General features: G+C 58.1%; 41 protein-coding genes, 1 tRNA gene and 15 pseudogenes (2 of these 57 running past the window's edge). 28 read left to right on the forward strand and 29 right to left on the reverse strand.

The genetic code is table 11. The features are described 5' to 3' along the window. The 3 genes from AU14_RS04155 to AU14_RS04165 all read right to left on the reverse strand — a co-directional run. A protein-coding gene (locus tag AU14_RS04155) for a hypothetical protein (protein ID WP_041339166.1) crosses the window boundary here: on the reverse strand, positions 1–1,410 show its 5' portion. It extends 111 nt beyond the left edge of the window; 1,410 of the gene's 1,521 nt are visible here — the first part of the coding sequence; its start codon is at positions 1,408–1,410; the stop codon falls past the left edge of the window. A gap of 130 nt (positions 1,411–1,540) precedes the next feature. Further along, the gene (locus AU14_RS04160; RefSeq protein WP_041339169.1) at positions 1,541–2,959 is read right to left on the reverse strand and encodes a hypothetical protein; all 1,419 of its coding nucleotides are present in this window, start codon (positions 2,957–2,959) and stop codon (positions 1,541–1,543) included. Between the two features lie 230 nt (positions 2,960–3,189). Then, positions 3,190–4,374, reverse strand: a complete 1,185-nt coding sequence (locus tag AU14_RS04165; protein WP_041339172.1) for a DcaP family trimeric outer membrane transporter — start codon at positions 4,372–4,374, stop codon at positions 3,190–3,192. Between the two features lie 162 nt (positions 4,375–4,536). On the opposite strand from AU14_RS04165, the gene AU14_RS04170 reads away from it, so the two are divergent. From AU14_RS04170 to astB, 6 genes and pseudogenes are all read left to right on the forward strand, one after another. Further along, on the forward strand, positions 4,537–5,988 hold the full coding sequence (locus AU14_RS04170; RefSeq protein ID WP_052471957.1) for an exonuclease domain-containing protein: 1,452 nt from the start codon (positions 4,537–4,539) through the stop codon (positions 5,986–5,988). Positions 5,989–6,087: 99 nt separating this feature from the next. After that, on the forward strand, positions 6,088–7,302 hold the full coding sequence (locus tag AU14_RS04175; RefSeq protein WP_041339178.1) for an aspartate aminotransferase family protein: 1,215 nt from the start codon (positions 6,088–6,090) through the stop codon (positions 7,300–7,302). A gap of 9 nt (positions 7,303–7,311) precedes the next feature. Continuing rightward, on the forward strand, positions 7,312–8,328 hold the full coding sequence (locus tag AU14_RS04180) for an arginine N-succinyltransferase (RefSeq protein ID WP_041339180.1): 1,017 nt from the start codon (positions 7,312–7,314) through the stop codon (positions 8,326–8,328). A 43-nt stretch (positions 8,329–8,371) separates the two neighbouring features. Beyond that, positions 8,372–9,484, forward strand: a complete 1,113-nt coding sequence (gene astA, locus AU14_RS04185) for an arginine N-succinyltransferase (RefSeq protein WP_052471958.1) — start codon at positions 8,372–8,374, stop codon at positions 9,482–9,484. 84 nt (positions 9,485–9,568) lie between these two features. Beyond that, positions 9,569–11,047, forward strand: a complete 1,479-nt coding sequence (gene astD, locus AU14_RS04190; protein ID WP_041339183.1) for a succinylglutamate-semialdehyde dehydrogenase — start codon at positions 9,569–9,571, stop codon at positions 11,045–11,047. A 36-nt stretch (positions 11,048–11,083) separates the two neighbouring features. Then, positions 11,084–12,423 (forward strand): annotated as a pseudogene (astB, locus tag AU14_RS04195) (N-succinylarginine dihydrolase). Here astB and AU14_RS20530 read toward each other — a convergent pair. Then, positions 12,420–12,785 (reverse strand): WHG domain-containing protein, encoded by a 366-nt coding sequence (locus AU14_RS20530; RefSeq protein WP_236744367.1) that lies wholly within the window; start codon positions 12,783–12,785, stop codon positions 12,420–12,422. The pseudogene astB and the gene AU14_RS20530 overlap by 4 nt on opposite strands. Then, positions 12,728–13,066: a TetR/AcrR family transcriptional regulator gene (locus tag AU14_RS20535; protein ID WP_236744368.1), complete on the reverse strand. Its 339-nt coding sequence runs from the start codon at positions 13,064–13,066 to the stop codon at positions 12,728–12,730. Before AU14_RS20535 ends, AU14_RS20530 begins: the two co-directional genes overlap by 58 nt. A gap of 196 nt (positions 13,067–13,262) precedes the next feature. Between AU14_RS20535 and AU14_RS04205 the strand changes: the two genes are divergently transcribed. Both AU14_RS04205 and AU14_RS23180 read left to right on the forward strand, forming a co-directional pair. Beyond that, entirely contained in the window at positions 13,263–14,342 is a 1,080-nt protein-coding gene (locus AU14_RS04205) for an efflux RND transporter periplasmic adaptor subunit (RefSeq protein WP_041339186.1), read from the forward strand. Then, positions 14,342–17,364, forward strand: a pseudogene (locus AU14_RS23180) (efflux RND transporter permease subunit). Before AU14_RS04205 ends, AU14_RS23180 begins: the two are co-directional and overlap by 1 nt. A gap of 23 nt (positions 17,365–17,387) precedes the next feature. Here the strand turns inward: AU14_RS23180 and astE are convergent. The 6 genes and pseudogenes from astE to AU14_RS04240 all read right to left on the reverse strand — a co-directional run bounded on the left by astE (position 17,388) and on the right by AU14_RS04240 (position 22,601). Next, positions 17,388–18,437 (reverse strand): succinylglutamate desuccinylase, encoded by a 1,050-nt coding sequence (gene astE / locus AU14_RS04215; RefSeq protein ID WP_041339189.1) that lies wholly within the window; start codon positions 18,435–18,437, stop codon positions 17,388–17,390. 159 nt (positions 18,438–18,596) lie between these two features. Then, the gene (locus AU14_RS04220) at positions 18,597–19,319 is read right to left on the reverse strand and encodes an ABC transporter permease (RefSeq protein ID WP_041339193.1); all 723 of its coding nucleotides are present in this window, start codon (positions 19,317–19,319) and stop codon (positions 18,597–18,599) included. Between the two features lie 3 nt (positions 19,320–19,322). Further along, positions 19,323–20,025: pseudogene (locus AU14_RS04225) on the reverse strand (ABC transporter permease). Positions 20,026–20,072: 47 nt separating this feature from the next. After that, on the reverse strand, positions 20,073–20,828 hold the full coding sequence (locus tag AU14_RS04230) for a transporter substrate-binding domain-containing protein (RefSeq protein ID WP_041339194.1): 756 nt from the start codon (positions 20,826–20,828) through the stop codon (positions 20,073–20,075). 85 nt (positions 20,829–20,913) lie between these two features. Next, the gene (locus tag AU14_RS04235; protein ID WP_041339196.1) at positions 20,914–21,684 is read right to left on the reverse strand and encodes an ABC transporter ATP-binding protein; all 771 of its coding nucleotides are present in this window, start codon (positions 21,682–21,684) and stop codon (positions 20,914–20,916) included. Positions 21,685–21,843: 159 nt separating this feature from the next. Further along, a pseudogene (locus AU14_RS04240) lies at positions 21,844–22,601 on the reverse strand (FCD domain-containing protein). Positions 22,602–22,875: 274 nt separating this feature from the next. Here AU14_RS04240 and dctP point away from each other — a divergent pair. The 9 genes and pseudogenes from dctP (at position 22,876) to AU14_RS04285 (ending at position 32,029) form a co-directional block, all read left to right on the forward strand. Next, positions 22,876–24,003 carry a TRAP transporter substrate-binding protein DctP gene (gene dctP, locus AU14_RS04245; protein ID WP_052471959.1) on the forward strand — a complete coding sequence of 376 codons (1,128 nt, stop codon included), beginning with the start codon at positions 22,876–22,878 and terminating at the stop codon, positions 24,001–24,003. 99 nt (positions 24,004–24,102) lie between these two features. After that, a complete protein-coding gene (locus tag AU14_RS04250; protein ID WP_041339198.1) occupies positions 24,103–24,807 on the forward strand; it encodes a TRAP transporter small permease subunit in 705 nt (234 codons plus the stop codon). Continuing rightward, a pseudogene (locus AU14_RS04255) lies at positions 24,804–26,335 on the forward strand (TRAP transporter large permease). The gene AU14_RS04250 and the pseudogene AU14_RS04255 overlap by 4 nt, the downstream one beginning before the upstream one ends. A gap of 22 nt (positions 26,336–26,357) precedes the next feature. Next, positions 26,358–26,783 carry a GlcG/HbpS family heme-binding protein gene (locus tag AU14_RS04260; protein WP_041339201.1) on the forward strand — a complete coding sequence of 142 codons (426 nt, stop codon included), beginning with the start codon at positions 26,358–26,360 and terminating at the stop codon, positions 26,781–26,783. A gap of 92 nt (positions 26,784–26,875) precedes the next feature. Next, entirely contained in the window at positions 26,876–28,348 is a 1,473-nt protein-coding gene (locus AU14_RS04265; protein ID WP_041339205.1) for an FAD-linked oxidase C-terminal domain-containing protein, read from the forward strand. Further along, positions 28,341–29,407: pseudogene (gene glcE, locus AU14_RS04270) on the forward strand (glycolate oxidase subunit GlcE). The gene AU14_RS04265 and the pseudogene glcE overlap by 8 nt, the downstream one beginning before the upstream one ends. Before the next feature lie 13 nt (positions 29,408–29,420). Then, positions 29,421–30,629: a glycolate oxidase subunit GlcF gene (gene glcF / locus AU14_RS04275; protein ID WP_041339208.1), complete on the forward strand. Its 1,209-nt coding sequence runs from the start codon at positions 29,421–29,423 to the stop codon at positions 30,627–30,629. 107 nt (positions 30,630–30,736) lie between these two features. Then, a complete protein-coding gene (locus AU14_RS04280) occupies positions 30,737–31,177 on the forward strand; it encodes a DUF4124 domain-containing protein (RefSeq protein WP_041339210.1) in 441 nt (146 codons plus the stop codon). A gap of 48 nt (positions 31,178–31,225) precedes the next feature. Then, on the forward strand, positions 31,226–32,029 hold the full coding sequence (locus tag AU14_RS04285; RefSeq protein ID WP_041339213.1) for an enoyl-CoA hydratase-related protein: 804 nt from the start codon (positions 31,226–31,228) through the stop codon (positions 32,027–32,029). A gap of 37 nt (positions 32,030–32,066) precedes the next feature. On the opposite strand, the gene AU14_RS04290 is transcribed toward AU14_RS04285, so the two are convergent. After that, positions 32,067–33,650, reverse strand: a complete 1,584-nt coding sequence (locus tag AU14_RS04290; protein ID WP_041339215.1) for a hypothetical protein — start codon at positions 33,648–33,650, stop codon at positions 32,067–32,069. A 495-nt stretch (positions 33,651–34,145) separates the two neighbouring features. Between AU14_RS04290 and AU14_RS04295 the strand changes: the two genes are divergently transcribed. Both AU14_RS04295 and AU14_RS04300 read left to right on the forward strand, forming a co-directional pair. After that, entirely contained in the window at positions 34,146–34,895 is a 750-nt protein-coding gene (locus tag AU14_RS04295) for a ParA family protein (RefSeq protein WP_041339218.1), read from the forward strand. A 203-nt stretch (positions 34,896–35,098) separates the two neighbouring features. Next, on the forward strand, positions 35,099–35,347 hold the full coding sequence (locus AU14_RS04300) for a hypothetical protein (protein ID WP_041339220.1): 249 nt from the start codon (positions 35,099–35,101) through the stop codon (positions 35,345–35,347). Between the two features lie 59 nt (positions 35,348–35,406). On the opposite strand, the gene AU14_RS04305 is transcribed toward AU14_RS04300, so the two are convergent. The 4 genes and pseudogenes from AU14_RS04305 to AU14_RS04320 form a co-directional block, all read right to left on the reverse strand. Further along, positions 35,407–35,482, reverse strand: a tRNA-Phe gene (locus tag AU14_RS04305). 120 nt (positions 35,483–35,602) lie between these two features. Further along, a complete protein-coding gene (locus tag AU14_RS04310; RefSeq protein ID WP_041339222.1) occupies positions 35,603–35,875 on the reverse strand; it encodes an oxidative damage protection protein in 273 nt (90 codons plus the stop codon). An 82-nt stretch (positions 35,876–35,957) separates the two neighbouring features. Continuing rightward, positions 35,958–37,055, reverse strand: a pseudogene (mutY, locus tag AU14_RS04315) (A/G-specific adenine glycosylase). Further along, a complete protein-coding gene (locus tag AU14_RS04320; RefSeq protein ID WP_041339224.1) occupies positions 37,055–39,247 on the reverse strand; it encodes an AsmA family protein in 2,193 nt (730 codons plus the stop codon). The pseudogene mutY and the gene AU14_RS04320 overlap by 1 nt, the downstream one beginning before the upstream one ends. 189 nt (positions 39,248–39,436) lie before the next feature. On the opposite strand from AU14_RS04320, the gene AU14_RS04325 reads away from it, so the two are divergent. The 5 genes and pseudogenes from AU14_RS04325 to hisF all read left to right on the forward strand — a co-directional run bounded on the left by AU14_RS04325 (position 39,437) and on the right by hisF (position 42,849). Continuing rightward, positions 39,437–39,898 (forward strand): SRPBCC family protein, encoded by a 462-nt coding sequence (locus AU14_RS04325; protein ID WP_041339226.1) that lies wholly within the window; start codon positions 39,437–39,439, stop codon positions 39,896–39,898. Positions 39,899–40,015: 117 nt separating this feature from the next. Next, positions 40,016–40,608, forward strand: a pseudogene (hisB, locus tag AU14_RS04330) (imidazoleglycerol-phosphate dehydratase HisB). Positions 40,609–40,639: 31 nt separating this feature from the next. After that, positions 40,640–41,290 (forward strand): imidazole glycerol phosphate synthase subunit HisH, encoded by a 651-nt coding sequence (hisH, locus tag AU14_RS04335; protein WP_041339228.1) that lies wholly within the window; start codon positions 40,640–40,642, stop codon positions 41,288–41,290. A 38-nt stretch (positions 41,291–41,328) separates the two neighbouring features. Then, positions 41,329–42,065, forward strand: a pseudogene (hisA, locus tag AU14_RS04340) (1-(5-phosphoribosyl)-5-[(5-phosphoribosylamino)methylideneamino]imidazole-4-carboxamide isomerase). A gap of 10 nt (positions 42,066–42,075) precedes the next feature. Next, complete coding sequence (gene hisF, locus AU14_RS04345) at positions 42,076–42,849, forward strand: imidazole glycerol phosphate synthase subunit HisF (RefSeq protein WP_041339230.1); 774 nt, start codon at positions 42,076–42,078, stop codon at positions 42,847–42,849. Positions 42,850–42,880: 31 nt separating this feature from the next. Here hisF and AU14_RS04350 read toward each other — a convergent pair whose 3' ends face one another. The 4 genes and pseudogenes from AU14_RS04350 to gpmM all read right to left on the reverse strand — a co-directional run bounded on the left by AU14_RS04350 (position 42,881) and on the right by gpmM (position 47,913). Continuing rightward, positions 42,881–43,705 (reverse strand): divergent polysaccharide deacetylase family protein, encoded by an 825-nt coding sequence (locus AU14_RS04350; RefSeq protein ID WP_041339233.1) that lies wholly within the window; start codon positions 43,703–43,705, stop codon positions 42,881–42,883. Further along, positions 43,705–45,119: pseudogene (locus tag AU14_RS23670) on the reverse strand (S41 family peptidase). The gene AU14_RS04350 and the pseudogene AU14_RS23670 overlap by 1 nt, the downstream one beginning before the upstream one ends. A gap of 97 nt (positions 45,120–45,216) precedes the next feature. Next, a pseudogene (locus tag AU14_RS04360) lies at positions 45,217–46,313 on the reverse strand (murein hydrolase activator EnvC family protein). A 56-nt stretch (positions 46,314–46,369) separates the two neighbouring features. Then, a pseudogene (gene gpmM / locus AU14_RS20565) lies at positions 46,370–47,913 on the reverse strand (2,3-bisphosphoglycerate-independent phosphoglycerate mutase). 141 nt (positions 47,914–48,054) lie between these two features. On the opposite strand from gpmM, the gene AU14_RS04370 reads away from it, so the two are divergent. Beyond that, positions 48,055–48,471, forward strand: coding sequence for a rhodanese-like domain-containing protein (locus tag AU14_RS04370; protein WP_041339235.1), 417 nt, complete (start codon positions 48,055–48,057; stop codon positions 48,469–48,471). Positions 48,472–48,623: 152 nt separating this feature from the next. Then, positions 48,624–49,127, forward strand: coding sequence for a protein-export chaperone SecB (gene secB, locus AU14_RS04375; RefSeq protein ID WP_041339239.1), 504 nt, complete (start codon positions 48,624–48,626; stop codon positions 49,125–49,127). A 63-nt stretch (positions 49,128–49,190) separates the two neighbouring features. Here the strand turns inward: secB and trmL are convergent, their stop codons facing one another. The 6 genes and pseudogenes from trmL to traF (AU14_RS23685) form a co-directional block, all read right to left on the reverse strand. Beyond that, positions 49,191–49,655: a tRNA (uridine(34)/cytosine(34)/5-carboxymethylaminomethyluridine(34)-2'-O)-methyltransferase TrmL gene (gene trmL, locus AU14_RS04380; protein ID WP_041339242.1), complete on the reverse strand. Its 465-nt coding sequence runs from the start codon at positions 49,653–49,655 to the stop codon at positions 49,191–49,193. Positions 49,656–49,660: 5 nt separating this feature from the next. After that, positions 49,661–50,839: an acetyl-CoA C-acetyltransferase gene (locus AU14_RS04385; RefSeq protein ID WP_041339245.1), complete on the reverse strand. Its 1,179-nt coding sequence runs from the start codon at positions 50,837–50,839 to the stop codon at positions 49,661–49,663. Between the two features lie 123 nt (positions 50,840–50,962). Continuing rightward, positions 50,963–51,708: pseudogene (locus AU14_RS23675) on the reverse strand (pteridine reductase). Positions 51,709–51,726: 18 nt separating this feature from the next. Further along, positions 51,727–52,847, reverse strand: a pseudogene (locus AU14_RS04395) (multifunctional CCA tRNA nucleotidyl transferase/2'3'-cyclic phosphodiesterase/2'nucleotidase/phosphatase). 117 nt (positions 52,848–52,964) lie between these two features. Further along, entirely contained in the window at positions 52,965–53,576 is a 612-nt protein-coding gene (gene traF, locus AU14_RS23680) for a conjugal transfer protein TraF (RefSeq protein WP_269079099.1), read from the reverse strand. Positions 53,577–53,611: 35 nt separating this feature from the next. Next, on the reverse strand, positions 53,612–54,214 hold the full coding sequence (gene traF / locus AU14_RS23685) for a conjugal transfer protein TraF (RefSeq protein ID WP_269079100.1): 603 nt from the start codon (positions 54,212–54,214) through the stop codon (positions 53,612–53,614). 251 nt (positions 54,215–54,465) lie between these two features. Between traF (AU14_RS23685) and AU14_RS04405 the strand changes: the two genes are divergently transcribed. Next, positions 54,466–55,002: an LPP20 family lipoprotein gene (locus tag AU14_RS04405; protein WP_041339248.1), complete on the forward strand. Its 537-nt coding sequence runs from the start codon at positions 54,466–54,468 to the stop codon at positions 55,000–55,002. Positions 55,003–55,090: 88 nt separating this feature from the next. Next, positions 55,091–56,287 carry a flagellar assembly protein T N-terminal domain-containing protein gene (locus AU14_RS04410; protein WP_041339250.1) on the forward strand — a complete coding sequence of 399 codons (1,197 nt, stop codon included), beginning with the start codon at positions 55,091–55,093 and terminating at the stop codon, positions 56,285–56,287. 72 nt (positions 56,288–56,359) lie between these two features. On the opposite strand, the pseudogene AU14_RS04415 reads toward AU14_RS04410, so the two are convergent. The 3 genes and pseudogenes from AU14_RS04415 to AU14_RS04425 form a co-directional block, all read right to left on the reverse strand. Further along, positions 56,360–56,820, reverse strand: a pseudogene (locus AU14_RS04415) (SufE family protein). Further along, positions 56,820–57,362: a putative Fe-S cluster assembly protein SufT gene (sufT, locus tag AU14_RS04420; RefSeq protein WP_041339252.1), complete on the reverse strand. Its 543-nt coding sequence runs from the start codon at positions 57,360–57,362 to the stop codon at positions 56,820–56,822. The pseudogene AU14_RS04415 and the gene sufT overlap by 1 nt, the downstream one beginning before the upstream one ends. 48 nt (positions 57,363–57,410) lie before the next feature. Next, positions 57,411–57,671 carry the 3' portion of a HesB/IscA family protein gene (locus tag AU14_RS04425; protein WP_041339254.1) on the reverse strand. The gene runs 102 nt beyond the window's last position, so 261 of the gene's 363 nt are visible here — the last part of the coding sequence; the start codon falls outside the window, past its right edge — the gene reads right to left on this strand; it ends in the stop codon at positions 57,411–57,413.

Raw genomic sequence — 57,671 nt, forward strand, 5'->3', positions numbered from 1 at the left:
CTGCGATCTGGGGAAAAGGATTGCTGGGTGTTGCGCTTCGATTTGTGTTGCCAATATCGGTGAGGGGTTAAGGTAGACATGGATCACGGGGCTAAACTCTCGCTCTGGGTCGAGTTCGTATATTAGGGAGGAGGTACGCGTACCGACATTTCTGGCGGTACGGTGAAGAATATTTCCATCGTTGTCTTTAACGATGAGTTCTTGATTACGGATAGATACGAATTCCATTTGTTCGTCACCCGTTAAATCCGCAATTAGGGCTCCGATAACGTTAAACGTATCTGGTAAATGCAGGGCGGGCTTTTGCAGTCGGAGACTGAGGTTGCTGTTGAGTGTCAGTTCTTGCACAGATCGACCGAAAAAACGTTCTCTCTCAAACGCCTGTCCGATCAGTGTTTCTGGAGTCTTGTCGGCATTCAAATCGAATGCTCCGAGGATGAAAGGAAGGTCAGTGCGAAGGACAGTGACTTGGTCTGTATCCAGCATTAGAAGCATGCCCTCAACGTCTTTCCCATCCCAGGTAGTTAGCGCCAAGAACGTTTGAGGGAGGTTTTGGGGTTTCCACCACCTTACTGCCAGAAGTTGGTTTTTATTCGGAACCGTGAAGCGGGTCAATTCCCGGGCTTGGTCGTCCGCGATGGAGGTGATGGTAACTTGGTCCGCAGTACCCGCAGCAATCAGAATTCGGCTCTCCTGAACAAGGATATCGCTCGATATTGGTCGAGGCTCAAGCGAAAGCACGTAGTTGGGATCTATCTGATGACCTCGTTCGTTTTGAGGTCTGGCTGTGAGGTCTTGGGCTTGGGGCGCAAAATGGTGCTTGCCCAAGGAATGGCTCCCGACCGGCCAGCCTGGCACGTAATCGACTTGCAAAGTAGGCTCTGAGTACCTAAATATCAATCCATTGAAGCCCGTTCGCGCTTCATCGAGGGGGGCGTTTAGATACCCAAGCCACTTTATTTGGGGGATCTGGCGCCTAAGTTTAGCGTAAAGGTCTCGGCCTTTAGTTTCTGTATCGATGAAATAGGCCGGAAGCCCGCCAAAGCGTTTAATTCTCGAGCCGGGGGCCGGCGGCTTTCCTTTGAGTATCTGGGCATCCGAGTAACTCTGGTTCGAGCGGGTAATACCCAGTACTGTCTCTACGCTGGGCTCAATGGCAATTTTCTCGTTCGTAATCGGATGCTCTACACTTTCCTTGCGGCTGAACACAGTAAACACGTCGCCGGCCCTGACACCATCCTCCGTTCCAAGGTCGATATAGGTACGTTTTGCCTCAGAATTGGGAGCAGGAATGACAGTGCCGCTGAGCCCACTATACTCCTCGGCGATGCGAGAAATTTCGCTTGTCTCAGCGAGAACCGGCTGAGCGAAGCAAAGAGCAAACGTAACTGAAAAAAACTTTTTGAGCATTGTCGCGTTTTTACCTGGGTATAAGACACTGAAAAGATACAGTGAATCGAATATGGGTATAAAAAAGGGAACGGCTTTAAATAAAAGCGCGTTCCCTGTTGATTAGCTTGCAAGGCGGCGTTGACGCTACTTAAAACTTGTAGCGGACCCGGCCTGCAATGTGCGTAATGTTTTCGTCCGCATCGCCATCTTGAAGGGCTGGTTCCTCAAAAGCATCCATAGCGTCGTCTGCTACAAGGTAGGCCGCTTCGGCCGCAAGTTCCAGGTTTTGATTTGGCTTATAGGTTAGGCGACCTCCAAATTCAAAGCCAAGCGAATTATCTTCACTTCCGTCACCGAGCGTAACGTCTTCTGCCAAGGCGTTATAAATAGCGATACCGCTGATCGTAACTTGGTGAGAGAGCTTGTGGTCTACCTGGAATTTGTTCATCAGGTAGCCTTTGTCGAGCAAGTATGCGGTCTCGGCAAAGTAGTCATCGTCAGTAAAGTTTTCCTGGAAAATCATGCTCTCGTTGATGTCGACATCGGTGGCAATGAATGCATCAAAGTTGTCGTCGTTGGCGTCGTCATCGCCGGACGAATACCAGAGGGTGTACGTAAACGTGGTTGCGCCAATATCTATGCCTACATCACCGCGCAAAAAATAGGCTCCCAAATCATAGCTGTCGTTGGGGTTCGTTGCGCCAGACAAAGGTGTAAAGTTAACGCCCTTTATCGTTCCGGTTTGATAAATTGCGGTCCCCTTCAGAAAGAGCTCGCTGTTACTCAGGGGGCTTCTGAAGTCAAAGGTTCCGCCAACATTCGTGACATCGTATTCGGAATTATCGGCTATAGCTTTTAGTTCGTAGCCAGTGCTGTCAATGCTGCCCACGCCCTCAGAGACTTGGTCGTTGATCTGGTACAGCACAAATCCGCCGATGTGCAAGTCCGGGGACACCTGGCCATCAAGGTTCACTGCGAAATTGTCGGCACCATCGAAGCCGTCATCATCGGACTCGGCAGCATTTTCGTTGGAGGAGTCGCCACGTCCCCATAAAAGTTGGTAATCCCAGGCTGTTGTCAAAGGCCCTTTGGCCATAACGCTGGTCGCAGTTTCGTGCCAAAGATGCTTATCGACGGTAACCGGCTGTAATCCCATCTTAATGCGATGAGCCAGGTTGGAAGGTACGCCGAAATCAACGTATGCCCAACGGGTTTCTACGTTTGTGCCATCCCCGGAATAGTCGCCACCCGACCCCTCACCATAACGGATACCCCCAATTTCGGTTGCGTACACACCTCGGACTTCGTCGTTGTCGGTCGCTGCTTCAAACCAAAAGCGATACTTGAGCTCTCCGAAATTTTCGGATTTGCCGTCGTCCTTTAGAGTGCCCTCTTTGCCCGTAAGTCCGGAGCCGTTAAACCAGTCTCGTTGATTGCTGTAGGCTTGGAACCGATTGTTCATGTCACCGTGGAACTCATACTTTGCCGCGTGAACCGCAGTGCTGGCGAGAGTGATATGAGCGAGAACGATTGCGGGGTAAAGGCCTGTCTGCTTGAGAGCTTTCACCTTGGTTATCCTCCTGAGGCTAAAGCATGGCCACTAAGTGTGCCGGAAACGCTCCGCACATGGCTTTCGGGCAATTTGACCAGAACAACAAATAGTCTAAAAGGCCCGTGGGTCTAGTGCTGGGCGATTATTGGTAGGTTAAAGGCGTCCCTGCCTATTCTGATTTGGCATCTTTTCGGTCTTGTCAGACCCTTGATGCCAAATCATCAGTCCCTAGCGTTCAAACTATGTTAGAAGTTGTATTGTGCTGCAAACAGAAGACGGCTGGCGTCACCGTCGTCACCGTCGACTTCATCCACCATGTAGTACCCGTACTCAATGCCCATAGTGGCATGCTTAACAGGTGACCACTGGTAGTTGATGAGTGCACTGGTGTTCTTCTCGTGCTTATCGTTGATCGTGCCTGCGCCCAGATCCCGAAGAGCATCATCCCAATCAACGTTGGTCATGCCAACGCCCAAGTTGACCGAGCGACCGCCACCAATCTTGTAGGTCATGCCCACGGTTCCGCCATACCCGCTGATCAACTCAAGATCACCCGTGGCAGGATCAACGTAGCCGTCTTCGGCAGCGAAGTTTTCGCCAGAGCGATACAGGTAGGTGTTCGAACCGTTGGTATAGTTAATAACACCGTTGAAGTTAATGTCATCAGTTACGGACAGGGTTACGGCACCAAATGCACCGTATGCAACTGCGCTGTCATCCTCGGTTCCAGTGTCATATCCAAGATTGCGGACAAAACCTGCAACAGAATATGAAACGGCACCGGCGGAGTCTTCAAGCCGCGCGGTCAGAACTGGCAGGCCTTCTTTCTCATCGCCGCCACCTGCAGTGTCAATCAACCCGTTGTAGCTAAGCGGCTCTTCCAGTGATACTGAGAGAGGTCCAGTGGTGTAGCGCAGCTGAGCAGACCGGAATTGAACGCCGGCATTACCGGGCAGGCCGTCGAAATCCAGAGTTGGTGTGTACCCAACGAAACTAGTATAGTTCGACCAGTTTTGACCGGCCAGAACGCCCATGTACTCGCCATACGCATGGCGCAATCTCAGCCCGTTACCGTTGGTTTCGAAGTCGCTTTCGACTCTTACTTTCAAGCCCGACGAATGTGTGGTGAGCACACCAATACGGCTCTGGAAGGCATCCGCACCAAAGTGGCCGCTGATCTCGTTATTTTCATCAGCGCCGGTGTTAACTTTACTAAAGTTACCAGTTCTCGCCCCTGCGCTGATGTCCTCGTCAATGTCATAGCTTGCGTTCAGTCGAGCGTAGCCATAAATCTCGACGGAAACACCATTTAATGCGTGCATGTCGTCGGCATCACCGACGATCTTCATTGCGCTTGCCGATCCAGCTGAGCCGATCGCCAAAAGTGCGGTAGCCACTCGAATGGATACGTTTAACTTATTGTTTCGCATTATTTTCTCCAAACACGATGTTGTTGTTGTCGGACCCAACTCGACTGTAGTTACAATTTTGTGATAATTCAAATGAATTTGAGCATGATTTAGACAAAAGTCTATTACCCTTTGTTGTGCGGATTTATAGGCCTACTGACCAAATGAACGGAGTACGACGTCATTACGACCCACCGTTGTTTTATTCATACGGCCACGTTTGCCTTCGTTGATCTCGAAACGACTGGGGGGAATTCTGCTCGGGACCGGATCACCGAGATCGGTATTCGGTTCTGGCGCGCTGGTGAGGTAGTGGGTGAATGGCAGACCCTGCTGAACCCGGAAACCCGAATTTCCGGGTTTATTGAAAGTCTTACCGGCATCACGTGCGCCATGGTCGCCGATGCGCCGCTGTTCGCAGACATCGCGGACGAGCTGGAAGAGCAGCTCAAGGGCACTGTATTTGTGGCTCACAATGCCCGCTTTGACTATGGCTTTATCAAATCAGAATTCCGCCGGCTCGGGCGTCTGTTCTCTGCCAAAGTGTTGTGCACGGTGAAGTTGTCCCGCCGACTGTATCCGGAGTTCCGGCGCCACAATATGGACTCCCTGATTGAGCGTCACGGTTTGGCCCGGGTTCAGCGTCACCGGGCCATGGGTGATGTCGAGGCAATGCTGTCGTTTTTCCTGCATGCCCGTGCCGATCAAGGCGATGAAATGCTGGAAGAGGCCATCGCCACCTTGCTGCAGCGCCCAAGTATTCCCTCCCATTTGCCGCCGGATACGCTTCAGGACTTGCCGGCCAGCCCAGGTGTTTACCGATTTTACGGCGAGAACGACGCGCTCCTGTATGTTGGCAAGAGTACCAATATCGCCCAGCGGGTCGCTTCGCATTTCTCGGGTGACCACAACTCCAGCCGCGGTGTGCGGATGTCGGAAAGCCTGCGCCGGGTGGACTGGACTGAGACCGCAGGCGAGCTTGGGGCGCTGTTACTGGAACTGAAACAGATCAAAAGCTTGAAGCCACTCTTCAACCGCCGCTCCCGGGCCGCCAAGAATCTGGTGAGCATCGAACTGAGCGAGACGGATGCCGGGTATCTGCAGGCCCGCCAGGTGAGAGAGATTGCGCCACATCGGCTGGGCAACTACTTCGGTCTGTTTCGGAGCAAGCGTGATGCCGAGCGCGCCCTGAGTGGGATCGCCGCAAAAAATGAGCTTTGCAACCGGTTGCTGGGCCTGGAGCCGGAACACGAAGGCGCCTGCTTTCAGCGCACCCTTGGGCGTTGCAAGGGCGCGTGCGAGGGCTTGGAGGATGCCACCCGCTATAACCTACGCACCCAGATCGCGTTCCACGCCTTGCGTCTGCAAACCTGGCCCTGGAAAGGTCCGGTGGGGGTAGTGGAGCATGACCGATTCACCGGGAGGACTGACATCCTGGTGGTGTACAACTGGATGCACGTAACCACCGTGCATGACGAAGCCGATCTGCACGAGCTGTCCCTGTGCGGCCAGGTGGTCACTTTCGATCTGGATTCCTACAAGCTGTTGATCAAGGCGCTGCTGGGTAGGAATGGGCAAAACCGCAAAATCCTCGAGCTTCCTGCGGTTGGTGCGCCGGATGTGCTTATGCCCTGAGTGGCGTATCATGGGGTTAGGTCCGCACACGTACTTACTTGCCTGGTGCGGTGACTTTACTATTGTTATGCGTTCATCCGCGTTTCCCGAGAGAGATTTATGCACAAAGAACCCGTCACTCGCGAACTTTTTGATCAAGTCATGGTACCCAACTACGCACCCGGTTCGATCATCCCGGTCCGAGGTGAAGGTTCCCGAATCTGGGATCAGGAGGGGCGGGAGTTTGTTGATCTACAGGGCGGCATCGCAGTGAGTTGCCTCGGGCATTCTCACCCTGGCCTTTTGAGCGCGCTGCATGACCAGGCGGAAAAAATCTGGCACCTGTCCAACGTGATGACCAACGAGCCGGCACTTCGGTTGGCCAAGAGCCTGTGCGATCTGACCTTCGCGGAGCGGGTGTTCTTCGCCAACTCAGGCGGCGAGGCCAATGAGGCCGCGTTCAAACTGGTGCGTCGTTATGCCTGGGAACACCATGGCCCAGAGAAGAACGAGATCATTTCCTTTAAGGGTGCCTTCCACGGCCGCACCCTGTTCACCGTTAGCGTGGGCGGTCAGCCCAAGTACCTGGAAGGCTTCGAGCCCGCGCCGGGTGGTATCCACCACGCTGAGTTCAACGATCTGGAATCGGTGAAGAAGCTGATTTCGAAAGAAAAGACCTGCGCCATCGTGGTCGAGCCGATTCAGGGCGAGGGCGGCGTAATGCCGGGTGATCCTGAGTTCCTGAAAGGACTGCGCGAGCTGTGCGACGAGCACGATGCCCTGCTGGTATTTGATGAAGTTCAGTCCGGCGCTGGCCGAACCGGTCATATGTACGCCTACCAGATGTACAACGTTACCCCGGATATCCTGACCAGTGCCAAAGGCCTGGGCGGCGGTTTCCCGGTTGCCGCCATGTTGACCACGGCTCATGTGGCCAAGAGTCTGGGTGTGGGCACTCACGGTAGCACTTATGGCGGAAACGCGCTGGCCTGTGCGGTGGCACAAAAGGTTGTCGATACGATCAGTCAGCCGGATATTCTGAAGGGCGTGAAGGCGCGCTCCGACCGGTTGTGCAAGGGCATGATGGACATCGGCGAACGTTACGGTGTGTTCAGCGAAGTGCGCGGCGCCGGGCTGCTGCTCGGCTGCGTCCTGACCGAGAAGTGGCAGGGCAAGGCCAAGGACTTCCTGAACGCCGGTCTGGATGAAGGCGTGATGGTGCTGGTTGCCGGCGCCAACGTCGTGCGCCTTGCACCGTCGCTGATTATTCCGGAATCCGACATCGATGATGCGCTCGAGCGGTTTGAAAAAGCGGTGAAGAAGCTGACGGCGTAAGGAGTCGATATGTGGCTTGTACGTCCGGCCCAACCGGATGATTTGGAACAGATCCTTGAGATAGCGGGCACCCAGAGTGCCCGTCTTTCCTCAACCCTGCCCAAACAGTCCGAAGCTCTTGCGAGCAAGATTGAACATTCCCTGGCATCTTTCGCCGGCAACGTGCCGGAGAAGGATGCGCCACGGTTTCTGTTTGTTCTGGAAGATACCAACACCGGCCAGGTGGCCGGAACAGCCGGCATTGATGCCCGTGCCGGTAACGGTCAGCCGTTCTATAACTATCGCCGCGATGCGCTGGTTCATGCCTCCCATGAGCTGGGTGTGTCGCGCCGGGTAGAGGTGCTGTACCCGTCCCATTCCCTGACTGACCAGACCCTGCTGTGCTCGTTTTCCATTCGCCCTGAACTGCGCCACACCGAGGCGTTTGAGCTGCTATCCCGGGCCAGGATGCTGTTCATTGCCGAACACCGGGAGTGGTTCTCGTCGCGGCTGGTGGTTGAGATTCAGGGTGTGCAGGACGAAAACGGCAACGTGCCGTTTTGGGACAGCCTGGCCCGGCACTTCTTCAACATGGATTTTGAAACCGCCGACCAGTATTCCTCCCTGCTCAGCAAAACCTTCATTGCCGAGCTGATGCCGCCAAACCCGGTTTACGTCACTCTGCTGACTGAACAGGCCCAGGCAGCATTGGGGCAGTGCCACCCAATGACCAAACTAAATCTGGAGTTGTTGCTGCGCGAGGGTTTCCACGCCGGCTGCTACCTGGATATTTTCGATGCCGGCCCGGTACTGGAAGCGCGCACCGATGCGGTCCACACCCTGGTGACCAGCCATCGCAAGAGTCTCCATGGAAGTCAGGATGACGCTGGTGACCAGTGCCTGATCGCTGCCGGGGAAGGCCTGGCGTTCCGATGCACGATGGCTCGGGCGGAAGAGACGCTGGATGATGAGCTCAAGGTGTCGGTTAAGGCCTGGAAAGTGCTGGAAAAAAGCGCTGGCGACGCGGTAAGGATGGCACCGTTATGAGCACAATGATGCCTGTTGTATTAACCCCGAGGGAGGGCGTGACATGCTGGTGATTCGCCCGCTTCGGGAAAACGATCTTGACGATCTCTATGCCATGGCGCAAAACGCCGGCAAGGGACTGACCACCCTGCCAGCAGACCGCAAACTGTTGCAGAAGAAAATTGCTCATACCGTTGAGACCTTCAACCAGCGCTGCGCCCCGGAAGCCGGGCTATACCTGTTTGCGCTGGAAGACACCGAGCTGAAGAAAACCGTGGGTATCAGTGGTATTCAGGCCCGGGTCGGGCTGGACGAGGTGTTTTATAACTATCGCCTGAGCATCACCGTGAATGCCTCCAAGGAACTGGGCGTGCACGTGCGTACGCCCACGCTCCACCTGTCCAACGACATGACCGACACCAGCGAGATCTGCTCGCTGCTGTTGTCCGATGACTACAAGGGCGGTGGCAGTGGCTTGCTGCTGTCACGTTGCCGGTTCATGTACCTGGACGAGTTCCGCAAGCATTTCTCGGAGAAAGTCTTTGCCGAGATGCGGGGCGTGTCAGACCGTGAGGGCCGCAGCCCACTCTGGGATGCCCTGGGCAGCAAGTTTTTCGACATGGAGTTCACCGAGGCGGACATGCTGTCCGGGCTCGGTAACAAGGCCTTCATTGCCGAGCTGATGCCCAAGTACCCCATCTACCTGCCGATGCTGCCGGATCCTGCCCGTGCCGTCATCAGCCGGGTGCACGAAAACACCGCACCAGCGCTCAAGATGCTTCAGGCTGAGGGTTTCAACTTCAACGGTCTGGTGGATATTTTTGACGGTGGCCCGGTAGTGGAAGCCTTCGTGCACAACATCCGAACGGTCCGGGAATCGATCAATCGCTATGCGATGGTCACGCAAACCCCGGTCGATCTGGATGTTCCAGCCGGCGAGCGGGTCATGATTTCCAATCGGTCGTTCCGGGATTTCCGGGTGACCACCATTCCGGCCAGTTGCATCGGGCCGGATACGGTCAAGATGCCGCCTGAGGTAGCCAAGGCTCTGAACCTGGAGTCCGGTGATCCGGTTCGTCTGGCCCCGTTAAAGGATAACGGTCCCCAGTTCCTGCATATGCACCGGAGTCATGACAAGGCGGACGAGCGCGTTCGCGAGTCGCGAAGCCGTTTCTGAAAAATTGAGATTCCGAACCCATTGAACAGTGGCGCTTTGCCGCCATCAAACCTATATAAGTCCAGTACCGGGAGGTGCTCTGATATGGCAAACCTGACAGGCGAACTATTCATTGATGGCCTGTGGCTTCAGGGTCACGGCGAATACTTTGAGTCAACACAGCCGGTTACCGGAGACACCGTCTGGGACGGCAATGCCGCCAACCTGGAAGACGTCGATGCCGCAGTTCGTGAGGCCCGTAACGCGTTTGTGAAATGGCGTCGCAAGAGCTTCGCGGAACGTCTGGCCGTGGTTGAAGCCTTCCGCGATCAGCTTGAGGAACACAAGGAAGCGCTGGCGCACCAGATCGGTCTGGAAACCGGTAAGCCGCTGTGGGAATCCCGCACTGAAGTTGCCGCCATGATCGGCAAAGTCGCTATTTCCGTGCAGGCCTATAACGATCGCACCGGGCATTCCGAGTCCGAAGTGGCGGGTGGCCATGCCGTGCTTCGGCATCGCCCCCATGGCGTTGTCGCGGTGTTTGGCCCCTACAACTTCCCGGGTCACCTGCCTAACGGCCACATTGTTCCAGCGCTGCTGGCGGGCAACACCGTGGTGTTCAAGCCCAGCGAACTGACGCCGGGTGTGGCCGAGATGACCGTCAAGTTCTGGGAGAAGGCGGGCATTCCCGAAGGCGTTATCAACCTGGTTCAGGGCGCGTCGGCGACCGGCAAATCCCTGGCCGGACATCCGATGATCGACGGCCTGTTCTTTACCGGCAGCTCCACCGTGGGCCATCTGCTGCACGAGCAATTTGGTGGCCAGCCGGAAAAAATCCTGGCGCTGGAAATGGGCGGGAACAACCCGCTCATTGTGCAGGACGTAGCCGATGTCGACGGTGCCGTGCACCACGCCCTGCAATCGGCATTTCTGTCTGCGGGGCAGCGTTGCACCTGCGCCCGTCGCCTGCTGGTTCCAAAGGGTAAGAAAGGCGATGAGTTCCTGGATCGCCTGGAGGAGTTGTCGGGCCGTATTCAGGTCGGCGAATTCGATGCCGATCCACAGCCGTTCATGGGCTCGGTGATTTCGGCCGAAGCCGCAGAAAAACTGCTGGATGTCCAGGCCAGCATGCTGGAAAAAGGCGCTACATCCCTGCTGGAAATGAAGCAGGTCAAACCGGATACCGGTCTGTTGTCGCCGGGCATCGTTGATGTCACCGGGCTGGATGTCAGCGACGAGGAGTTCTTCGGGCCACTGTTGACCGTGTACCGGTACAAGAGCTTTGACGACGCTCTGGAGCTGGCCAACGATACCCGCTACGGCTTGTCTGCCGGTATCCTGACCGACGATCGCAAACTCTATGACCGGTTGGTTGAAGAAGTGCGCGCCGGCATCGTGAACTGGAACCGTCCGTTGACCGGTGCCAGCAGTGCCGCGCCGTTCGGTGGTGTGGGCGCCAGTGGGAACCACCGCGCCAGTGCCTATTACGCAGCGGATTACTGCGCCTGGCCGATGGCCTCGTTGGAGTCGCGCCACAGTGAGGTGCCGGCAACTTTGGCTCCTGGCCTGAATTTCGACAAGTAACCCTTAATTGCGACCAACGAAAACGGAACAACAGCGATGGTGAAGCACGCGGTAGAAGCGAATTTCGACGGTCTGGTTGGGCCTACTCACAACTACGCCGGGCTGTCCTGGGGGAATGTGGCCTCGAAGTCGAATGTGCGGGCGGAATCCAATCCCCAGGAAGCGGCGCTGCAGGGGCTGGCGAAGATGAAGCGGCTGGCGGACCGTGGCTATGTTCAGGGTATCCTGCCGCCCCATGAACGGCCCCATATCCCAACGCTGCGAGCGCTGGGCTTTGAGGGCTCGGACAGCCAGATTCTGGAGCACGCTGCGAAAACCAGTCCGTCGATTCTGGCGGCGGTGTCGTCTGCGTCCACCATGTGGACCGCCAATGCCGCGACGGTCTCGCCCAGTTCCGATACCGCTGATCACCGGGTGCATTTCACCCCGGCCAATCTGAGTGCCAAGTTCCATCGCTCCATTGAGCATCGGGTGACCGGACGGGCGCTGAAGGCGATCTTCGCCGATGAAGCTATTTCGCCCATCATCCGGCGCTTCCGTCGGTGGGCCAGTTCGGTGACGAAGGCGCTGCCAACCATACTCGCCTGTGTGGCGGTTACGGCGAAGCGGGGGTCGAGCTGTTCGTGTACGGGCAGGTGGCGTTCAATGATCAGGCCCCGGCTCCGAAAAAATACCCGGCCCGACAAACCCTGGAGGCGTCCCAGGCCATTGCCAGGCTGCACGGGCTTGATGACCAGCACACTGTGTTTGCCCAGCAAAATCCGAATGCCATCGATGCGGGCGTGTTCCATAACGATGTGATTGCGGTCGGCAATGGCAACACCCTGTTTTATCACGACATGGCGTTTCTGGAAGAGGGCCGGGTGCTGGCGGATATCCGGTCGCGCCTTACCGGCGCGGAACTTGAAGCAGTGCGGGTCAGCAGTGAAGAAGTGCCGATTGAGGATGCGGTGGCTTCCTACCTGTTCAACAGTCAGCTGCTGAATACCCCGGATGGCATGATGCTGGCGGTGCCCGGCGAGTGTCGGGAAGTGGCTTCGGTCAGTCGCTACCTGGATGCCCTGGTGCAGTCCGGCGGACCCATCACCTCGGTCGAGGTGTTTGACGTCAAACAGTCGATGCGCAACGGCGGCGGCCCCGCCTGTTTGCGCTTGCGGGTCGTGCTGAGCGATGAGGAGCTCAAGGCGATGCACCGGGGGGTGTTGCTGACTGACGATCTGTATGAGCGCCTGACCGCCTGGGTCAAGGCACATTACCGGGATCGGCTGTCACAAGCGGACCTGGCCGATCCGATGCTGCTGCAGGAAGTGCGCAAGGCCCTGGACGAGCTGACGGGTATTTTGGGGCTCGGGTCGATTTACGACTTCCAGCTCTAGGACGCGATCGACGACGTCAGCATTTCCATGGTGTGCCGGATCAGCGCATCGGCGGAAACGTTCTGGTCCGGTTTGCCGGAACCGGTGCTGAGTTCTGACTGACACAGCAGCAGGACGCCATGGAGGGCGCCACGAAGATAAAGTGCGGTCTGGACCGGGTCTGCAATCCGGTCTCGGCTCATGGTGCCGTCCTCCAGCCCCAGGCGGATGGCGCCAATCATCAGCTCCATCAGATCGGACTTCGAACACAGCATCTCTTCTGTCTGACTCTCATCGGCCTCGGCCATCGCAGTAGACGCCGTGGTTAGTGCCGAGAAGTAATCCGGCTCATCCAGGTAAAAACGATAGTACGCCTCACCCATGGCCGCGATCTGCGCCAGCCCGGTGTCGGCCCGATCACGGGCTCCTGGAAACGGTTTGCCAGGCTTTGTCCGGCCCGCAGCATGATGCCCCGCTGAATGGCCGCCTTATCTTTGAAATAGACGTACAGCAGCGCCCGACTCAGGCTGGCTGTGCGCGCTATGTCATCCATAGACGTGCGCTCATAGCCTTTCTCCGAAAAAACCAGTTCAGCTGCATCCAGGATCGCATCGTAGCGAGCCTGGCGCTCTCGTTCTCGGCGTGTTTTTAGCGGTTCACTCATCTGACGTTCCATATAGCTACAACTTGCTACTACTTGCCACTACTTACCACTGCGGCGTCGGCATCATACCTTAAAGTGAATAAGGCCTGATTATTGACAAAATGTCAAAGAGTGACATTATGTCGTAATTATAGTCTCGGGATTCCGATGGAGCGGACGCCCGTCACCGACCAGAGCATGGATGAAAGGACAAATCATGAAGCCACTTCTCTCATCATTCGCCGCTGTTATTGCTATCGCCGCCGCGCTGTCCCTGTCCGGCTGTAAAGCCGGTGATGTCTCGGCCGAAACTTCAGAGCCCACCGTATCGGTACGGGTTGCCGACGTGACCGGTGGTCAGACCGAGGGTCTGGCGTTGCGTTTTTCCGGCATCGTGCGAGCGACCCAACGGGCAACATTGACGTTTCAGGTCAGCGGTACCCTGAAAGAACGTGCCGTGGAGCTGGGCCAAACAGTCAGCGCCGGTGACGTGCTGGCACGGGTCTATAACCCGGCCTTGGCGCCGGCGCGGGATTCGGCTCGGGCCAAGCTGGATGAGTTGAAAACCCAGTTCGAGCAGGCCAAGCGGGAATGGGATCGGTCCAGCCGTTTGCACGAGCGGGGTGTGGTGTCGGAGCAAAGCCTGGAACAGCTTGCCGCTCGCCGGGATTCGCTCCGGGCCAGCGTGGCCACGGCTCAGGCGGCTTTGGCCGAGGCCACCCAGCTATTGGATGAAAGCGCTCTAAGAGCGCCGTTCTCAGGCCGGGTTGAAGCTCTACTAGTGGAGCAGGACGAGTTTGTCGCCGCCGGCCAACCGGTGATGCGAATGTCGTCGCCCCGGGGCCGGGAAGTTGAAGTCCGGGTACCGGCTTACTTGCTGGAGCATGTGACACTGCAACAGGAACTGCCGATCTGGTCAGTACAGGACCGTACCCGTCCGCCCCAGACTGGCTCGGTGGTGGAGATTGCCCAGGCCGGAGCGGTCCGTGGTGAGCTGCATCCGATTCTGGTGAGCCTGCCGGTGGATTCGCTGGAGCCCGGTGCGCCGGTGGAAGTAGGCATCACGCCCGTACGGATGTCAGCGACCACCGTGCCCCTGCTGTCGGTGGTGCGCACAGGTGAGGGCACGGGCGTGTTTCGGGTTCGGGATGGCCAGGCCAGGCGCGTTCCGGTTACCGTCGAGCGCATCGTGGGTGAGCGTGTGGTGGTTCGCGCCGAGGAGCTTTCCCCCGGTGACCAGGTGGTCTACGCGGGCATGACCCGGCTCACCGATGGTGACGCCGTGGAGGTGCGGTAATGACTCGCCGACTGCTGAATTGCCGCCGGCTGCTCGGCATGGTGGTGACCATGCTGTGTTTGCTGGGGATCGCGGCCTACAGCACCATGCCGCGTCAGGAAGATCCGTCGTTTCCCTATCGGGCCGGCATGGTTTCGGTGAACTATCCCGGCGCCAGTGCTGATGCGGTGGAGCGGCTGGTGCTGCAGCCCCTGGTTGATGAGTTGCGCCAGGTGGAAGAGGTGGACTTCAGCGAAGGCACGGCCCGCACTGGTGTGGCCCTGGCCAGGCTGAAGTTGAACGACACCATCTACGACACCGACTCCGCCTGGGACCGGGTGCGCCTGGCCATGGATCGGGCTCGTCAGGACTTTCCTGAGACGTGGGCCAGATGTCGTTGGATGACCGGCTGATCGATATACCGGCGGTAGTGCTGGCGGTGTCGGGTGCCGCCTCGGTGACCGAACTGAGCGCGGTGGCTGAGCGCCTGAAAAAGAATTTGTCCGACATCTCCGGGGTCTCGCGCATCGAGCTTGAAGGCGATGCCGACGAGCAAATCACCTTGGCACTGGACGATGCCGCGCTGCACCGTTTGGGCATCTCCCCGGCCCGGGTATTGGATACCTTGGCACGAAGAAATCAGACTATCCCCGGTGGATTTGTTGTGGTGGACGGCCGACGCCTGTCGGTGCTGCCGAACAGTGAATTTGCCGACATCGAGGCCATTCGTGCCACGCCGATCGAATTGCCTGACGGCTCCCAGGTGCCCCTGGCGGCAGCGGCCGATGTCTGGCGTGGGCCGGTCGAGCCGCGCCAACCGGAAACATGGTTTGACGGCGAGCGGGTGGTGCTGCTCTCCATTATCATCGAGGAAGGCTCCACCGATGCCATTCGCTTTGGTCAGCGGATCCGGGAGAGAGTCGCCAGCATTCGCAAGGAGTTCCAGCCTTACGACATCCAGGAAATGTTCTTTCAGCCCGACAAAGTGGAAGAGCGTCTGAATAACCTGGCCTGGAGCCTGGTGCTCTCGGTACTGATCATTGTTGCGGTGGTATTTACCGGCATGGGCATTCGCATGGGCTTACTGGTGGCGTCGATCCTGCCCATGGTGGCATTGATCAGCATTGGCCTGTACGACCTGGGCGGAGGGGTACTGCATCAGATAGCTGTGATCGGCATGGTGATTTCCCTGGGGATACTGATCGACAACGCCATCGTGATCGTGGAGAACATCCAGCATCACCTGGATCAGGGCAGTCGCCGGCTTGATGCCCTGCGCACTGCGGTGGGCGAACTCGCCGGGCCATTGGGCGCGTCCACCGGTACCACTTTGGCCGCGTTTGCGCCCCTGCTGCTGTCTAAGGGCGGCACGGCGGATTTCACCCGCGGTGTTCCGGTGATGATCATGCTGACCCTGTCGGTTAGTTACCTTCTGGCGATCTCGGCGGTCCCTCTGTTGGCCGCCCGCTTCCTGAAGCCTCGCCGACACGCCGGTAAAGACCGCCTGATCGGATTGGCGCGGGCTCTCGGTGGGCTGGTTTCCCGTTATCCGGCACGCCTGATTACCGCCGGTGTTCTGCTGGTGGCCATCAGCGTCGGCATGACGCCGTTCATGGCCAAACAGTTCTTCCCCAATGCCGATCGGCCACGGGTTATCGTTGAACTTTACATGCCCGAGGCACCGATCAGGTTCGTACGGCCGAAGCTGCCGAGGCCCTGGAGCGGATGATCCGCACCCAACCCGACGCCCTGGAAGTGCACCGATTTGTGGGGTTCACGGGGCCGAGTTTTTATTACAACCTGAAGCGGGCACCGCAGGCACCCAATCGCGCTCGTCTGGTGATTCGCACCCCAACCCTCGCCGACACCACCGAGATGATCCGCTGGGTTCGCGCCCATGTGAACGATGAAATGCCGGAACTGGACGTGACCGTTGGCATACTCGGCCAAGGTCCGCCGCGGGCCGCGCCGGTCGCGGTCCGGGTCTACCATGCCAATGATGAAACCCGTGCTGAGGCGGTGGAGCAGATCTTTGGGATCCTGCGTGCAACTGAAGGTACGGTGGATGTCCGCCACGATCTGGATATTGGCGTACCGAGCATCGCCATCAACGTCGACGATGCCACTGCGGCCCGTTACGGCCTGACCCGTGCCGATGTCGCCCAGAGTCTCTATGGCCAGAGTTTTGGTGTGGTTGCCGAGCGCTACCGGCAGGAAGAGGACCCAATCCCGTTGGTTCTGAGATCGAGAGGGTACGGCGTTGTCGCTGTCACGATTGTTGTCGGTGAACATCTACAACGATCGTGGTGATGCGATACCTCTGTCCGCGGTGGCCAGCGTTGAAACCACCTGGGAACCGGCGGTGCGTTATCTGCGAGACGGCGTCCGGATGAACACGGCCACTGCCAACCTGCAGGCTGGTTACGGCTTCAATTCCGCCCTGGAAAGTATGTACGCGGCGTTGGAAGAAAACCCGCTGCCGGAGGGCACCCGCATTGCGCTGGGTGGCGATGCCGAAGGCTCCGGCGACGCCAACAGCGCGTTGCTCACGGCCGCACCTATCGGCGTGTTGTTGCTGCTGTTCTTCCTGCTGTTGCAGTTCAATTCATTCCGCCGGGTCGGCATCATCCTGTTGACGGTGCCGCTGGCAACGGTGGGTATCTTCCCGGGACTGGTGTTATCGAGTTCGCCGTTCGGCTTCCAGTCGCTACTGGGTGTAATCGCACTGGTGGGGATAGTGGTGAACAACGCCATCGTGCTGCTGGATGTCATGGACCGCCAACTGGCGGCCGGTGAGGGCATCCGGGATGCGGTGCGCAAAGCGGTTGAACAGCGTACCCGGCCAATCCTGTTGACCACGGCCACCACCGTGGCCGGGTTGCTGCCGCTGGCGTTCTCCAGCTCAACCCTGTGGCCACCCATGGCCTGGGCCATTATCTCGGGGCTGCTGGCCTCCACGGTATTGACCCTGCTGGTAATTCCGGCGGTGTGCACGCAACTGATCAAGGCCCCGGTGCCTGAGCCCGAGAACGCGCCGGCCTGAGCCTGCGCTGAATTAGACTTTGATCAGGCCCCAGGAGTGTGACGGGGCCTGATCAACAACCCCGCTCGCTGGCCCACAGGCACGTCCCTGTTGGGAAATACAATCGACTCGGCCTCATCGCCAACCCGGTAGGTGGTGGACTCGTCCTCCCAGAGCACAGTGCCTGGCGCGTACTCGGTAAAATTCGCCACGTCGTCCGGCACGTGAAACACGAAACTCGGGCCGGAATTCAGAATCTCCTGCACCACCTCAAACACCGTTAGTCGTTCAAACGTCGCCTTCGCGGGCTGCGGCGCTGGCTGGCCCCGGAACCGACGTCGCAGTGCGTCACGAATGCCGGTAAACCGGCTCAGATCGTTCTGCCCGAACGGACGCACCTTGCCCAGCTCCACGGTGAAGCTCTCGGCACCCAGCTGTGACGACGAAAACGACGAGAACGTGGTGCCCGATTTGTGCTGCAGCAACAGCGTTTCAACTTCGGCCTCCAGCAGGAACTCACACTGCTGCGCCGGCACCTCGCGACCTTCCACGAACGGGTACAGGGCGAACTTTTCGCGCTGGGACGGCCGGATCGCCGTGTGCAGATCGTAGTGTGAGAGCTGGCCGGAATGGCTGGCCTGAAAGTCTCGACACAAGGTCTCAATCTGTCTTGCTCTCGCCGCTTCCGGCAGGCCCTGATACTCGGGCTTTTGGTGGGCGCCGTGGAACAGTCGGTTCATGTTGGCGTCCAGAAACCGGTCACCCTTAACCATGGCAGGCGGATTGCCCAGGATCAGCAACAACGGGCAGGCCAGCTGCCAGTCACCGTTCAGCAGCTCGCTGACCAGACCATTCAAAACCTCAATAGGCGCAGTTTCGTTGCCGTGCACGCCAGCGGAGACAATTAGAGCTTCGTTGTTGGGATTTGATCGGCCGGGGGCAGGTGTCAGCTCCAGGATGCCCAGAGCCTTACGCACAATGACCGTGCCATCTGGCAATTCGGTGCGAACTTCGGCCACATCGGCCGCGGCGTTGTTGAGGGTGTGACTGAGCCAATCAGCTGAATCAGAAAAAAGATCCGAATACACAGTCATTAGAATCCCCGAAACAGATCTGGGGGCGGGCAGGGTGTTGCCTCCCGGGAGTGTGTGAAGCCATGGACGGCTTCACTCAAGCGTCCCATGGATGGGCTCGAGCGGCTCCCGGGAGGCAACACCCTGCCTGCCCGGGCACCAAAGCCAAAGGAAAAAACGTCAGTTGCTAATCGGACGCTGATGTCGCAACAGATGGTTCTCAAGTTTGCGGAAAGCGAACACCAGAATAAAGGTCAGCACCATGTAGATCAGCGCCACAAAGATGAACGCATCGAACGGCGCGTAGAACCGGGAGTAGATGTTCCGGGCTGCACCAGTCAGATCGACAATGGTCACCACACTGGCAATCGCGCTCGAGTGCAGCATGAAGATGACCTCGTTGGAGTAGGCCTGAACCGCACGCCGGGCAGCACTCGGCAGGATAATCCGACGCATGCGCATGAACCAGTTCATGCCATAGGCCTTGGCCGCCTCAATCTCGCCATGGGGTGTGGACATAATCGCACCGCGGATGATTTCCGTGGTGTAGGCCGCGGTGTTCAGAGTGAACGCCAGCAGTGCGGGGTAGAACGGCTCCCGGAAAATCCCCCACCAGAAGGTTTCCTGAATACCCGGAATCTGCGCGATGCCGTAATAGATGATGTACAGCTGGATCAGCAGCGGCGTGCCACGGAACAGATAGGTGTACAGCCACACCGGCATGGAAACCAATGGGTTCCGGCTGGTGCGCATTATCGCCAGCGGCACGGCGCAAACCAGGCCGATAACCAGCGACAGGAACACCAGCTGAACCGTGCTGACCAGACCATTCCAGTATTCCAGAATAGTCATGGCGGTAAAGATTTCGTTCTGGTTCAGCCATTGGGCGATAAAGTCAGGCATGTCTTATCCCCCCTGAACCACGCCAACATTGGCGCGCTTGTTGAGCCATTTGATGAACAGCTCGGAACCGGCTGTCAGCGCCAGATACACGAACGCCACCGGAATGAAAAAGTGGAACGGCATGCGTTCGGCCTTGGCCGCTTCCTCGGCTACCCGAACCATATCGGTCAGGCCGATGATGGACACCAGCGCCGTGGTTTTCAGCAGCACCTGCCAGTTATTACCGAGGCCGGGCAGGGCATGGCGAAGCATCTGCGGAAAGATGATGCGCCGGAAGGTGTGCCAGCGGGTGAACCCGTAGGCGCGCGCTGCTTCAATCTGCCCGGTTTCAACCGCCAGAAAGGCACCGCGAAAGGTTTCGGTCATGTAGGCACCGAAAATCAGCCCGATGGTGACAACACCAGAAATAAACGGATCGAACTGAAAGAAAAAGTCGATTTCGTAGGCTTCCCAGAGCAGGTCTGAGATATTGTTCACGGCCACCTGTCCGCCGTAGTAAAACAGCAGCATCATGACCAGATCCGGCACACCGCGAATCAGCGTGGTGTAGGCCGTAGCTGCACCTTTGGCGACACGGTTGCTGGACAGCTTGGAGGAGGCACCAATCAGCCGAGTGTGACTGCCAGGCCAGAGAGAGGAAGGCCAATTCAATGGTAATGATCGCCCCGTCCAGTAGTGCCGGGCCATAGCCTTTCAGATCGAGCATGGAAACGTCCGGTAGTCAGGGGTGGCCGGTGAGGCCACCCCTGCGGTTTACATCTTGATGTCGTAGTTGAAGTACTTCTGCATGATGGTGTCGTAGGTACCATCTTTCTTCAGTTTCTTCAGGGTAGCGTTTACCTTTGCGGCCAGATCCTTGTCACGCTGACGCATGGCAACACCTACGCCTTCACCCAGCTTGACCGGCTCGCCGACTTCCTTGAAGCCGTCTTTGCTCAGTACGGTCTGCTCGCCTACCGGGTAATCAACAAAAACCACGTCCAGGCGCTGGCCTTCGAGGTCCAGAACCATGTCGTCGGCCGTGGTGTAACGCTTGATGGTTACGATGCCGCCCATGTTCTCGGTAACGAAGGTGTCCATGGTGGTGCCACGCTGAACGCCAACTACCTTGTCCTTCATGGCGTCCATGTCGGTGACGTCGGTGTTGAAAGCTTCAGGCGCGAACCAGCCACCCGGGGTGTTGTAGTACGGCTCGGAGAACAGTACCCGCTCGGCGCGCTCCGGGGTGATCGACATGGAAGACATAATGGCGTCGAATTTACGCGCCAGCAGGCCAGGAATCATGCCGTCCCAGGATTGAATAACGAACTCGCAGTCCGCTTTCATCTCGGCACACATGGCTTCGGCCAACTCAACTTCGAAGCCGGTCAGCTCGCCATTCTCATCTTTATACTCGAACGGCTCGTAAGGCACGTCGAAGGCGATGCGGATTTCTCTCCAGTCTTTGGCCTGGACCGTTCCGGCCGCCAGGGCCAGGGCGCAACTCGCTGCAACAATCAGTTTTTTCATGTGTTACTTCTCCAGTGATTTGCCTTTTCGGCTTATTTTTCATGGAAGCACTGCATCCAGTACGAACCCAAGATAGCACCCAGTGTCAGAAGTTGGGAGCAAGGAACTGCTTCATGCGTTCCGAGTCCGGGTTATCAAACACTTTTTCGGGCGTACCCTGTTCTTCAATCACGCCCTGATGCAAGAACAGGACCTGACTGGAAACATCCCTTGCGAACGCCATTTCGTGGGTGACCACGATCATGGTCCTGCCTTCCTCGGCCAGACTCTGCATAACTTTCAGAACTTCACCTACCAGTTCCGGATCCAGGGCTGAGGTGGGCTCATCGAACAGCATAACCTCAGGTTCCATGGCCAGGGCGCGGGCAATGGCAGCGCGCTGCTGCTGACCACCAGACATCTGGGCCGGATAGTAATCCTTGCGCTCGTAGATGCCGACTTTCTGGAGGTAGGACTCGGCACGTTCGATGGCCTCTTTCTTTGGCACCTTCAACACGTTTACCGGGGCTTCGATGATGTTTTCCAGCACGGTCATGTGAGACCACAGATTGAAGCCCTGGAACACCATGGAAAGTTTCGAGCGGATCTGTTCAACCTGCTTGTTATCAGCCGGAATACGCTCGCCCTTGCGGTTATTGGTGAACCGGATTGGGTCGCCGTGCACGATAATGTCGCCGGAGGTAGGCGTTTCCAGCAGGTTGATACAACGTAGAAAGGTGCTCTTGCCGGAGCCGGAACTGCCGATCAGGGAAACCACATCGCCTTTGCGGGTTTCCAGTGAAATACCCTTGAGCACTTCATGCTTGTCGAAAGTCTTGTGAATATCCCTGCAGATCAAAGGCGATTTGTCCGCCATTGGAAGCTCCCGAGGCTGTCAGTCAAAGGCGCATGTTTTACGGACTGTGGCGGCGGAAATCAATACCTCTTAAAGAGGCTTTTCCGCTTTGTTAGCCGAAATCCAACACGCTGCTTTGTATGATGAATGTGTTTGCTGTACCGACACGGTGTGCCTGCATTATAGGTTCTGCTGTGAGCGTTGTGCAGCGCTCTCCGGGGGAACCGGCATCCGGATGACCTGGCTGCCATCCTTTTCCAATTCACGCAGCGAGTCGCTGACAAATCGAACGTGAGCCATGGCAGCCTTCTGGGCCACCCCGGGCTTGCTAGAGATTATGGCTTCATAGAGTTGTCGATGCTGGCGCACGATCTTTTTCCGCATTTCCTGTCTTGGATTCAGGTTCGCCACCGAGGCCTGGACCGTCATCAGCATCATATTTTTGAGGCTGCTGAGCACATGGACCAGTATCGGATTGTGGGATGCCTCTACGATTGCCAGATGAAAACTATGGTCTGACCGCGCGTTACTGAGCGGGTCAGTCTCTTCCAGGGCTCTGAATGCCTTGGTGATCCGATGCCGGTCTGCGCCATTAGCGCGCTGGGCCGCCAGGAATGCCGCCTGGCCCTCGAGCTGCTCGCGAACTTCTAACAAATCGTAAAGCGTGCGGGGGTGGCCTTCGAACAGGTGCATGAGCGGGCTGTGGTCGTCCACGGATTCTGATTGCGGAACCATGCTGGCAACGAACGAACCCTTGCCGTGTCGTGTCTCAATAACCCCACGGCCTTGCAGTTCATGCAGTGCCTCCCGAATGACAGCCCGGGACACGCCCAGTCGAGCAGCCAGCTGGCGTTCCGAAGGAATTTTCTGCTCCGGCGCCAGCCACCATCAAGAATGAGCCGCTCGAGTCGGTACGAAATTTCCTGGGAGATTGCCATTCAGGTGCCTGTTTTGCTCGCTGGTCTGACCAGTGACTGTTGTCATAGTGGGTGATTCGGATCTTGGTAGATACGCCGCCAAGCCCTGTAAATATGGATGATTACAGCCAATTCGTCCATTTATGGCGCGGGAAAAACTGGTCCGACCAGTGGGTTAACCGCTGGACTAAACCCGCATTGGCTACGAATATCTGTCTAATGTCGGTCGGTTAAATTTCGTCCAGCCGGCGTTGAGTCAGACGCTGATAACAACAAAACCAACGGAGACGTTTCGATGATTTCGAAGAATAACATCCGAAATAGCTGTGACACTGGCGAGACCCCACCTCGCAGAAGTTTCCTTAAAACTGCCGCCATGGGCGTCGCTCTTGCTGGTACGATGCTGATGGGGGCTGGGCAGGCTCAGGCCGCAACCACGTGGAAGATTCAGTCCGTTTGGGACGCAGGCACCGTGGGTTACTCGTTGTTCGACGAGTGGTGCAAGAGTATTGAGGCGAAGTCAGGCGGAGAGCTGAAGTTCCAATGCTTCCCGGCCAAGGCTGTCGCTGCCGACAATAACTCACTGTTCGACTCTGTTCGTAACGGTGTTCTACAGGGTATGAATCCGTTCACCCTGTACTGGTCAGGGAAGATTCCTGCCTCTGTCTTCCTGTCTTCATATCCAGCCGGTCCTGATCAACCTCATCATTGGGACACCATGTTCTACTCCATGGGCATGCTGGAAAAGACCCGGGAAATCTACAAGAAGTTCGGCCTGTTTTACGTTGGGCCCATCCAGCACGACGCCAACATCATTCACTCCAAGCAACCGGTTAACAGCCTCGAAGATCTCAAAGGCATGAAGATTCGGGTCCCGGGCGGCATGGTCGCCGAGGTGTTCCAGCAGTTCGGAGTTTCCACCGTGAGTCTGCCGGGCTCAGATATCTTCCCTGCGCTTGAGAAGGGCACCATTGATGCAGCGGACTACGTAGGCCCTGCGGTTAACTACGAACTGGGCTTTTCCCAGGTGACCGACTACATCATCTTCGGACCTCCTGGCGTCATGTCTATCTACCAGCCGGTCGACCTGATGGACCTGACCGTCAGCCTGCGGGCCTGGAATTCCATCTCGCCTGAGCTACAGCAGTTGGTTGAGGATGAAGTGCGCATCTACTCCCAGAAGCACTACCTGGCTATCCAGGAGCGCAACATTGCGGCGATGGAGAAGTTCAAGGCAGAAGGCGACACGGTTACGCGTCTGAGCCAGGAAGATCTGGAAGCCTGGCGTAAAGCGGCCATTCCCATCTGGTTCAACTGGGCAAACAAGAATGAGGACGCACGCGCCATTCTGGATATCCAGCTGAAGTACATGATGAACGACACGGTTGGTTACATTACCGAAGAAGACATCAAGGGCTTCTAAGTTCAAAAGCTCAAACAAAAACGATAATCGGGGAAGGCAGGGTTAGCCGACACAGGATTAACCCTCCCTTCCCCGCTCTTTGATCTAGGTGGTAGCAACATGTCTGATCTGAGTGCATTTGGCTTTGTCTTGCCGCACTGGTTCTACTGGGGCTGGCTGGCGGTTATGCCACTGCTCATGATGGCTTGGGACAAGTGGAGCAGTAAGCGTGGCGGCGACGATGCCGAGCCCGAAAAAACGATTTCGGAGCTGCAATCTGAAGAAGATGATCCCCTGGCACACTTCGAATATGAGGGTAACTGGTTTACAAAAATTGTTGACTGGATGTGTGAGAAATCAGGGCTGTTCGTGGCCTTCTGGACCATCAACGCAGTACTTTTCTATTTCTTCGAAGTGGTGATGCGGTACATCTTCAATATGCCAACGATCTGGGTGCATGAAGCCAGCTTCCTGATCTTCGGCATGCAGTACATTCTCGCTGGCGCCTTCGCGCTGTTGCACGGCGCTCATGTCAGGGTCGACGTCGTCTACAACTTCCTTCCGGTACGCGGGCGTGTGGGCATGGATATCTTCACCTCCATGTTCTTCTTTATTTTTGCGGCTGTTCTGGCCACCACATCGTGGACCTTCTTTCAGGACTCACTGATGATGAAAGAGACTACGGTCGAGACATGGGGAATCCAATATTACCCCGTGAAAGGCGTAATGTTCTTGGGCGCGATCCTGCTCTTGCTAGCCGGCTTCTCGAAGCTGCTTAAAGACATCGTTTTGTTTATCCGTCTCGGTCAGGAGCGCACAGCATGAGTACAACAACTGCAGCGCCAAGCAGCGGCATGGCCGGGAAGCTGGGCACATGGTTAATGATCATCGCCACCGTGGGTCTGGCGTTTGTCATCTGTGTTGAACTGATCAACATTCTGTTTTACGACCCGTGGAGTGACGAGCGGTTCCTTTTCAAGCTTTCGGGCAGCCTGTCTGGCGTGGACATTGGCCCGCTGACCTACCTGATGTTCGGCTCTCTGGCAGTGGCTCTGATGATGGGCCTGCCACTGGCCTTTGTTACCGGCGGCCTGGGTGTCATGTTCATCTATCTGGTCGGTGATGCATGATGCTGAACATCGTGCCTGGCCGTATCTTCCCGTTGATGGCCAACCCGGACATCGCGGCGATTCCCCTGTTCATCTTCATGGCGTCGATGCTTGAGCGTGCCGGCCTGATCGAAGAAATGTTCAGTGTGGTGTACAAGTGGATGGGTGGCATCAGCGGTGGTCTTGCGGCCGCAACGATTGTTGCTTCGACCATTCTGGCAGCGATGGTGGGTGTTATCGGTGCCGCGGTCGTAACCATGGGCATCATCGCGCTGCCGGCCATGTTGAAACGGCACTATGATCACAAGATTGCGCTCGGTTCTATTATGGCGGGGGGAACACTGGGTATTCTCATACCACCGTCCATCCTGGCCATTCTGTACGCGGTGGTGGCGCAGCAGTCGGTGGGCGAGCTTTACCTGGGCTCGCTGTTGCCGGGGCTGATGCTCTCAGGTCTGTATCTGACTTATGTGCTGGTGCGCAGCTGGCTGAATCCGAAGCTGGGCCCACCGATCCCGATGGAAGACCGGATCAGTCTGAAAGAGAAGCTAAAGCTCCTGGGTAACCTGATCGCCCCCCTCGCCCTGGTCGGCCTGGTTCTGGGCCTGCTGTTTGGTGGTATTGCTACGCCGGTAGAAGCAGCGGGCATCGGCTCTTTCGGTGCCATCATCGTTGCGATGATGCACAAAAAGTTCTCAATTGCCGGTCTTCGCGAAGCGTCTGTGACCACAGCCAAAGCGTCCGCGATGGTCCTTTGGATCATGTTCGGTGCCTCGGTATTCGTTGGTTTTTATATCCTGCAGGGTGGTCAGCAGTTCGTGACCGATGCCATTCTGGGTACGGGGATGTCGGCTTACGGTATCCTGTTGTTGCTGATGGTGTTACTGGTCGTTCTGGGTATGTTCCTTGACTGGGTTGGTATCCTGTTGCTGGCAGTGCCCATCTTCATCCCGATCGTGAAAGCGCTGGAGTTCCCCGGCCTGTTCGGGTTCCCGCCGGTTGCTGGCGACGATGTGGTGCTCTGGTTTGGTGTGCTTTATCTGGTGAATATGCAGATGTCGTTCCTGAGCCCGCCGTTCGGCTACGCCCTGTTCTACATCCGTGGCGTTTGCCCGCCGGAAATCTCTATGGGTACCATCTTCAAGTCGTCCCTGGTGTTTCTTGCGATTCAGGCGTTCGGACTGTTCATGTGTATTCTGATCCCGGGCATCGTCACTTGGCTGCCGGGACTGGTTTACGGTTAATTTTCTAAAGGAGTAATTCGTTATGTTGACTATTAATAGGCTGGATATTGCCGACGCCCGTATTTTGATTGAAGGCGCAGCGGAGAAGGCCCGTGAAATTGGAATTCCCATGTGCATCGCCATTGTGGACGAATCCGGCAATCTGATTGCCTTTGAGCGCATGGACGGTGGCAAGATCACCAGTGTCACCATTGCCCAGGACAAGGCCTTCACCGCGGCTGCCGCCAAAAAGGCGACCCACGACTACAACAAGGCCAACGTGCCTGGCAGTCTCGCCTTTGGTATCCACACCGAGGTTGGTGGACGCCTGAGCTCTGTGGGTGGTGGTTTGCCGGTGATTGTAAATGGTGAAGTGGTTGGTGGTATTGGCCTGAGTTCCGGCACGCCCCAGCAGGACATGGATTGTGCCCAGGCTGGCCTCGACCACTTTGAAACCAAACGCGGTTAACCGCTGTCACAGCAGAACTGACGGGCTTCATGGCCTGTCAGTGATCTCCGCCTCCGGGTGGAGCCCGAGGTGACACGAATTCAGAGAATGTTATGACTACCAAGCCAACAGTCAGCAAAGCCGAGCTGGCGGAACAGTTCCGGTCGTTCATCGACCCGGACTACGTCATTACCGACAGCGAAACCATGAAGCCCTACGAGTGCGACGGTTTGTCAATGTACTGCGAGATGCCCTTGCTCGTGGTGCTTCCGGAAACCGTAGAGCAGGTGCAGCGGGTGATGCGCATCTGCAACGAACACAAGGTGCCCGTGGTCGCCCGCGGCGCAGGCACCGGGCTCAGTGCCGGTGCCATGCCCCATAAAGAGGGCGTGGTGCTGTCGCTGGCCAAGTTCAATCGCATCCTCGAGATCGATCCGCTGGCGCGAACGGCCCGGTTGCAGCCCGGCGTTCGCAACCTGGCAATCAGTGAGGAAGCGGGCCAGTACGGTCTGTATTACGGCCCCGACCCATCGTCCCAGATTGCCTGCACCATTGGCGGCAACGTGGCCGAGAACTCTGGCGGCGTGCATTGCCTGAAGTACGGTTTGACCGTGCACAACCTGCACAGCGTGGAGATGGTGACGGCCGAGGGTGATGTGGTCACCGTTGGCAGCGATGCGCTTGATGTCTGCGGCATGGATCTGCTGGCGTTGATGACCGGCTCGGAAGGGCTGCTTGGGGTAGTCACCGAAGTGAAGGTGAAACTGCTGCCCAAGCCGGAAGTGGCGCGGGTGGTTATGGCTGGCTTCGATAGCGTGCAGAACGGCGGTGATGCCGTGGGTGGCGTGATTTCCCACGGCATTATTCCGGGCGGCCTGGAAATGATGGATGGCCACGCCATTGTTGCAGCGGACGACTTCGCCAAGGCTGGCTACCCGCGCGAGGCCAAAGCGCTGTTGCTGTGCGAGGTAGACGGTACGGTTGAGGAAGTGGACGAGCACATCGCCCAGGCCGAGGAAGTATTCCGCAAGTTTGGTGCGACCTCGGTACGTACCTCTGAAAGCGAGGAAGAGCGAGCGCTGCTGTGGAAAGGTCGGAAGTCGGCGTTCCCGGCGGTGGGCCGGATCTCTCCGGACTACTACTGCATGGATGGCACTATTCCCCGGCGTGAGTTGGCCAATGTGCTGCTGCGGATGGAAGAGATGTCGGAAGAGTTTGGCCTGCGCGTGGCCAACGTGTTCCACGCCGGTGACGGTAACCTGCATCCGCTGATCCTGTTTGATTCAAATGTGCCGGGTGAGTTCGAGCGCACCGAGGCCTTTGGCAGCAGCATTCTACGACTCTGTGTTGAAGTCGGTGGCTGCATCACTGGCGAGCACGGTGTGGGAGTGGAGAAAATCCGGCAGATGGCTGTGCAGTTTAATGACGACGAATTGCAGCAGTTCCATGATGTTAAAGCCGCTTTCGATCCGGCCGGGATCCTGAACCCGGGCAAGGGCGTGCCGGCCCTGAAATTCTGCCAGGAATACCGGTCCCTCGAGCACAAACAACACAAGCACGAACCTACGGAAGCCGCCCATGGCTGATATTTCCAAACAACTGACAGAACAGGTCATCGCTGCCCGCGACGGCGGGCACAAACTCAACATCGTTGGTGGCGGCACCAAGGCCTTTATGGGCCGGGCTGCGACCCGGACGCCGGCACCCTGAGCGTAGGCGAGCACAGCGGTATCGTTGAATATCACCCGGTTGAGCTGGTGTTGACCGTGCGCGCTGGCACACCGCTGAGCGAAATCGAGGCAGCACTGGCCGAGCATGGCCAGGCGCTGCACTTCGAGCCGCCGCGACTGGGCCCGGACGCCACTATTGGCGGTACGCTGGCGACCAACCTGTCCGGCCCGGCCCGGCCGTGGACTGGCTCGGTGCGTGACCAGGTGCTGGGTGTTCGTCTGCTTAACGGCAAAGGTGAACACCTGCGCTTTGGTGGCCAGGTGATGAAAAACGTTGCCGGCTACGATGTCTCGCGGCTGCAGGCGGGTGCTATGGGAACCCTGGGCCTGATGACTGAGATCAGCCTCAAGGTGATGCCGAAGCCGGCCGCATCCATGACCCTGGTGCAGGATATGGCCATGGACGAAGTCATCCACTATATGAACAGCCGCTCGGCCGAACCCAAACCGATCACCGGCGCTTGTTGGGTGGACGGTAAGGTGTACCTGCGCCTGTCCGGTGCCAAGTCAGCCGTCGAAGCTACGGCCCAGAAATGGTCCGGTGAGGTACTGGAGCAGGGCGATGAGTTCTGGCAGCAGGTTCAGGATCTGAAGCACGAATTCTTTGCCGGGAACGATGTTCCACTCTGGCGTTTTTCAGTCGGCTCAACTGCGGCCACACCGCAGCTTGATGGTCACTGGTTCATCGATTGGGCCGGCGCCCAGCGCTGGTACCGTGGTGCCGGCGAACTCAGTGACATGGAGCCGCTGGCCCGTGCCGCTGGCGGACAGGTCAGCCTGTTCCGGGGCGGCGACCGCCACGGCGAAGTCATGCACCACCAACCTGAGGCTCTGAAGGCGATTCAGCGTCGGGTAAAGAATTCGTTCGATCCGGATAACATTTTCAATCCCGGGCGTTTATACAGCTGGTTGTAAGAGCAGGAATACGATGCAAACAAATCTGGTTCAACAATTTGCCAATACAGCGGAAGGGCAGGAGGCCGAATCCATCCTTCGGGCCTGTGTCCACTGCGGCTTCTGCACCGCAACCTGCCCGACGTATCAGGAACTGAACGATGAGCGCGATGGTCCCCGGGGTCGCATCTATCTGATGAAGATGTTCCTGGAAGGTCAGGAAGCCACGGAAAAGACCCGTGAACACCTGGATCGCTGCCTGACCTGTCGCAGCTGTGAGACCACCTGTCCGTCAGGGGTTCAGTATGGCCGTCTGGTGGACATCAGCCGTGGCCTGATGGAGAAAGAGCTGCCACGGGCTCCCAAGGACAAGTGGCTGCGCTGGGGGCTGGCCCGGGTGATCCCGAATCGCCAGCTCTTTGGCCTGCTGTTGCGGATGGGTCAGATATTCCGTCCGGTATTGCCGGCACCGCTGCGCACCAAGGTACCGCCAAGAAAGCAGGCCAGCCCCTGGCCGGCGGCCAGTCACAACCGCATTGTGCTGGCCCTGGCCGGCTGCGTGCAGCCGTCAGCGACGCCGAACACCAACGCGGCTGCGGCCCGGGTGTTGGATAAGCTGGGCATCACCATGGTTGAGGCGCCTGAGGCTGGTTGCTGTGGTGCGGTGAATTACCACCTGTCTGAACACGAGAAAGGGCTGGAGCGGATGCGCCAGAACATCGATGCCTGGTGGCCCGCCATTGAGGCCGGAGCTGAAGCCATCATCATGACGGCCTCTGGTTGTGGCGCCATGGTTCAGGACTACGGTCACCTGCTGAAAGACGACCCGGTCTACGCTGCAAAGGCCCAGAAAGTCAGTGAGCTGTGTACCGACATCGGTGCTTTCCTGCTGAATCAGGATTTGGACAAGCTGAAGCTGAGCCAGAGCCCGGACAAGGTCGCTTTCCACTGTCCATGTACTCTGCAGCATGCCATGCAGCAGAGTGGCGTGGTCGAGCAGGTGCTGACCAAGGCCGGTGTAAACCTGGCCGTCACCAAGGACAAGCATCTGTGCTGTGGCTCTGCCGGTACTTACTCGGTAACGCAGCCGGAGATGAGCCAGAAGCTGCTGGGCAACAAGCTCAAGGCACTGACCGTGGACAACCCCGACCGCATCGTCACCGCCAACATTGGCTGTCAGATGCACCTGGAAACCAAGGCCCAAGTGCCGGTTCAGCACTGGATCGAGCTGCTGGATCAGTAAGCTGATTCGGTAATGGATTTAGTAAACCGGGGCCAGGTTCCGTTCATTCCCTGATGGGGTCGTTATACTGCTCTTGCAGTTAGCGAACCCACAGGGAGTGGATCTTTATGCCATGGATATGGGCGATTTTCGTTGTCATTGGATGCGTCAGTTCTCCGCTTTACGCCGGGGTCTACACCTGGATTGACCCGAACGGCGTCGCACACTTCTCGGATTACCCGCCGGAAGAATTGCCCCACCGAGAGATAATCGTCTCTGAACCATCGACAGTTACCATGTCTGAGAATCTTGATCAGGGCAGACGCGTGTCTGGAATTCGCGACGAGGTTCGCGGCCTGTTGTCGGCACCGGATCGCGAAGCGGGGGAGGGCGTAGATGTGTCCAGCGCCCGCGCCCAACGTACTAAAACCTGTGACGCCTACCGGAAAAAGCTCGACAGGATTCAATCCAAGCTTCGGGCCGGTTATGGCAACGACAAAGGCAATACACTCCGGCGTCAGCGGCGTGAAACCAGCCAGAAGCTCAGCCGTGAATGCCTGTTGCAGTAGCCTGAGGTGCTATATTGCCCGAAAGCCAACTGCAATCAGGAGCCCACTATGAACACCTTGCCCGAACTGACCGACGCTCTTCTGACCCTCGATGAGCGGGTCGCCGTTCTGACCCTGAACCGTAACGACCTCCGAAATGCCCTGACCGGCTCCGCGCTGATCGACGACATCGTGGCCACGGCCGATTGGGTGAATCAGTGTGACGAGGTGTCCGTACTGGTCATCACCGGCGCTGGCTCGGCGTTCAGTGCCGGAGGCAACATCCGCGACATGGCCGAACGTGGCGGCGATTTTGCCGGTGACGTGGCCGAGTGTGCGGATCGCTATCGCAAGGGCATTCAGCGTATTCCGCTGGCGCTGCAGGCAGTCGAAGTGCCGGTCATCGCCGCAGTGAATGGGGCAGCCATTGGTGCCGGCTTTGACCTTGCCAACATGGCCGACATTCGGATTGCCTCCGAGCGGGCCAAGTTCGGCGAGACCTTTTTGAACCTCGGGATCATACCCGGTGACGGTGGTGCCTGGCTGATGCAGCGCCTGATCGGTTATCAGCGCGCGTTTGAGCTGACTATGACCGGCCGGGTGATTGACGCCAATGAGGCTAAAGAGCTTGGTATTGTCATGACCGTCGTGCCGGACGACCAGTTGATGCCGGAAGCAATGAAACTGGCGACGCGGATTGCGAGCCAGCCGCCGAAGGCAACCCGGTTGACCAAGCGGCTAATGAAGATGGCCCAGCGCATGGAGCTGAAAGACTTCCTGGATCTGTGCGCGGTATTCCAGGGCATGAGCCATAATGAGCCGGAGCATCTGGAAGCGGTCAATCGCATGCTGTCTTCTATGGGGCGGGGCTAACGTTGCCGTCCCTGGCGCGTTAGTCCTCAGGTATTGCTCAGGATTCCGGGAAGCTGGTCCACCCATCCAGCCAGCTGCTGGCGGATACCGGGCTCACCGCGCCGACAAAATTGGCAGATTCGTCGAAGAACTCGCTTTGGGGTGGCCGAGTTGCGTTCATTTGCCGTAGCTGAATTCTGGGCATGAATTTAGGATTAACCAGATTCCGGGCGTTCGGAAACAGCGCAGTCTCCACTCGGAAGCTATTGTTGTTAGCCGATGCCTGCATCCAGCCTTGCTCGTCAAAGCCAAAGTCGTCATCCCTATCCCCTGAGAGTCCTTCCTGGCCGACCTGGCCCAGATGCCCCAGGTTCGCCATCAGGTTGTTCTGGAATGTCAGCAGATTACGGTTGGTGAGGGACAGAGCCTCGTCCCGGGTGTCCATGGCTTCGATGCCATAGCTGTCGATCAGCATGTTGTGGAAATGACCGCCGGAGCCCTCCCGAACAATAATGCCCCGGTGTTTTTTCTGAGAGTTGCCGGTGCCGACCAGGGTTACGTTGTAAAAGGTGGGTTCCGATCGAGGCATCGCTTCATGATCGCTTCCGTTGTTGTCGCCTTCGAAGGCATTGTCGCCGACATCAGGGTGTTGCTGGATGACGGCAAACTGAACATTACCAGTCCAGCCCCAGTCCCAGTCGATGCTGTCGTCGGCGGCACCGGACACCACGATATTTTTGAGATCGACATTACCACCAAACATTTCAATGCCATCGTCCAGCGAGCGGTGCACCTGAACATTCCGGACAATAGTGTTCTTGCCGCAGCCTCCCAGGGTCAGGCCGTTCAGTTCGTTGTCCTTATACACTTCAAAGCCGGCAAATTCGATGCGTGTGTATTCCAGTACGCCACAGGAATGGCTGGCGTCGGTGCCGCCAAACGCGCCCCGGTTCTCGCCCGCGGGCAGACCTTCAATCGCGGCGCCAGGTTCGTTAACCGGTGCCTTGCCGAGCAATACCAGACCGCCCCAGTCACCCCGGGTGCGTTTGCCTTCGGCCTTGGCGCTGGTGAAGATCACCGGGTTGTTGGCCTTGCCCCTTGAGAACAGCTTTGCGGAAGGGGTTACCACCAGAGCAGAGCCGTTTTCGCCTTCGACGGTTACGCCGGGCTCGATACTCAGGCTCGCATTTTCGACGTAAATGGTCTCTTCGAGAATGTAACGGGAGCCAGTCTTCCAGGTGGTGTCGGTAGTGATGTCGGCATCGATGCGCACAGCCCGGTTTTCAAATGCTGTAAAGCCCACGGCGATCGAGCTGATAGCGAGCATCGGAATCCAGATAAGACTGTTGCGGCGGAGCCAGCCGGGTTTCTTGCGGTCTTTTACAGTCGGTTGCTCAATACGGCTGGTCTGCTCGCGGACCATCAAGGGCTGGCCGTTGTCGTTGGCCTGAATTTCCCGGGCCAGAGCCTGAAGTTCCGGCGTGCCCGAATGCTCAACGCGGCGCAAGACATCGGCTCGGTATCCAGGTTCCTGCAGCAGGGTATTCAGGTGAACGAATTCGACGCCAGGGCAGGCGCCTTTGTCGATGCGGCGCTTCAGACGCCAGAGTTTTTCGACGAGGAGGGAGGAATCTCCAGACATGGGGTACTGCTCTCCTTTGGATTGAGAGCAACAGGCTATACCTACTACATGACCATTCCGTGAACGCAGCAGAGCCGGTACTCGACGGTCATGAAAACGCAATGTTGTGCTGCTTCAATGCGTTCCCGTAGAGACTGACTCTCTCGCGCAGATCCCAGGAACTGCGCTGCTCAGGACGAGCTTCCTATTGCTTCATTGCCAACAGCTTGTTTTCGGGGGCAACTTTGTCAGTACTGATGAAATCGATTCAGGGCATGCGTGCCAGGGTGTTATGGTCCGGCAATTGTCTGGAGCTTATCGAGCTTGGTGTGCAGGAGGCCTGTGGTTATTTCCGGCCGGTGCGCTATGAAGTTCATATTCCCGGGGAGACTGCCTTGTATAAGTCAGAGAGTCAGCATTCGGCTCAGCACTACATCAGAATGCTGTTAGGCTAGAAGGCATGATCATCAAAACGGTGCGACGGATTCGCCCCGTGTATCCGGGAGCCACACAAGCATGAGGACCATCGCGTTCTATAGCCCTAAAGGCGGCGTTGGAAAAACCGCTGCGGCCGTAAACATCGCCTACCTCGCAAGCCAGAGCCAATGTAAAACGCTGCTTTGGGATCTCGACCCTCAGGGAGCCGCCAGTTTCTATCTGGCCGGTGCCGAGATGGTCAAAGGTAAGAAGCTGTCCAAGCTGCTGGAAGGCAAATCGCCAATCGCTAAATTTATCCACGAAGACGTATACCCCAATTTGGATTTTATTCCGGCCCACAGCAGCTTTCGCAACTTCGATATCAAACTGGAACATGAGGCTGGCAACGATATGCTGCGGCAGATGCTGGCGCCGCTCTCGGAAGACACCAGTCTTGTGGTTCTGGATTGTCCGCCAACGCTGTCGCGGCTGACTGAGCAGGTTTTAGAGCTGGCTGATGCCGTCTATGTCCCCCTGGTGCCTACCTGGCTGTCTCTGAACAGCTGGATTCAGTTGCGAGATTTCGCCAAGGACAAAAAGCTGGGGGTTAAAAAGTTGAAGCCGTTCTTTTCCATGGCGGATCGGCGCAAACGTTTGCATCGCGAGGTGATCGCAAGCCCCGAGGACTACCTTGATCAGCCACTGGATATCATCATTCCTTATGCCAGCGTGGTTGAGCGCATGGGGGAGGAGGGGCTGCCTCTGGAAGTGCTGGCTCCCAGATCGGTCGCAGCCGCCAGTTTCAGGCAAATGTGGGCGAGAATTAAGCAGCAGCTTTGGAAGCGTTGATGGAGATCAATACCGATTGAAATCGCCCGGTGAATTGGCCATTTTTTACTGGCCAATCTGGAAAGTTGTAATACACTTCCCGGGCGATCAAATTTTGCTCAATTCGATAGTTCGTCGGCGCATCATGGTTTTTGTGTCTGCTTAAATTCGCAAGTGCGCGCTAGCCAGGCAGTGCGTGCACCATGAAATTGGAGTGCTTCTCAATGAATCCCGATCAGCTCGCACAGGCTCTCTCGGACAACGCCAAATTCACTCTCCAGCAAGACAGCAGTGAATACGACAAAGAACACGAGACGCGCAAAGCATCGTTCGAAATAGTATCCGAGGCAGGGGAAGTTATCGGTTACGTGAAAACCTGGCAGGACGACGACAGCTTCGCCGGGTTTGTTCGGTTTGATTCGGACGGCCGTGTCCAGGACTGGAAGGTATTTGATAAGAGGCTGCCTCACTAAAATTGAGGCGCAGCAATAACAAAAAAGCCCGCACTAGGCGGGCTTTTTTGTGGAATTCGTGGTGCCCGGAGGCGGAATCGAACCACCGACACGGGGATTTTCAATCCCCTGCTCTACCAACTGAGCTATCCGGGCAAGTTGCGCTACTGCTGTGCAACGGGGCGCTATTAAACCGGTTTCACTGTATTGAGTCAAGGCCGGGCCGGAAAAATTTCCGAATCTTTTCAGGGTTGATCAGGCTTTGATCAATTGGCGTTACTGCTCGGGTGGAACATAGCCTTCGGCCTGGTCGAACGGCTCGTTGTCGAAAAAGTGTTCCATCTGTGCCTGCAGGTATTTGCGGGTGTTCGGGTCCATCAGGCTCAGGTGCTTTTCGTTGATCAGCATAGTCTGCTCGGCCTGCCACTCTTCCCACGCTTGCTTGGAGACGGTTTCGTGGAGTTCCTGGCCTTTTTTGCCGGGCATGGGTGGGAAGGCCAGGCCGTCGAGTTCTTTCTGGTATTTACGGCAGAATACGGTTCGGCTCATGGTGGCTCCTGTTGGCAAATTGAATCTGCCGGCATGATAACAGATCAGGCTGGGGCGGGCTGAAGCTAAGTGCCCGCCGGCGTTAGAGCAGGGCAGTCTGTTCCGGTTGGGTCAGCAGGCTGCGTATCGGCGCTGGCAAGCCGAGGGCAAGGGCTTCGTCCCGGTGGAACCAGCTCAGGCGGTCGTCGTCGCTACGCGCCGGGTATTGTGAAGAGCGTTGTGGGCAGCGCTGTGGCCAGCGTCGTGGACTGAGAGTCGGGCAGGCTGGATATGCAAGTGGTAATGGCTGAAGGTGTGGCGAAAACCGCTGATGAGCTCCGGGTCGCCGCAGTTCAGTCCCAGTTGCTGCTCACAGGTCTCTTGCAGTTCATCCGGGCCCAGAGCCGGGTCCAGTTCCGGCAGGCTCCACAGTCCGCCCCAGATACCGCTGGGTGGCCGTCGCTCCAGCAGGATGCGACCGTCACTGTCTTCAAGAATCACCATCACGTGGTTTTCTCAGGCTTGGCTTTCTTGGGCTTGGAACCCGGGTAAAGCGTTTCTTCGCCTTGGGCATGGGCAGTGCAGCCTGATTGCAGCGGGCAGGCGTCGCACTTCGGCCGGCTGCGAGTGCACACCATGGCACCCAGATCCATGATTGCCTGGGTGTAGTCCCGCGCCCGTGCCTCGGGAGTATGTTGCTCGGCGTGGTGCCAGAGCTGCTTCAGCACCGCAGTCTGGCCGGGCCAGCCGGGCACCGCATGGTAGCGGGCCAGGACCCGCTTGACGTTACCATCAAGAATAGCCGCCCGTTTGCCAAAAGCCTGGGCGACGATGGCTGCTGCGGTAGAGCGGCCGATGCCGGTCAGGGTTTCCAGTTGTTCGGGATCATCCGGGAAGTCGCCACCGAACTCCTTAACCACGGTCTTCGCAGCCTTCTGCAGGTTGCGGGCCCGGGCGTAATAGCCCAGGCCAGACCAATGGCTGAGTACGTCGTCCACCGGGGCTTCGGCCAACGCCTGCACATTCGGGAACCGAGCCATGAAGGCGTTGAAGTAGGGAATCACGGTGGCGACCTGGGTTTGCTGCAGCATGATCTCAGAGACCCAGACCCGGTAGGCATTCTGGTTCTCGTGCCACGCAGGTCATGCCTGCCGTGCTTATCGAACCAGTCGAGCAGTCGTTCGGCGAAACGGTCAGGCATTAGTTAAACAGGCCTTTCAGTTTGTCGCCGAGCTTTTCCTGCAGCTTCTCTTCGACTTTCTCTTTCGCCTTGGCTTTAGCCTTGTCGACTTCTTCCTTGGCCTTAGCTTTAGCCGCGTTGGCTGCGATGGTCTTCAGGGTGTCGCGGAAGCGGGAGCCATCAAACGAGCACAGGCCAGCCGGATCCTCGGCGAAGTTGCCGCGGCACTCCACCGGAATAACCACGTTCTCTACATACTCGGTCACCCGGCAGGCTTCATCGCGGTGAATCTCACCGACGATGCGCAGGCCAGCTTCGTAATCCATCGTGCTCTGTTTCAGGTCGATGGTGCCGTCGCCTTCCAGTTTCATCCCGGCCAGGGCCGCCACCAGGTCGGTGTTCTTCAGGGTGTTGCCGTTGATCTCAAGGGTGCCGCGCATGTCATTGAACGGGGTGGCGGTGCCCCAGTCGCTGGTGCTCAGGCTGTCCTGATTCACCAGGGCGATGCCCTGACAGGCCATGCGAGTCAGGTTCATCTTGCGAAACTCGCCCTCGGCCAGGTTGAAGCTGATCTGACCATCGGCGTTCTCGCGCAGTACCGAGATCCGGTTGCCCGCAGTGGTGACATTCACATTCAGGTTGGCGCCTCCGGACAACATGTCCACTTCCGCCAGGTCGGTCAGCAGGGGCAGGGTCTGCACGTTGCTGACCTTGGAGTCGATTTTCCATTTCGGGTTATCGCTGCGGGCGTCCAGGGTTACCTGGGCGCCGAAGCCACCCTCGTAGAGTTTGCCGCTGAATTCGTCGACCTTGATCAGGCCTTTTTCAGCAGTGGTGCTGGCGGTGATTTCCTTGATGGTCAGGTTGCTTACGATCAACTCGGCCAGGCCGAAGTCAATGTCCAGCAGCAGGGTGCGCAGGGTGTCCAGTGGCAGCAGATCGCTCTCCGGTGTGTCCTGGGCGGCGGTTGTCTGCTGGCCGGAAGCGCTGTCGCCGGTCTCTTGCGCGGCCTCTTCTTCGCCTTCAGCTTTGGGTGGCAGGTAGCGGTCGGCATTCAGCTTGTCGCCCTGCAGCCGGAACACCACGCCGGTGTTGGCGAGGTTGTAGCTGCCCGAGCCGTTGAAAGTAGTGTCATCCAGTTTCAGGGTCAGGTCGGACAGCTCAACTTTGCCGGCAGGCCCGCCAATGTTGGTTGAGAAGGCCAGAGCCTTGAGTACCTCAGGATCGCTGGTTTCCACTGCCGGTTGGCCCAGGTTGCTGAGCAGTTCCTTCAGGGAAAACTCGTTGATGTTCAGTTTGCCGTTCAGGGCGGGTTTGTCGCCAAAGCCTTTGACCTCAAGATCGGTGGTCATGGACAGGTTGGCAAGGCTGGCGGTGAAGCCGCTGAGCGTCGCGGTCTCGTTCTCGAGGTTAGCGACGGCGGAGCCGCCCAGTTCAGCGGTTACCGATTGCCCACCGAAGGGCTCGCCGTTCATGTCGAAAACCGCTGACAGGCCCGATACGGCAAATTCGTTGAGCGCTTCGTTCGCGGCCAGGCGGGCGCTGATGTTTCCGTCCACTTCAAACTGGGGCTTGGCGGTTTCGACCCGGAAACTGATATCGAGTGGGAATTCCGAGCCCAGGGTGATTTCGCTGGCGGTTACGGTGAAGTTGTCCAGCGTTACGGACTGTCCGGTGCTCTTGTCGGTGTAGTGCACCTGGGCATTGCTGATCTCAACATTATTCACGTTAAAGTTCAGCGGTTCGCTACTTCCTCCCCCGGCTGTCGTGTCAGCGGGCTTTTCCTCTTCGGCCTCGGCAGTCTTGGGCTGCTCGCCCTCAGCTGGTTCCGGCATGATCCGGGTCCAGTTGCCCTGGCCTTGTTCGTTTACTTCGAGGTTGGCATCCAGGCCGCTCAGTACAAAGGTGTCCACCTGCGGCGCCATGGCAATCAGCGACCAGAAATCGATCTGCGCCACCAGTTGTTCCAGCGCCACAAAACGATCGCCTTCCAGGTTGGCTTGTACGTTATTCAGTTCCAGGCCGAGCGGGATAAACGACCAGCCAATGTCGCCCTCCAGCACAAGATCCAGGTTGGTCTGTTTTTCCACCGCTTGCTCGATCTGCGGCTTGTAGTCATTGGGGTTTATTACGGCCATGGCGATGGCAATCGCGACCACTGCCAGCAAGATTACGGCAACAATCGCAATTAACAGATAACGAACAGCTTTCATGGTTCAAATTTCCTTATTTCGTCGAGCCTGGAAAGTTTCGGAACGATTTCGGATGCTTACACGTCAAAGGATAACGCAGGGCAAGTAAATTAAAAGCGTGCCAGTATGACAATGCCGTAGTGTTAAGCCAGAATACCCTCTTGAGCTTCTGACTGCATACAAGCTAACAACCATAACAAGGAGATAACCGTGGCAATAACTGTTTCAATTGAGCTGAACCGGGAACTGGAACTTCCGGGTAGCTATGATGAAGTCTTTGAGTTATTGGCGGATGTGCCACGTTCTGCAAGTCACTTTCCAAAAGTGAACCAACTGACGGATCTGGGCGACAACACTTATCGTTGGGAAATGGAGAAGGTAGGTGTGGATAAGCATGCGATCCAGTCCGTTTACGCCTGCAAGTACCATTCGGATAAAGATGCTGGCCGGATCACCTGGGAGCCGGTGAAGGGCGAGGGCAACGGTGTCGTGCGCGGCTCCTGGACACTGAAGTCCAAGGGCGATTCAGTCACCTCAGCCAAGTTCCAGACTCACGCCGAACTTACCGTGCCACTGCCCAGCCTGTTGAAGCTGGCGATCAGCCCGGTTATCAAGCACGAGTTCAACAGCCTCGTAGATACCTATATGAAGAATCTCAAGACGGCAATCTGATCCGGTTTCGGCTATCACGCTGATAAACTCGGTTGTGGGACTCCGGCGGGCAGAAAAGGTATAATCCGCGAATTGAAAATTTGCGGCGATGTGCCGCCTAACTGCTACGGAGTCCCCATGGCCGAACGTAAGGCTCGGGTAGAACGAAATACCCTGGAAACTCAGATTACCGTCGAGATTGATCTCGATGGCACCGGCAAGTCTACTTTCGACACCGGCGTTCCTTTCCTAGAACACATGATGGATCAGATTGCCCGCCATGGCCTGGTGGATCTGAATATCGTCTCCAAAGGCGATCTGCACATCGATGATCACCACACCGTAGAAGACATCGGCATTACCCTGGGGCAGGCGTTCAAGCAGGCAGTAGGCGACAAGAAAGGCATCCGTCGCTATGGCCACGCTTACGTGCCTCTGGATGAAGCCCTGTCCCGCGTCGTTATCGATCTTTCCGGCCGTCCGGGGCTGATGATGGATGTGCCTTACACCCGCGGTTCCGTGGGTGGCTTCGACGTCGACCTGTTTGAAGAGTTCTTCCACGGTTTCGTGAATCACTCCATGGTGACCCTGCACATCGATAACCTGAAGGGCAAGAACACCCATCACCAGATCGAGACCGTCTTCAAGCCTTCGGCCGCGCCCTGCGCATGGCGATCGAAATGGATGAGCGGATGGCGGGTATAACTCCGTCTACCAAAGGCTCTCTGTAACTCGCTACAGCACAGGATATCGAATTCCATTATGAAGACCGTTGCCATTATCGACTACGGCATGGGAAACCTGCATTCGGCGCGTAAGGCAGTAGAGCACGTGGCGCCGGATGTTCGCGTTCTGGTGACCGACAACGCCGACCAGATCCGCGAGGCCGACCATGTGATCCTCCCCGGGGTTGGCGCCATTCGTGACTGCATGCACGAGATTCGCCGGCTTGAGATAGATACCCTGGTGCGTGAAGTCTCCCGGGACCGTCCTTTCCTCGGCATCTGTGTGGGCATGCAGGCGCTGATGTCCCGCAGTGAAGAGAATGGCGGTGTCGATGGCATCAATCTGTTCCCGGCCCAGGTCCGCTTTTTCGGTGACAACCTGGTGGAAAAGGGCGAGCGGTTGGGGTCGCGATTGAAGGTGCCTCACATGGGTTGGAACGAGGTCTATCAGAGCGTTGATCACCCCATGTGGCACAACATTCCCGATGGTGACCGTTTCTACTTCGTGCACAGCTATTACGCCGAGGCTGAAGGCAATGCCGATATTGCCGGTCGCAGCCACTACGGTGTCGACCTGGCGGCCGCTGTTGCCCGCGATAACATCTTTGCGGTGCAGTTCCACCCGGAGAAGAGTGCCCGCGCTGGCCTGCAGCTCCTGAAAAACTTTGTTGACTGGTCCGGTAAATAACGCCGGGGCATCTGAACGATTAACACGGACTTTGCTTTATGCTGATTATTCCTGCCATTGATCTGAAAGACGGCAAGTGTGTACGCCTGCGCCAGGGCCGGATGGACGATTCCACCGTCTTTGGTGACGACCCGGTCGATATGGCCACCCGTTGGGTAGAGGCCGGCGCGCGTCGTCTGCATCTGGTCGATCTTAACGGCGCCTTCGCCGGTGAACCGGTGAATGGCGAGATCGTTCAGGCGATTGCCCGCAAGTATCCGGATCTGCCGATTCAGATTGGCGGCGGTATCCGCTCCGCCGAGACCATCGAAGCCTACCTGAAGGCCGGTGTGCAGTGGGTGATTATTGGCACTAAGGCCGTGAAAGAGCCGGATTTTGTCACCGACATGTGCAAGCGGTTCCCGGGCCACATCATCGTCGGCCTGGATGCCAAAGACGGTCGCGTGGCCACCGATGGTTGGGCTGAGGTGTCTGAAGTGATGGCCACCGATCTGGCCAAGCGCTTTGCCAACGACGGCGTCGACTCCATCGTGTACACCGACATCAGCCGCGACGGCATGATGCAGGGCGTGAACGTTGAGGCGACCGTGGCGCTGGCGGAAGAGGGTGGCATTCCGGTGATTGCCTCCGGTGGTGTTACCAACATGGACGACCTCAAGCGCCTGGCGCCGATGGCTGACCGGGGTATCCTTGGCGCCATCACCGGCCGTGCTATCTATGAAGCACGCTGGACGTGGCCGAAGCGCAGGCATTCTGCGACAGCCTGAAGGCGTAAGGGGACAACCATGGGTCTGGCAAAACGCATTATTCCCTGCCTCGATGTCGACAAGGGTCGGGTGGTCAAAGGCGTCAACTTTGTTGATATCCGCGACGCCGGCGATCCGGTCGAGGTAGCGCGCCGCTACAACGAACAGGGCGCCGATGAGATCACCTTCCTGGATATCACGGCCAGTCACGAAAGCCGCGACACCACCTATGAAACCGTCGAACGTATGGCTGCTGAGGTCTTCATCCCGCTGACCGTCGGTGGTGGCGTGCGCACCGTGGATGATATCCGCAAGTTGCTGAACGCCGGTGCGGACAAGGTATCGATCAATACGGCCGCGGTGTTCAATCCCGAGTTTGTCCACGAAGCGGCCGAGCGCTTTGGCAGCCAGTGCATCGTGGTCGCCATTGACGCCAAACGGGTCAGTGCCGAGGGTGAGACGCCACGCTGGGAAATTTTCACCCACGGTGGTCGCAAGCCGACCGGTCTGGACGCGGTGGACTGGGCCCGGAAGATGGTCGAAATGGGCGCGGGCGAATTGCTGTTGACCAGCATGGATCGCGACGGTACCAAGATTGGCTTTGATCTGGGACTGACCCGGGCCATCAGTGATGCCGTGAGTGTTCCGGTGATTGCTTCAGGCGGGGTTGGCGAGTTGCAGCATCTGGCGGATGGCGTTACCCAGGGCGGCGCCGATGCGGTACTGGCGGCTTCCATCTTCCATTTCGGTCAGCACACGATTCCTGAAGCCAAGGCCTTCATGAAAGACCAGGGCATCGAAGTCCGGGACTAGAATAAAGAGTTTAGAGCCCCGGGCTAAAGCCTCAGGGCTTCCTGGCAAAGGCAGGTCGAATGGCCTGCTTTTCCCCTTCCACGAACATCTCTCGATTGCTGTTTCGGATGGCCCACAGGCCACTGACAGTCGCAATCGCCACACCTTGAGCGTCCAGCTCCGGCAGGTGCTTTTCCAGATAGTCCACGGTGACCTTGTGCGGGTGACCAATGCCAATGGCGCTGCCATTTTCCTTGGCACGCTGGATCAGTAGCTTGAACTGGCGGTCGACAAATTCCTCGGTCTGCTCATGGTCCAGGAACACGTCCCGGGTCAGGCTTGGAATCCGGTAGGCTTCGGCCACCTCTCCGGCCACGGATGAAGCGATGGTGCGGCTGTCCACGAAGTACAGCGGGTACTGGCGCAGCTCTCTCATAACCCAGTCCATGGGTTGCAGTCTCTGCGTCAGCAGGCTGCCCATGTGGTTGTTGACGCCCTGAACGTAGGGGATGGACTGCAGCGCCCGGCGCAAAGTCAGGGTAATGCTGTTCTCATCCATGTCGGAGGTCAGGCCGCCGGGGCCCAGGGCGAAGTCGCGGGTGTTGGCCATGGGGGCATGCAGCATGATTTCCTTTTGCTGTCGGTGCGCCAGTTTGGCCAGGCTCACGGTGTGGCGGCGGTAGGGCAGGAAAGCCAGGGTCAGCGGCTGCTCGATCCGGGCCAGGCGTTCACCTTCTTCCAGGTTGTGCCCCATGTCATCGATGATGATGGCGATGGTAGGCGGCAGCGAGCCGGCGGCTGCCGTGCTGCCTGGCTCCGCTGTTGCGAGGGGCGTGGCGGCCAGTGCCGCCACCAGTACAGAGAGCCGAAACAACATCACTGGGCCGAATCCTGTCCCTCGGTGCTGGCGCTGCTTTTATCCTTACGGTTCAGGATGTGCAGGCCTTTCAGCAGATTGAGTGCGGAGCGAAGCTGGTAGTCCCGATCGGCCAGAGACGCTGTCGAAGTGGCTTCCTCGGCATCGTCCGCTGCTGGCTGCTGATCCTCGTTCTGGCCTTCAAGATGGCCGCTCAGGTCGGCTCGGTAAAGAACGGCTGGCTATCCAGTTCGGTGAGCTCGGCCGGCCGTACTTCGATGTCTGGCTTGATGCCGGTGGCTGAATGGACCGGCCGTCCGGAGTGTAATAGCGGGCGGTGGTCATCTTGATCGCATGGGTCTCGTCCAGCGGAATCACCGTCTGCACGCTGCCCTTGCCGAATGATTGGGTGCCCATGATGACCGCGCGTTCGTGGTCCTGCAGGGCGCCGGCCAGGATCTCGGATGCCGATGCCGAGCCGCCGTTGATCAGTACCACAATCGGGGTGTCGGCCATGACGTCACCGGCCTTGGCGCTGAAGCGCAGTCTAGAGCTCTGGATGCGACCTTCGGTATAGACGATCAGGCCGTTATCCAACAGGGCGTCAGCGGTTTCCACGGCGGCTTGCAGTACGCCGCCCGGGTTGTTGCGAAGGTCGATCACCAGCCGTCGAGGTCATTGCCATATTCGTCTTCCAGAGAGCTCAGGCGCCAATGAATTGGCTGCCGGTCTCGGCCTGGAACTGGGTGATGCGCACGTAGCCATAGCCGTTTTCCAGCATTCGGGATTTAACGCTGGTGACTTTGATGACGTCCCGTTCCACCGGAATTTCGATCGGGGCATTTTGCCCTTCACGCATGATGGTGAGCGTAAGGGTGGTGCCCGGCTTGCCGCGCATGAGTTTCACGGCTTCTTCAAGGCTCATGCCTTTGACCGGCTTTTCATTCAGCTTGATGATCAGGTCACCGGCCTGCACGCCTGCTTTCTGGGCCGGCGTGTCGTCGATGGGGGCGATGACCTTGACGAAGCCGTTCTCCATGCCGACTTCAATACCGAGGCCGCCAAACTCACCGGAGGTGCTTTCCTCCAGCTGCTCGTAATCTTTGGGCGCCAGGTAGGTGGAGTGCGGGTCGAGGTCTGACAGCATGCCCTTGATGGCGCTTTCCAGCAGCTGACGGTCGCCAACTTCCTCAACATAGGCATCTTTAATGCGGCTGAACACTTCGGTGAACTTGCGCAGGTCATCCAGTGGTAGTTGGGTCTCCGGATCGGGCAGCGAGATCTCGACTCGCTCGCCGTTCTGAATGCCTTCAAGCAGCTTTTGTTCGTCTGTCTGGTCCTGAGCCAGGGCCAGTCCGGATGCGGTGGAGAAACAGGTTGCGAGAGCAAGGCTGCGAAGCGGAAAGGCGTAGCGTGGATTTCTGACCCGTTTCATTCACTTATCCCGTGTTTATTCCGATAGTTGGACTGGTTTCCCTGATTTCCGACAGTATGGCGTCAGCCAGCTCGTTTGTCAGCCCTCATGCCGCCGATCAGTCGGCCAGCCAGCGCCTGGGGTTGGTCGTCTTGCCGTTGTGGCGCACCTCGAAGTACAACGCCGGATGATCGGTGCCGCCAGTGCGGCCGGCAAGGGCAATGGACTCGCCGGCTGCCACCCAGTCGCCGGGACTGGTGAACAGGCTGCTGCTGTGGCCATAGAGTGTCATGTAGCCATCGCCGTGATCAATGATGGTGATCAGGCCGAAACCCCGTAGCCAGTTGGCGAACACCACCCGGCCATAATGAATGGCTTGATCTCAACCTCGTCGCCGGTGTTGATCAGCAGCCCGGTGCGCTGCAACTTGCCGTCGGCATAGCGCTCACCATAGCCACTGACTACCTTGCCGCGAACCGGCCAGGGCAGTTGGTTGCGCAGGGTCTGAAACGGTTCGGATTCGCTGGGCGTGGGGATGTCGGCAATCGCTTCCTGTACTTCCTGCAGCAGCTTTTCCAGCCGCTTGCGATCCGATTCCAGTTCCTCGCGCTCGCTGCGACGGTTTTTGATGTCGGTGTTCAGGGCGGCCAGGGTTTGCTGGCGCTGCTGGCGGGACTGGGTTAGCTGGTTCTGGCGCTCGGCCACGTCCGCCTCGGTCTGGGCCAGCTCTGTGCGGGTAGCCTGAACGTTGGCGCGGGTTTCCTTGAGTGCCAGCAGGCTTTTTCGGAAGGTTTCGAGTCGTTGGATGGTGTCCCGGCTGAGGTATTCATAGTAGGTCATGGTGCGGGCGACGCGGTCCGGGTTAACCTCGTTAAGCAGAACCTTGACGGCGGGCGTATCCCCTTCCATCCAGGCAGCGCGGATCTGCCGTTTAAGGCTTTCGCGCTGGCTGTCGAGGGTTCGGGTCAGCTCCCGCTGCTGTTGCTCCAGTTCCCTCAGGCGTTGCTGTTGCTCGGCAACACGCTCACGCAGCGAGCGGCGCTCACGGGTCAGGCGCCCGATCTTGCGCTCGCTGGCGGCCAGTTGCTGTTCCAGCTCTGAGCGATCTTCCTCGGCATCGGCGAGCCAGTCGTCGATGTCCTCAATGCGTTCCTTGAGGTCTTCGATCTGTTCCGGAGTGACTTCGCTCTGGGCCAGCGCTGGCGCCGCCACAATGAGCAGCGCCAGCACCAAGGCCGATCGCAACAGATTCACGCCTACCTGCAGTGCTCTCAACCGATTTTGACCAGGCTGTGTCCGGTCATTTCCTTCGGTTGCTCCAGTCCCATCAGGCCAGCAGGGTGGGGGCGACATCGCTCAGGCTGCCATCATCCAGCAGTGAGACCTTGTTGGGCCCGGTGTAGATCAGCGGTACCGGCCCGATGGTGTGGGCGGTATGGACCTGGCCGGATTCCGGGTCGGTCATCTGTTCGCAGTTGCCGTGGTCGGCGGTAATCAGGCTTCGCCACCGACTTCGTCGAGGGCTTCAACCACACGCTTTACGCACTCGTCCAGGCATTCAGCGGCCTTGATGGCGGCATCGAGCTTGCCCGTGTGTCCGACCATGTCACCGTTGGCGTAGTTGCAGACAACCAGATCGTACTTGCCGCTCTTGATGGCCTCGACCAGCTTGTCGGTCACTTCCGGGGCGCTCATTTCCGGCTGCAGATCGTAGGTGGCAACCTTGGGTGAGGGCACCAGGATGCGATCTTCGCCTTCGAACGGTGTTTCCAGACCGCCGTTGAAAAAGAAAGTGACGTGAGCGTACTTTTCGGTTTCGGAGATGCGCAGCTGGGTCTTGCCCTGGTTCGCGGCGTACTCACCCAGGCCATTGACCAGTTGCTCCGGTGGGTAGGCGCAACTGGTATCAATGTCGGCGGCGTATTCGGTGAGCATTACGAAGTCGGCCAGTTCCGGATGTTTGCGACGGTCGAAGCCGTCAAAGTCCGACTCGACAAAGGTGCGGGTCATCTCCCGGGCGCGGTCGGCACGGAAGTTCATGAAAATCACACTGTCGCCGTCGTTAATGGTGGCTTCGGATTGGCCAGCGGCGCGAATGCGGGTGGCTTGACGAATTCGTCGTTTTCGCCACGCTCGTAGGCCTCTTCCAGTCCGATGACCGGGTCGCGGCGGTGAATTCGGCGGTACCCTGAGTCATCAGGTTATAGGCGGCTTCCACCCGGTCCCAACGATTATCCCGGTCCATGGCGTAGTAGCGGCCGACCAGAGAGGCAATTCGGCCAACGCCAAGGCTCTCTAGCTTGGCGGCGGTTTTTTCCAGGGATGCTTTGGCGCTGCGCGGCGGCATATCGCGACCGTCCAGGAAGGCGTGGATGTAGACTTCTTTCGCGCCCCGGGCTGCGGCCAGTTCCGCCGCTGCGATGATGTGATCCTCGTGACTGTGAACGCCACCCGGAGACAGCAGCCCCATCAGGTGCACCGCGCGACCACTGCTGACGGCCTTATCAATGGCTGCGCACAGAACCTCGTTCTTCTGGAAATCACCGGTTTCCAGATCCTTATCAATACGGGTCAGGCTCTGATAAACCACGCGGCCAGCACCCAGGTTCATGTGGCCAACTTCGGAATTGCCCATCTGGCCCTGTGGCAATCCGACAAACATGCCGGACGTATTGATCAGGGTTTTTGGCTGGTTTTGCCAGAGCTGGTCCCAGAACGGGGTGTTGGCGTTGCTGATGGCGTTGTCTTCCGCTGGGTCACGGTGGCCCCAGCCATCCAGGATAATCAAGGCAGTCGGCTTGCGCGTCGCGGTCATCACTTCATCCGGTTTGTTGGAAATGTAAGTAAAAGGGAGTGCAGATTCTAACCGTTTTCATTCGCACAAGCCATGTCAGCCGCCTTCTGTGACTGGCCCCGTGTGTGTATAATCCGGCCAAATTATTTGTAGGGTGACTCCATGGACCGCTTGTTTGAATTCGTTATAAACCACTACATTCTGGTATCGCTGTTTGTGGCCTTTCTGTTGGCCATTCTGGTGCTTGAATCCCGTCGGGGTGGTGCAAAGATCTCAGCTCAGGGTGCAGTCAGCCTGATCAACAAGGATGAAGCCGTGGTGGTAGACATCCGGGATCGCAAGGAATTCGGCGAAGGCCGCATCACCGGTTCGGTCAATATCCCGCTGAACAGCCTCAAGAGCCGCGCTGCAGAGCTGAACAAGTTCAAGGAAAAGCAGATTATTGTCGCCGATAAGATGGGCCAGCATTCCGCCATGGCGGTAAAGCAGCTGAACGCTGAAGGCTTTGCTAATGTGGTTCGCCTGAATGGCGGTGTCGCTGACTGGAAAGCCAGCAACCTGCCGCTGGTGAAAAAGTAGCGGCAGTGCCTGGCTATTGATCTGAACCGCATTCTGCCGCACTGTTTCACATAAGCCGGCGGGGCCACGCAGTAAACTGTTCCGGCAGCACACTTCACAACTTTTTATAACAACGGGCCCTGAGCCCACGATTAAGAGCGAAAGGACTGAACATGGCTGAGAATGAGCAAGCCGCAGCAGGCAGCGAAAACCAGAACCAACCCCAATTTGCCCTTCAACGCATCTATGTGAAGGACCTGTCTTTTGAATCGCCGAATTCTCCGCTGGTGTTTCAGGAGCAGTGGAAGCCGGAGGTTAATCTGGATCTGAACACCTCCCACAGCAAGGTTAGCGATAACCAGTACGAAGTGGTGCTGTCCATGACAGTTACCTCCAAGGTGGGTGAGAAAGTCGCTTACATCGTTGAAATCCAGCAGGCCGGTGTATTCATGGTCCAGGGTATCGAAGGCGGGCAACTGGGTCAGATGCTGGGCGCTTACTGCCCGACTATCCTGTTCCCTTACGCCCGCGAAGCGATCGACGGCGTAGTGAACAAGGGTAGCTTCCCGGCCCTGATGCTGGCGCCGGTCAACTTCGATGCGATTTACGCCCAGGCGCTCAAGCGCAAGCAGGAAGAAGGCGCATCGGAAGCCAAGGAAGAGCCGCAGACCCATTAACGGCTTTGATTGGTGAATAAAAAACCGGCCAGTGGCCGGTTTTTTTGTGCCTGATGGTAGGCGTCAGGTCGCGCCGTCGAAACCGAGCTGGCGCCAGGCTTCGTACACCACCAGGGCGGTGGTGTTGGACAGGTTCAGACTGCGGCTTTCCGGGCGCATGGGCACCCGCAGGCGACGGTCCGCTGCAAGCGCGTCCCGCACTTCCGGCGGCAGGCCCCGGGTTTCAGGGCCAAACATCAGGTAATCGCCCGCCTGATAGCGGATTTCGTGATAGTGCTGGCTGCCCTTGGTGGTCAGACCGAACAGCCGCTCGGGGCGTTCGGCCTCCAGAAAGGCGTTGTAGCTTGAGTGCACCTTTACTTGCGCGTACTCGCTGTAATCGAGCCCGGCTCTGCGCATCTGCTTGTCTTCAAGGCTGAACCCCAGGGGTTCAATCAGGTGCAGCTGGCAGCCGGTGTTGGCGCAGAGCCGGATAATATTGCCAGTGTTCGGCGGTATTTCCGGCTCGTACAGCACCACATTCAGCACGCCGCTCAGCGCTCGACAGCCAGTGCCACACCCATACCACCGCCGATGCACAGCGTTGCCAGACCCTTGTGGGCATCGCGACGCACCATCTCATGCAGCAGCGACACCAGGATGCGGCAGCCGGAGGCCCCAATCGGGTGGCCCAGGGCAATGGCACCGCCATTGACGTTAACTTTGCCGGTATCCCAGCCAAGATCGCGATTGACCGAAATGGCCTGGGCGGCAAAAGCCTCGTTGGCTTCGATCAGGTCGAGATCATCGACACTCCAGCCGGCCAGCTTCAGGCAGCGCTGGCTGGCGGGGATCGGGCCGGTGCCCATGATAGTCGGATCCACGCCGGCATTGGCGTGGGCCTTGATGGTAGCCAGCGGGGTCAGGCCCAGCTCCTTGGCTTTCTCGGCACTGCACACCATGACTGCAGCTGCGCCATCGTTCAGGGAGGAGGCGTTGCCTGCAGTGACGGTGCCGTCTTTCTTGAACGCCGGCCGGAGCTTGCCCAGGCCGTCGCCGGTTACGCCATCCCGGGGGCCTTCGTCCTTGCTGATCACAATCGGGTCGCCCTTACGCTGGGGAATCGATACCGGCACGATCTGGCCATCGAAATAACCCGCTTCGCGTGCTGCTACCGCCTTCTGCTGGGATGCGGCGGCAAATTCGTCCTGTTCTTCCCGGCTGATGCCGTATTTCTCGACAATGTTCTCGGCGGTTACACCCATGTGGTAATCGTTGAAAGCGTCCCACAGGCCGTCGGTAATCATGGTATCGATCATTGACCAGTTACCCATGCGCTGGCCGTTGCGGCTGTTGGGCAGAACATGGGGTGCCTGGCTCATGCTCTCCTGGCCACCGGCAATCATCAGTTCAGCATCGCCGCAGCGAATGGCCTGGACCGCCATGTGTACCGCTTTCAAACCGGAGCCGCAGACCTTGTTGATGGTCATGGCGGGCACCGAGGCCGGGATGCCGGCGTTGATGGACGACTGCCGGGCCGGGTTCTGGCCACAACCGGCGGCCAGAACCTGGCCGAGTACCACCTCATTGATCTGGTCACCGGCGACGCCGGTTTCTTCCAGGATGGCCTTGATCACGGCGGTACCGAGTTGGTCGGCGCGCAGACTGGACAGGCCGCCTCCAAAGGTGCCAATGGCAGTTCGTTTGGCGGCAACGATGACGACATCACGCATGGGAATTCTCCGATTGATGGGCGCCGACCGACATTGGATCGGCGCCGATAGAATGGACAACTGCTCGCATTGTATCCGGAAAGCGTCAGGCGGCCAAAGCAGTACGGCCTGACCCAATGGCTGTTACATGTTCAGGCTGCGCCCACCGTCGACGGGCAGGATCTGACCGGTAATGAACGGCGCATCGCACAGCAGAAAGGCAATGGCACCGGCAATATCCTCGGGTGTGCCGGTCCGCGCCAGCGGGGTTTTCTCCAGAATGGCCTGTTGGTGAGTGCGGTCCAGCTCGGCCTCGCCTTCCGGCCACAGGATAGCGCCGGGCGACACCCCGTTGACCCGAACCGAGGGTGCCAGATCCTTGGCCCAGGACTTGGTCAGGGCCGCCAGGCCCGCTTTGCTGGCGCAGTACAGCGGGTGCTCGGGTAGTGGGCGTTCGCTGTAGATGTCGATCAGGTTGACGACCCCGCCGGCGGAGTTTCGCAGTTCCGGCAGGCAGGCCTGGAGCAGGAAAAATGGCGCGCGCAGGTTGGTGTTCATGATGCTGTCCCAATCCTGTGCCGTGGCCTGTTCGGTCGGGTTGGGGTAGAACACCGAGGCGTTGTTCACCAACCGTCCAGCCTGCCCCACAGGGCAACAGATTGCTCGGCCAACTGCTGAACCTCTGCCAGATTGCTCAGGTCAGCCTGCAGGGTGGCGGCAGAACCAGGCCTTGTCTGGTTCAGGTCACTTGCCAGCGCCTCAGCCTTTTGTTGCTGGCTGCGGTAATGAATCACCAGGTTCCAGCCGCGGGCGTGCAGGGTCTGCGCGGTTTTAGCGCCCAGGCGATGGGCTGCACCGGTGACCAGGGCGACGGGGGCAGTGTCGGCCATGAAAACTCCTCGGGTTGTTTACGGGGTGATGGCCTGCTGAATACGCTGCAGGCGTTCCTGGCGAATGGCTTCGCCCAGGGCGCGGCCGGTAAAGCCTTGCGCCATCAGGGCCTTGGGCTCCACCCCGGAGGCTGAATCGGCTGCCCGTTTCAGGGTCTGGACGACCTGCTGATCCGCCGGCGCCAGGGTGCAGGCCAGTACGTTCAGCAGCAGTGCAAAACGCTCGGGGCGGCGCCAGAGATCGGCGGTGTCCAGCACCGCGTACAGCTCGTCGGCACTCAGCGCAGGTGTGTGTTGCTCGCCACTGCCTGTCAGCGCCGGTAATACCGCCGCCACCAGCCTTGCCAGATTCTTGCAGTCGTTGGGCGCTTTCAGGGCCTGAGTACGAGAGCCGGATTCCTGCTCCGGGAGCGGCGACATCAGTGCTGCAAAACGCTCCTCAATGCTGCCATCCTGTTGGTGAACGCAATGCAGTGCCGCCATGGCAGCAGTAAAGGCCGGGTCCGGGACCAGTTCCGGAATCAGGATCGCGAGAGCACCGGTGTCGCGCAACACCTCGAAAAAAGCGCGGGGTTCGTGCTCCTGCAGCGCTCGTTGGATTTCCTGCCAGACCCGCTCAGCTACCAGGTGATCCACTTCGCCCTCTGCAACCATGGTACGCATCAGGCTCATGGTCTGATCGCAGACCCGGAAGCCCTGGGGCTGAAAGCGAGCGGCAAAGCGGGCGGTTCGGAGAATACGCAACGGGTCTTCGGCAAAGGCTTCGGATACGTGTCGCAACATCCGCTTTTCCAGATCCTGCTGACCGTTGAACGGATCGACGATGAGCCCTGCTCATCCCGGGCCATTGCATTGATGGTGAGGTCACGGCGCTTAAGGTCGTCTTCCAGTGTGACATCGGGGGCGCTGTAGACTTCAAAGCCATGATAACCGCGGCCCTGTTTGCGTTCGGTGCGGGCCAGGGCATATTCCTCGCGGGATCCCGGGTGGAGGAAGACCGGGAAATCGGCACCGACCTGTTTGTATCCCTGTTTGAGCATGTCGTCGGGGGTAGCTCCGACCACGACCCAGTCCCGATCTTTGACCTCAAGACCGAGCAGTTCGTCGCGAACGGCGCCGCCAACCAGATAGATTTGCATGAAGGGATTCGTTCCTCTGTATAAAGGGTTTCGCGAATTATCCGCGACCGGGTCTCCAGAGGCAAAAAAAGCCCGGCCGGTCGGTGCCGGGCGGGCTTTTATGAAGCGGCTGGAAGCTTAGAATGCGGTGCCGAATTCCAGGGCGGCACCCTTGTCGGTACCGCTGAGCAGAACGCCCAGGTCCATCCGCACGCCTGCCAGGTTCAGGCCCAGGCCGGCGGTGTACTGGGTTTCTTCCTCGATGCCATCGTTGTTGTCGTTGCTCGCCAGATTATGGCGAATGCCAACGCGGAGCTGGGCATAGCGCCAGGCATCAAACTCGGCGCCAAGGGCCGCCCACTGGGTATCATCCTCATAGCCGAAGGCTTCTTTCTTGGTCAGCTCCAGGTCGGCCGTAATGACGTGGTAGTTGCCTTTGTGGGCGATGCCTGCGGTAACCATCGGGTCCAGCTTCAGTGTGCGCTTTTCCTCCAGCGCAGGGTTGTTCTGGGCCGAATCCAGCTCCATCGGGATCAGGTTCTTGACGGCGAGGGCGGCCGTCCACTGTTTTTCTTCACCAAAGGCGTAGGCGGCACCGAGATCCAGGTTGAAGCCGCTTTTCTCGGTCTGGTGTTCGTCGCTGTCAAAGTCGTCATCATCAAAGCCCGACACCGTCTCGGTGTATTGGAAGGTTTGCAGATTGACGTATTTTGGTGACAAACCAAGGTTCAGGGCCTGGTCATTGCCCAAGTCGATAGCGCGGGCAAAGCCGATGCCGACTTCGGTTACCGAAGAGGCAGGATCCTGGCGCGGGATTCCAGCTGGTTGGAAAAGTTGGCGGGCAGGGCGCCGGCTTCAATTGCCGCCAGGCGAGCGTCGTCATCCTCGTCGAACTCGCCTCGGGCGGTAACTACCAGGTTGCCGTTGGCAAACACCCCTACCGACAGGTTTCGGGACGGCGCGGCCAGGGCAAGCCCGAGTGAACCGTTGGCTCTCACCGTGTCTCGATCCACATCCTGCAGCTGCTGGCGCAGGGTTGCAGCGCCGTTCTGAGCATCAGCGGAGTTGGCCTGACTGATGGCGCGATCAATATCATCGATGGTGTCCTGAATCTCGTCGATCTGATCGCCGGTTTCTTCTTCATCGGCCACGCGGGCGTTGAATGAGGGCAGCATCAGGCCGAAGTCGTCTGTCCAGCTGTTTTGCTGGCCGGCCATCAGGGCCGGGTTCTTGGCCACGGCATCGGCAGGGTGAGCTGCGGCGACGCCGGTGCTGCCCATGGCAAATGAGCGAGCAGAGGAGAACTGCTGAGGGTTTGCCAGCAACTGGGCGCTGGCTACCGACAGGCCGATGGCCAGCGACAGCTTGGTCAGACGAATGGTGTTCATTAAGTGGATGTCCTTTAAAGCATAAGAAACAGGAAAGTGTGTTACTTAGCAGGTTAGAGGAGTTCTCTGGCCGGAACACGACAGAAGCGGTAACGGTTTGTTTTTGATGTGTAAACGGAGGCAGTTTATTGCCGCTTGCGAAACGGGTGCAGGGTGATAGTTCGATAGGGGGTGAGGGTTATCAGCAGGTTATAAAAACTGGCGTGAATTTTTCATGGGATTGCCGAAATGATGTTTTCGGAGAGTAAACCATGAACCTTCGCTGGATAGCCGTCTCTATTCTTGTCCTGGCCCTTGCCGCGTGCGCCCCGATAGGTGGGCATCAGGACTCCGGCCAGCGTGACACCCAGCTGGAGCCCATCACTGTTCGGGTCAGCGGCTTTGGCACTTATGAAGATTCCGCCAAGGATCGCCTGAATACCCGCAAGCGGCTGCTGGCACGACGCGCCTCGCAGCTCGACGCCTATCGTAACCTGGCCGAGCGGGTGTACGGCACAGTGATTTATGGCAGCTCCACGGTGAATGATTTCGTGCTCAACAACGACAACTTCCGCACCTACGTCGACAGTTACATTCGCGGTGCCAAGATGGTGGCGGTTAATGAACACAGCGACGGCGTTGTCGAGACGGTGATGGAACTGAAGCTGGAACCGCGGTTTCGGGCCTGTGTCTCCAAGGTGGCCGATGATCAGGTTCAGGATCTGTGTCCCATCCCCATGCCCCGTGACAACGACAGCGTAGGCGATGTCCAGAGCCGGGGCGTTGATTCTCTTTACTACCTGGATTGAGTGCCGGTAGTCGGGTGAATTGTTGGTGAGTTAATTTGCTAGTGGGTGCGTTGAGTCCCCGATATTTACGTTTTTGAGGTTTTCGTCCATGGCAGCAAGGCGCGTCCTGTTGACGTTTTTACTGGTCTTCGCGGGCATCACCCAGGCGGCGGTGCTGGAGGGTGTCGGGCACGGAACCATTGTGAATGGTGATCTGGAAGCTGCCCGCGCCGCGGCCTATCAGGCTGCGCTTCGTGATCTGGCCCTGCAATACGAGGCGCGGGTCAGCACCCGGGATACCATGGAGAATGGCGTGGTTACCGAATCCCACATGCAAGTGGCTGCCAGCGCCCGGGCCCACAACGCCCGAGTGGTGGACGAGCAGCGAAGTGGCAATCTGATGCGGGTGACGGTTCGCGCTGAGGTCTCTGAAGGCCACGCCAGTTGTGGCGCTGGTGAGGCGGCACGATTGAAAAAGCGGGTGGCGGTGACCGGGTTCCCGATGCTCTACCCGGATCAGGCTCGAATTGGGCGTCTTGATGACGCCGGCGAGATTTTGCCGCAACAGCTGCAAGCCAGGTTGCGAGATGATGGCGGCGTTCAGGTGCTGGGTGCTACCACCAGCCGCCTTTTTGATGACCTTCTGAATGCGCCCACTCAGCAGCAGGGCGACAACCGCTTGACCAACGTAGTACAGGTGGCCCGGGAGCTGGGTGCCCAGTTTGTGGTCACCGGTGTTATTCGCGATCTTGGTGTTGCCGATCCTTCGGCCTGGGGCACGTCTGTTCTGGACCGGATGCAGCGCGGTATAGGTGTTGTCGACCAGAACCGGCGATTTGTGGTCGACATGATGGTCTATGACGGCTTCAGCGGCTCACCAGTTTACCAGCAGCGCTTTGCCACCTCTGCGGAGTGGAACGCCGGCCCCGGTGCTTCAGATGGATTTGGTTCGGAGGGATTCAGGCAGACGGCCTATGGCCAGTCGGTCAACTCGGCTCTGGATGAGATGGCAAGCGCGGTGACCAATGCACTGGCGTGTCAGCCGTTCATGACCCGCATTACCCGGGTCGACGGCAATCGGGTGACTCTGGCGTCTGGCGCAACCGCAGGTTTGCGCCCGGGTGATCAGCTGAATCTGTACCGCAGTGCCCAATACCTGGATTCTCTCGGTGGTACACCGGAGCTCACCGATACCCGGCTCTCGGTCACCCTGAACAATGTCCATCCGGATTTCAGTAATGGCCGCATGCCCCAGTTTGGCGGGCAGGTGAATATCCAGCGGGACGACATTGCCATCATCTGGTGAGGTAGCGCTGGAAAGCAAACGCCCGGCTGGTGCCGGGCGAGGGAAGGTGTGTCTTAGTATTTAATCCGGAACTCAGGCCGCCGCTTCAGCAGCGGCTATGTCGCGGATTTTTCCGACCATGGCGCGCAGCCCGTTACCACGAGTAGGCGAGATGTGACGGAACAGATCCAGGCTTTCGAACAGTTCGTCGATGTCAGTAGTCAGAAGTTCCCGGGGTGACTTGCCGTTCAGGGCCACCAGGATGATCGCTGCCAGACCGCGCACAATCATCGCGTCGGAATCGATCAGCAGGAACAGTTTGCCGCTGGCTTCATCGTAATAATGAATCAGCATACCTGGCTCTGGCAGCCATGGACATAGTTCTCTTCCACCCGGCCCTCGTCCGGAAAGGCCGGCAGCTGCTTGCCCAGATCGATGATGTAGGCGTAGCGCTCTTCCCAATCGTCCAGAAACTCAAAGGCATCGGTCACGTCGTCGACGGTGGTTTCGGTGCCCAGTGGGTTGTTCTTGAAGTCTTGTTCGGTCGCAGTCATTACAGCATTCCCAGTTCAAGCTTGGCTTCGTCCGTCAGCATGTCATTGCTCCAGGGTGGATCGAAAGTAAGCTCCACCGTGACCTTGTCGACGTTGGGTACATGCTCGACCTTGGTCTGGACATCATCGCAGATGACCGGCCCCATGCCGCAGCCAGCGGCGGTGAGGGTCATCTTGATGAAGACATGGTTGCCTGCCTCGGTGCCGTTTTCAATCTTGCATTCGTAGATCAGCCCCAGGTTGACCACATCGACCGGGATCTCCGGGTCGTAGCAATTTTGAAGGGCTTCCCATACCTGGTTTTCGTTGATGGTGCCGTCTTCTGGCGTGTCGAAGCTGCTTTCCAGCGGTTTCTTACCCAGAGCGTCGGCGTTGTGACCTTCGATGCGGGCGAGGTTGCCGTTGACGGCGACGGTGAAGCTGCCACCCAGCGACTGCGTGATGGTCACAAAGGTGTCCGACGGAATCATGATCTCGGTTCCGGCGGGAACAAGGCGGGCTTCCACCTCACGTTTGGTCAGGACCACTTCCCGTTCTTGCATGCCCAGACTGGCCTCGCTGTTAACTATGTTGCGCCTGAAAAGGCCCGATTAAACCGGCTCAGGCAACGGTGAAACTTCTCCGCAACCGCACTCGGCAGTGGCGTTCGGATTGCGGAACTGGAACAGGGAGTTGACACCCTCGGTGACAAAATCGATCTCGATTCCGTTGACCAAGGGCAGGTGCTCCTCTTTCACAAACACATCGACGCCATCAATGTGAAAAACCTTGTCATCGGTTGCCACTTCGTCGACCCACTGGGTCTCGTACTTGAAGCCGGAGCAACCGCTTTTCTTGATGGCGAGCCGAAT

It is taken from the genome of Marinobacter similis, assembly GCF_000830985.1.
In the GTDB taxonomy this organism is placed as follows: Bacteria; Pseudomonadota; Gammaproteobacteria; order Pseudomonadales; family Oleiphilaceae; genus Marinobacter; species Marinobacter similis.

Bases quoted from the DNA above. Each gene is read 5' to 3' on its own strand.
- AU14_RS04165 (WP_041339172.1), bottom strand. From the start codon at position 4,374: ATGCGAAACAATAAGTTAAACGTATCCATTCGAGTGGCTACCGCACTT.
- AU14_RS04175 (WP_041339178.1), top strand. From the start codon at position 6,088: ATGCACAAAGAACCCGTCACTCGCGAACTTTTTGATCAAGTCATGGTA.
- AU14_RS04180 (WP_041339180.1), top strand. From the start codon at position 7,312: ATGTGGCTTGTACGTCCGGCCCAACCGGATGATTTGGAACAGATCCTT.
- astA (WP_052471958.1), top strand. From the start codon at position 8,372: ATGCTGGTGATTCGCCCGCTTCGGGAAAACGATCTTGACGATCTCTAT.
- astD (WP_041339183.1), top strand. From the start codon at position 9,569: ATGGCAAACCTGACAGGCGAACTATTCATTGATGGCCTGTGGCTTCAG.
- AU14_RS20530 (WP_236744367.1), bottom strand. From the start codon at position 12,785: ATGGGTGAGGCGTACTATCGTTTTTACCTGGATGAGCCGGATTACTTC.
- AU14_RS20535 (WP_236744368.1), bottom strand. From the start codon at position 13,066: ATGAGTGAACCGCTAAAAACACGCCGAGAACGAGAGCGCCAGGCTCGC.
- AU14_RS04205 (WP_041339186.1), top strand. From the start codon at position 13,263: ATGAAGCCACTTCTCTCATCATTCGCCGCTGTTATTGCTATCGCCGCC.
- astE (WP_041339189.1), bottom strand. From the start codon at position 18,437: ATGACTGTGTATTCGGATCTTTTTTCTGATTCAGCTGATTGGCTCAGT.
- AU14_RS04220 (WP_041339193.1), bottom strand. From the start codon at position 19,319: ATGCCTGACTTTATCGCCCAATGGCTGAACCAGAACGAAATCTTTACC.
- AU14_RS04230 (WP_041339194.1), bottom strand. From the start codon at position 20,828: ATGAAAAAACTGATTGTTGCAGCGAGTTGCGCCCTGGCCCTGGCGGCC.
- AU14_RS04235 (WP_041339196.1), bottom strand. From the start codon at position 21,684: ATGGCGGACAAATCGCCTTTGATCTGCAGGGATATTCACAAGACTTTC.
- dctP (WP_052471959.1), top strand. From the start codon at position 22,876: ATGATTTCGAAGAATAACATCCGAAATAGCTGTGACACTGGCGAGACC.
- AU14_RS04250 (WP_041339198.1), top strand. From the start codon at position 24,103: ATGTCTGATCTGAGTGCATTTGGCTTTGTCTTGCCGCACTGGTTCTAC.
- AU14_RS04260 (WP_041339201.1), top strand. From the start codon at position 26,358: ATGTTGACTATTAATAGGCTGGATATTGCCGACGCCCGTATTTTGATT.
- AU14_RS04265 (WP_041339205.1), top strand. From the start codon at position 26,876: ATGACTACCAAGCCAACAGTCAGCAAAGCCGAGCTGGCGGAACAGTTC.
- glcF (WP_041339208.1), top strand. From the start codon at position 29,421: ATGCAAACAAATCTGGTTCAACAATTTGCCAATACAGCGGAAGGGCAG.
- AU14_RS04280 (WP_041339210.1), top strand. From the start codon at position 30,737: ATGCCATGGATATGGGCGATTTTCGTTGTCATTGGATGCGTCAGTTCT.
- AU14_RS04285 (WP_041339213.1), top strand. From the start codon at position 31,226: ATGAACACCTTGCCCGAACTGACCGACGCTCTTCTGACCCTCGATGAG.
- AU14_RS04290 (WP_041339215.1), bottom strand. From the start codon at position 33,650: ATGTCTGGAGATTCCTCCCTCCTCGTCGAAAAACTCTGGCGTCTGAAG.
- AU14_RS04295 (WP_041339218.1), top strand. From the start codon at position 34,146: ATGAGGACCATCGCGTTCTATAGCCCTAAAGGCGGCGTTGGAAAAACC.
- AU14_RS04300 (WP_041339220.1), top strand. From the start codon at position 35,099: ATGAATCCCGATCAGCTCGCACAGGCTCTCTCGGACAACGCCAAATTC.
- AU14_RS04310 (WP_041339222.1), bottom strand. From the start codon at position 35,875: ATGAGCCGAACCGTATTCTGCCGTAAATACCAGAAAGAACTCGACGGC.
- AU14_RS04320 (WP_041339224.1), bottom strand. From the start codon at position 39,247: ATGAAAGCTGTTCGTTATCTGTTAATTGCGATTGTTGCCGTAATCTTG.
- hisH (WP_041339228.1), top strand. From the start codon at position 40,640: ATGAAGACCGTTGCCATTATCGACTACGGCATGGGAAACCTGCATTCG.
- hisF (WP_041339230.1), top strand. From the start codon at position 42,076: ATGGGTCTGGCAAAACGCATTATTCCCTGCCTCGATGTCGACAAGGGT.
- AU14_RS04350 (WP_041339233.1), bottom strand. From the start codon at position 43,705: ATGTTGTTTCGGCTCTCTGTACTGGTGGCGGCACTGGCCGCCACGCCC.
- AU14_RS04370 (WP_041339235.1), top strand. From the start codon at position 48,055: ATGGACCGCTTGTTTGAATTCGTTATAAACCACTACATTCTGGTATCG.
- secB (WP_041339239.1), top strand. From the start codon at position 48,624: ATGGCTGAGAATGAGCAAGCCGCAGCAGGCAGCGAAAACCAGAACCAA.
- AU14_RS04385 (WP_041339245.1), bottom strand. From the start codon at position 50,839: ATGCGTGATGTCGTCATCGTTGCCGCCAAACGAACTGCCATTGGCACC.
- traF (WP_269079100.1), bottom strand. From the start codon at position 54,214: ATGAACACCATTCGTCTGACCAAGCTGTCGCTGGCCATCGGCCTGTCG.
- AU14_RS04405 (WP_041339248.1), top strand. From the start codon at position 54,466: ATGAACCTTCGCTGGATAGCCGTCTCTATTCTTGTCCTGGCCCTTGCC.
- AU14_RS04410 (WP_041339250.1), top strand. From the start codon at position 55,091: ATGGCAGCAAGGCGCGTCCTGTTGACGTTTTTACTGGTCTTCGCGGGC.
- sufT (WP_041339252.1), bottom strand. From the start codon at position 57,362: ATGCAAGAACGGGAAGTGGTCCTGACCAAACGTGAGGTGGAAGCCCGC.